We start from the raw sequence: 52,191 nt of genomic DNA, 5'->3' as shown, positions 1-52,191 counted from the left end.
CCTGTGATACACCTTCTACAGCCCTGATACATGTAGTCCGGCTTCTGTTACAATCGATCTAACAAATAATAATACATCTGAATCTTGATTAGCTAACTCTTTGACTTTTGCAGGCGACAACTTTGGAATATAGGACAGACGGTTACTGTTACTGCCGTGAGATGACTTTATCGACAATCCAAATTTGGATTTTACGCGGTATTAGAGCCAATCATTAGCGACTGATTATTCTGGTCTTGACCCAAGTGATGTTGCAGTCCGGGTAATGAATAATGACGTATCCGGTTTTACGATTAGCCCGCCGGTGGTATCACGGTAAATGAGAATGATCCGGGTGGAGTAGGACTTGAGTCAACGATTACTGTAGTTTTAAACTCCAGAGCCAACAGGAAATGTTGCCCTTGGATCAGGTATAAGTAGCGACACGCTTATGAGGCAATCGTAGGTCCGACCATTGGTGGTGGAAATACTTCTATTACAAATCGAACGTTAGTGTTCACACCTACCGGCGGTCAGGCGATCGTAAATTCGGATGCAAACTCCAGACGGAGTAAATGATACTAACACGGTGGATGAGAATGTTCCACAGACCATTCGAAGTCAGAGCAGTCGTCGATGGAACGTCAGACGGAACACAAATCCGACAAATTCAATTTGGATCTAGAAGTAGCTCTGATGCAAATACGCCAACGCAGGAGTTACTCCGACTCCAAATGTCCCTGTCACCAATGTGGATAGTGGAGTTCTACCCTACTTTTACAATCTATTTCAGCAGTTAGCTTTGCGGAGGATGGATCATCGACAATCACCGCCCAAGTCGTTTTTTAGCTACTCTTCCGGCAGGGGAACGTAACTATATCCAATATCATATCCTCTGATTTAACGGAAGGAATTGTTTTGCCAAACGGAGGGCGGTTCTATCACAAATAGAACGTTGGTCTTTTACACCCTAACGAATGCGGCTGTTGCTGAACAAATACAACGACCGGTGGATGGAATGTGCCTCAGACAATCACAATTAGAAGTGTCACAGATGGATTTGATGATGAAATATTCCTTTTGAAGATTACTTTTCCGACTGCAACCGAGCAGTTGAATATGTTGGCTTACGACCGGTATCCGCAAACGCTGCTTATACTAGCGGGTTGGGTGAGTTGACTCTGACGAATATTGACAATGATACTATTGGGTTCACTATCTCGGCTGCCAATCCTTTTCCTATCACGGAAGGAGCTGCTGCTGGAACGTTTACAGTTGTATTAAATTCTGACCCATGTAGTACGCCTGCTATGTTAGTAAATTGCGCATCACAAGCTGTGACTCTTAATTTGATAAACAATAACACAGCCCAATACACAATTAGCCCTTCATCGCTTACATTTGGTGTCGGGACTTGGAATTCGCCTCAGACGATAACAGTTACCCCCGTAAATGATAGCTATGACGAGAATACGCTGGATTTTACATTAGTTCTAGATGCTATCGTTGTCAGAGCGACTATGGTGGTCAGAATCCGGCTGATGTTACTGTGCGGGTAATAGATAATGATACAAGAGCAATTAACCTCACTCTGACGACTAACTATTCGACTGTAACCTCAAGTGTGGGAGGCTTTACTGAATACAATATGAATTTAGGTTCAATGCCATTTCCAGGAAATACAGTTACCGTGACTGTAAGTGTACCGACTGCTTCCCCTCAGGAAGGAAAGATTCTTGCCGGACAATGTGACCCAATTAGACGCAAGAAGTTTTACCTTTACCAGTGCGAATTGGTCAACGACAGATGTTTTCGCGTTAGAGGAATTAGGTGCAGGGACTGGAAGCGCCAATTTTACATTAACTGCCTCTGCCGCAGAGACTGGAACCCTTCCACCAACCGGTTACACCGCATTAACCTACAATAATTATACAGGAACTAGCGCGACCCAATCCATTACAAATTACCATATTGGCGCCGGAAAAAAACTTGTTCTCGCTGGAAATACAACGACTATTTCGGAAGCAGGAACAACTCAGGCTTTGTTCTTTGTATTACTTAAACAAGCTCCAACTGCAAATGTTACTATAAATTTTGGAATAAGTGCTACTTATCCATGCACATTACCAGCGTCGGTTGGAAATACGACTCAATTTACCATAAGCCCCGCTTTAACAATAACACCGGGAAATTGAATCAGATTGCAAACGGCAACTCAAATTACAATTTCTAAAGTCGATGATTTTGTTGATGATGGAGATGTATCCTGTCCTGCAAGAATCACTTCTACTACCAGTGGGGATGCTTTCTTTAACGGACTTGTTATCCGACAGATTTTACACAACCTTCTGTTATCGTTACGGACAATGATGCCCGCGGATATTGAGGGCGAGTCAGAATCCTTTGCTGTCTGGAAGGTTGATTACGTCTAGGACGGGAGCTGCGGCTACTCTTCAATATAGTCTTACTAGCCGACCAATGACAAATGTTGTTCTATCTTTTGCAGCAACCTGCGGATATGCCACATTTGCCCCGGCTACGCTAACGTTTACTCCGGCAAATTATCTTACCCCGCAAACTCTTACCGTCACGGGTATGGATCAAGTCCTGCGGCTGATACGAATTATGTGGTCACGGCTACCGCAACTTCGACGGAAACAACAACCGGTTTTGCCAATGGAGGAATTTACAATACTCTAACGGACACGCAAAATGCGACGAATCGCTTCTTGCTTTATGATCTAGTGCCTTGCACGGGACCGACCCTAGGAACATGCTCTGCTGTTAATGCTACGGGCGAACAGTCGCAGGAACTTATAACAACAGAATCCGGAGGTATGCGGTATTTTGCTGTTAACCTCAGAGCAAGACCGACGACAACGGTATCGATTACTGTATCAAGCTCCGAATACTGCTAGAGGCACAGTATCTCCAATAGCCTAAGTTTTACGAATGCGAATTGGAATACACAGCAGATTGTAACTATAACAGGAATAAACGATTTTGTCATAGATGGATCTGTTTCTTATAACATCAATTTTGGCGCGATGACCGGTAACGCATCATTTACCGCAACGATACCATCTCTCACTGCTTCGAATTCGGACAATGATTGAGCACTTAAGCAATGAGTGGTGATCCAAACTATGCTGTTGATCCTCCTGACTATACGATTTCGATTACGAATTTGGGTGGACTCTGATTTAATCCCATAAATTCCTGCTTGCTAAGAGAACTCTTTTCTTAAAAATAGTAGTCGTAACCTTTAAACAAAAAAGGCGGAGAATACTATGAGCCAACAAACTACATCCTCGGGAATGCCCATTCATTTGAATGAAAGAGATTCCATCTTAGACAAGCATTTACTTACAGAGAAACTAGCTTATTTTAATCGGGAAAAAATCCCGGAAAGAATTACACATGCGAAAGGGGCTGGGGCTTACGGTGTGTTTACCGTCACGAAAGATATGAAGCAATTTACAAAGGCAAGAGTCTTTTCTGAAGCGGGAAAGCATACTCCTGTATTCGTTCGGTTTTCTAATTATAGAGGAGAAAAAGGATCCGCGGATACTATGCGTGATCCAAGAGGGTTTGCGATTAAATTTTATACAGAAGAGGGTAATTGGGATTTTGCGGGAAACAATATTCCAGTATTTTATATTCGAGATGCGTGGAAATTACCTGATTTAATTCATTCTCAAAAGAGAGACCCGCAAACAAATCTCAATATTGCAACTACGATGTGGGATTTCTGGTCATTATCCCCTGAGACTTTACACGGAGTTACGATGAATTTTTCAGAGCGAGGAATTCCTAAGAGCTTTCGATATATGGATGGTTTTTCCTGTCATTCATTTAGTTTTGTCAATGCAGACAATGTTCGTGTATGGGTAAAATTTCATTTTAAATCAGAGCAGGGGATTGAGTGTCTTACAAATGAAGAAGCAACAAAGCTTGCAGGGGAAAATCCAGACTGTTATGTAGAAGATTTATTTCACTCGATAGAGTCAGGAATTTTTCCTAAATGGAAACTATTTGTTCAAATTCTAACAGACAAAGACTTGGAGAAATTTACCTTTGATCCATTTGATGTCACTAAAGTATGGTCTCATGCAGTGGCTCCCGAAATAGAAGTAGGGATACTAGAACTTAACCGCAATCCTGAAAACTATTTTGTAGAAGTAGAGCAAGCAGCTTTTTCTCCAGCAAACGTTGTTCCGGGAATTGGTTTTTCTCCTGATAAATTATTGCAGGCAAGACTATTTGCCTACCCCGATGCACAGCGTCATAGACTCGGCGTGAATTATCAGTCTTTGCCGATCAATCGCCCTCGCTCTTATGTAGAAAATGGATATCGCGATGGAATGATGCGACTTGATTCCAATGGCGGCTCTGCTGTGAATTACATTCCTAATAGCCTGGAAGAAAAGCCTGTATACAATAAACAGCAAGAGGCTAATTTAGTTACTCCACCGACTATTAAAAATTATCCTCTAGATGAATACACTCAAGCAGGAAATTTATACAGACTCATGACAGATGAGAAGAAAGAAATTCTAGTTGAAAATATTGTCGAAAGTATGACACATATTCCTACTCGAATCCAGGTAAGACAATGCGTTCATTTTTATAAAGCCGACCCCGAGTATGCGTATTCAGTTTGTGATTCTCTTGGTCTTGATTTTAATGAAGTGAAAATGCTTTCTACTTTTACCTATGAGGAGCTAATCGCCGAAACTGCTAAAGGACTTTATGAGAAGATTGAGAGGGTGAAGACGGTGAAATAATTAGGAATTTTGAATGAAAGGCAAAGGAAGATTCTTTGCCATGCTTTGACTTCGCATACATGGCATTTGTCGCTCAGCACAGGATCCGACACAAAGAGACGGGGATGAGAGATTTCTCGGAGCAGGTGCCTGTTAATGTTTTTTAATGGAAGGAATCTATGACATTTATTGAATTTTTATTATTGTATTTATCAATATCCATTGGTGGTGGTTATTATGTGGGAACTAATGATAATTTGGCGCAACCATATAAGAATTCTCAGAATACCTACTTAAAAATTATTATAAAGCGAAATCTGAATAATGAGAGTTTAGAGTCTCGTTTTCATAAAGCAAAGTTCGGATTAAGAAATCGTCCTTCCATTTTTCCAATATTTCCTTTGCCTCCAATTAGTTTTATTAATCCAGTTATTTATCCGATTGGTTTTAATAAGAATGAAGAGGATAAAACTATTCTTGGAGAAATCCCTATTCATATAAAGCAAAGCCCTTCCGAATATTTTCTGGAAGATTGTGAATATGTAACCAAGTTACCCGCCTCTACTTTATTTTATTTAAGTTTAGGAAATTATTTATCGTTCCCATCGGTTTATTTAAAGCCAAATCAAACTTTGCTAGTTCGGATGGAAACTATCAATGGAGATTTAGATACTGAATCAAATGGCAAAGAATGGTCAGAAATTATCACAACGCCTTCTGATTTAAAGGAAATACAAAAATGTAATTTTATAAATACGCAAAATGAAAAGTAGCCGCTTATACTGTCCTGTTATTATTTTAATTTTAGTCCTACAAATCTTTGCCTGTAGTGCCTACATCATTTCACCGGGTATAAGGTCAGACAATGCATTGACTAATATTGAAAAGCCGCCAGTTATACGAAATGATAAGATTAAAAATGACAACCTTTCTGTTTCTGTGTTTATTCCAAAAGAAGAAGATTTAGAAGAAACATTTTTCGATCAAAATAATTTTTCTCCTGAAAACGAAAACCTTAGAAATATCCTCACACCATTATGGGAAAGAGCAAAAGAAACAAAAAATGTTGTTCTAGTTCAAACGGAAGATAGAAAGAATAAAGAAAATATAAGGCAAATCAAAAGTATCCAGATAAATCTAAAAGACTGCGAGCCTATCAAATCAATAACCTATCAATACAATTTCATAAAATTTATTCGCTCTAGGAATAGAGTAAGAAGTGTAACTATCTATCCCAAACTTCCTGAATCTGCTTATTTAGAAGAGATGCAACCAATTGCAACCAATTTTTCTATGAATGAAATTCCAACACTGCGATCTATTTTTATTTTCGAGAAAAAATGTATCATTGGTTTACAATCTCTAGTTGAAGTAAAAATAGAAACGGATGAAACATTAATCTTTAAATTTCAGAATGCAAAATAAAAACTCTCTCATCTCCTCTCTGTGTCTTAGTGCCTCTGTGGCAAATCTTCACAACAAATACTTAAATTTCTTTTTCTTGGAACGATAGACGATATAGTCAGAGTCGAGAGTTACAATACTATTAATCCCTTCTTCTTCGGAGACTAGAAGAAGACTTGCATCAGCCAAATCCATTGGAACATTTTGGTATTTTAGAATTAGGTTTCGGATTTTTTCGAGAGAGTGTTTGTCCTGGGGGCTAATACGAAGCGGGTCTCGTTGTAACCATTTTAGAAAATCAGATTGCACATTTGGATTGAAATTCAAAAAATGCATAGTCTCTGTGATTACAGGCCAAGTAGTATAAAACTTTCCAGAAAAGTTTTTAAAGAAAGTTTGGACTCGCAAACTATGCGTATCCGAATTATCAAAGAGAGCGATTAAAGGTCCTGCATTATGCTCGGCTTACTCCGTTTAGTGATTCATTGAAACTGAGTTGCAAAGTTGCTAGTTATTTCATGTAAAAATATCGTAAATCTTGGTGTTTTTGCGAACCCTTACTCTACTACCAATGCAGGCGCAGTGTATGTATTTAGGAAGATGTAGCGAAGAAAGGATAAAAAACGGAATCCTTACTTATTTCTGAAACAATAAACTTATAGTCTCAGGAATTGCCGGCTCTCCTTTGGGCACAGATGGAATTGGAACTCCTGTTAGATTTAAACTGCTTTCACTCTCAAAAAGCCCAAGACTAAACATTTAAAATTTCATTGAAAATAAAAAAATCTTCATTGAAAAAAATAAAATCTTCAATGAAGTTTTGGAAATATTCAATGAAAATTTAGAAATCTTCAATGAAGTTTTTTAAAATCTCATTGATCTTTTAAATTTTGAAACAGACAAAAGAATTTTCAAAGAATCCCTGAAAGGGCTTATTCTCTGAGCTGATGTTCCGTGCTGGTCAATGCAGTTAAGGTAACAAACAGATAAGAAAAATTAACCACAAATCGAAGGGCACGAAGAGCGCGAATAAAAACTCCCTTTTCTTTTTTCTTAGTTGACAAATCAAAAGAAATGGTATAAATGAAACGATTTTTATTTTGAGGAAGGTTATTCTTGAACGGAAGATTTTATATATTTTTACTCTTTGCTGGAATTGCATTTACTACAAGTCAATCCGAGATAGTAAACTATCGCAAATCTAAACCGAAAGAGGAGTTACAGTCTCAAACTTCGATGGTGGAAGCAAAAGAGTCTGTAAAAAGTAGTCCTCCGTTGAGTGAAGTGCGTGAATCTAGGAATGAACTCATCCCAATTCCAAATACTCCTCCGATTCCAGAAAAGGAAAAGATAGTCATTCCCATGACGCCGCCGACAGGTCCACCTAAGCCTCAAGTGAAACAAACAACTCAGTTTTCTCGCCCATTTAACCAAAAGCTTATCACAATCGTAAACTTTTCTGCGAATCCAGAAAATCCTCATAAGGGAGTTGTATATAGTCCGATTGAGATGGGCTCGGTTCTTTCTTCAATGGAGGGTCGAGTGGCCGCTATTGACTATATGGATGGGTATCATAATTATATCATTTTGGAGCATCCAAATGGTTTTTTTACTGTCTATGGAAATTTGGATGAAGTATTTGTCGCCGAAGGGCAGACTGTAAAAAAAGGCTCTCTTTTAGGTAGTCTTGTGAAGGAAAAAGGATTGTATTTTCAAGTCAATCAGGGAAAAAAGACTCTAGACCCAATCAGTTTAATTAAAAGTTAGATAAAAAGATTGGTTTTTTGACGAAAGATATTATAATAGTGAAAATAGAAGGGATAAACTCTTGGCAGGACCAATAATACGAAACTACAAAGCTGGCTCGATTGTCTATTTTGAAAAGGATAGAGCAGAAGACATTTACGTCTTACAAAACGGACGCGTTATTCTCACATACATGTCAGTAGACAGTAAAATGGAAATCAAAGAAGACGTTAAGCTCGGAGAATTCTTTGGAGTAAAATCTGCGCTCGGGCGTTATCCGAGAGAAGAGACTGCACAGGTCATCGGTAGTGCGAGCATTCTAGTTTTTAAGCTCGCCGATTTCGAAATATTTGTTGCAAACAAAACACATCTTATCCTAAAGATGATGAAAGTTTTTTCCAGCCAGCTAAAACAAATTCACGGAAAAGTTAGAGAAAATTTAGGTCAATTTGGCGATCAAAAATCACCGGCATTTGAGCTTATGAACGTTGCAAAAGTATTTCATAAAACTGGAAACTACGAGCATGCTGTGTATGCGTATAATAAGTATTTGTCTCATTATCCCGGTGGTTCGTATGCGACTCGCGCTCAGGAATTATCCCGAATAGCCGCTAAAAGTTCTATGTTTCCAGGGAATATGCCTGAATTGGTTTATGAAGTAGAAAGAAGAACTGCTCCACCTACTCAAAAGCCTGCTACTGTCAGCCCTGCCAATCCAGCAGCTACTTCCACTCGCATCCAAGCACTTAGTTCTGATCTTTCCATTTCTGATTCTATCACAGAAGCAGATGATTTATATGATTCAGAAGAATACCAAGCAGCGTTAGATGCGTATAAGCCGCTTCTAACTTTGCCTCCTACCTCACCCGGAGATGATAAGCTAATCGAAAAGGCATATTTTTGCTTTGGAATGTGTCAACTTAAATTAGAACTCTGGGATCTCGCCTACTCATCATTATCCACTTATGTTAAGAAATATCCAAAAGGCGAGCGCGTGAAAGAGGCGATTTACAGCTTAGGCTTTATATCTGAGAATAAGGGTGAAAAAGATAAGGCAATCATGCTCTATACAAAAGTTACAACTCTTCCACCTTCTGATGAGTTTACATCGAAAGCAAATTCTGAAATAGCGAGATTGAGAGGGTAATGATCATGCTAGAAGCAATGTTTGGAAAGTTTGGGAAGGTATTCAAGCCCAATGAAATTATTTTTTGTGAATATGAGCCTGGCAATGATTTTTACTTGATTCAAGAAGGTCAAGTCAAGATTACAAAAACAGTAGGCTCTTCCATCAAGACATTAGACGTATTAGAATCTGGAGATATTTTTGGAGAAATGGCAATCTTAGAAGAGCAACCTCGCTCGGCAACTGCTGTTTGTATTACTGAAGTTCGTGCGTTAAATTTTAATCGTGCTAACTTTGAACTCTTAATGACCAAGAATCCACAACTTGCGCTACGAGTATTGACCATTTTTTCTACTCGTATTTATGATGCAAAGAGACGACTCATGATTCTACTCATGGATGATATCATTGGGAAAGTATCTGATGTATTCATGATGCTCTACGAAAAGCAAGGTATTAACGATCACCAGAAAGAAATTACACTCAAAGTAACCGTTGATGATGTTGGACATTGGTGTGGTCAACCTGTTGGCGAAGTGCAAAAAGTTCTCGCTCAACTCAAAAAGTCAGGTAAGATTGATATCTACGCAGACAGAGTTGTTGTTCATAATATCCAAGAATTCCAACGTATCGTTGCCCAAAAGCGCAAAGAAAAATAACAGCCTCATTTTGCTCCCGTAGCTCAGGTGGATAGAGCATTTGTTTCCTAAACAGAGGGCCGCTGGTTCGAATCCAGTCGGGGGCAACTTTTAATTTACCTACACTATATTTCGAATTTGCTAATTGCCATTTTTAGTTCATCGGACAGAGTCGAAACATTGCTTGAGGCTTCTTTTAGCTTGTTTATATTTTCAGAAATAAGTTGTGTTTCTGTCGATATCTGATTCATGCTTAAAGAAATCTGGTTAATAGCGATTTTCTCTTCCTTTGTGCTATTGTCTATTTGCTCGGAAAGCTTTTCTAGTTCAATGTGGCTATTTGAAATAAAATTGATATTTGCAGATTGGGAAGAAATTTCTTCATCTACAAGTTTTGCTTTTCTATTGGTGTCATTTATTTTTTCAATGACTACTCTAAGGACGTCTACGACTTTATCCACATTTTGAATACCTTCTTTTATCGAAGAATTCGTTGAACCGATTAATGCACGGATATGTTTTACACTTTCCTCTGTTTTAAGGGAGAGTTTGGAAATTTCATCGGCTACTACTGAAAAACCTCTACCGTGCTCCCCGGCTCTTGCCGCCTCAATACTAGCGTTTAATGCCAATAAACCGATCTGCTTAGAAATTTCAGTGATAAGTATAATAATTTTACCAATTTCATCTGCTGCGGATTTTATTTCATTCATAGAGCCTACAGTCCTAGAAATAATTACTTCTCCTTTTTTCACTTCTTGTGCGGAGCTTTCGATTACCGTTCCTAGACTATGAATCGAATCGGAAGCTTTCTGTGTTGACATAGCTACATTATTCGTTATATTTCCTATCTCTGAAATATCGTTTGCTTCTTTCTCTATGGAGCTTGAAATAATTCCGAAGCTAGAAGAAATTTCTTCTAATGCAGCAGCAGATTCTTCTGTGCTTGCGGCTTGGCTTTCTGTTGAGGTAGAAAGCTCTTTTGTCATCGTTGAGATTTCTTCGAATACTATATTTAATTCATTGCTGAGATTTGCAATAATCTGTAAAAGGTTGGTTAAGTATTCAATAAAAGAATTCGCCGAATGGGAGAGTGTGGCAATTTCATCTTTGCCGTCATACTCAATTCTGTGTCTTAAATCTCCTTGTGCGAGTAATTCAAATTTAGCAACTGCTTGGCTAAGTGGTATTGTGATACTAAAAACAAGTAAGTATTGAATAAATATGGTTATTGCCGTTATCACGAACACAAAAGAAATGGAAATGAATTGTTCTGTTTTAAGTGAAGAAACTCTATTCTTTAAAAGGGTTTCCTGTGATTCTGCGGTTAATACATATAAATCTTGTAAAGATTTGTTATAGTCAATTATCAAAGAAGGAAAAAGTTTTATCTTCTCCATATTTACATCTTTGTTGGCTGGATTTGATATTATCCTGAGTTCTTCCTGGTAATGGTTAATATTGATTAGGCTTTCGGCTTTCTTTTTTTCTAGTTCTGTTTTTAGTTTTACATTATACTTATACGCAATCTCAAAGGAGTTTAATGTTTGAACTATTCCGGTGTTTAATTGAGAAAATAAGGTGAATAATTTGATTTGGTTTTCTTGTGAGAGATTGTTTTCCTTTATCGCAAGAAAGAGAAGTTGTTCAATCTGCGTAGATATTTCCATTACCAATGGGAACTTGATTAGGGTAATATCCATTAGATAATAACTATCTAAATCTGGATCTAAAATTAGATTCGATGTATCCCCAACGTGAGCAGTTAGCTTTGTAAGAGTTTCCAATACTTTTAACACAGAACTTTGCGACTCCATATTTTTATTCATGGATATATTATTTGTAAATTCCTCTTGTTTTAAAGTAAGTGTTGAATAATTTTCTTCTGTATCAAGTGGTGATTCTAGTTCCTTGTTTACTTCATTTAGAGCTTTTCTTGTTTTATCAATAGAGGATAGAGCTGTTTTTAGCTCTAGTTGATTTTCTGAAGAGTTCAGAAGAGTAAAAGTATTTCGGTAGTCGCTTATAAGCTTTAGCAGCAAACGGTTGTATGCTACACCAGCAATTTCTTTTTCTCCAAAACGAATGGCTCGATTTTGCGTTGTCATTGTTAGAAACAATAAGCAAAAAAGCGGGATGGCAAGTAATAGTAAGGTAGAGAATAACCTTGGTTTAATTCTTGTTTTTTTAATTTGGTTTAAGAGAAATACAATCATGAGTTTAGGTAATATGTTCTTCAGTCAATAAATTTCAACAAAAAAAGTTAAAAAAACGTTATGTGAAAAGCCTCTCATGAATGCTGTAATATCTCACTATGTTTTCAGAAAAATCCATACCTGAAAATAACTGAAGTGATTGTGGAAAGATGTAAGTAATGAAGCAAAAATATTTGTAATGGAAAGAAAGGTTAGGAATTGACTTTTGCAAAAGTGTTTTCGTAGATTAAATCAAACCAGAAGGGTCTTGTAAAATAGATGCGATAAATAGAGTTATAATAGCAAAACCTATGCAATCTCTGTGGTTAAATCTAATGTCTAGAATTTCTGTTATTTGATTTTAAGATTGTATAAATGGAATAAAAATATAATTTGGCACTATGGATTTGCAAATCAAAGTCGAGGACAAATACTTAGTCATTTACCTTACAGGGCCTGTAGATGCTAGGTCAGCTCGCGAAGTAGAAGAAAGCTTAGAAAGAATTATTTCTTACCATCAAGACAAGGACATTGTAATTAGTCTTGCAGAGGTAAGATATATGTCTTCCTCTGGGCTGAGAATATTTATTTCCCTTAAAAATAATTTAATTGATTCTACGCAAAAGCTAAGGCTCTGTTCGCTTTCTGAGCCTGTAAGTAGAGTCTTCGAAGTTACTCGCGTTTCTGAATTGTTTGATATTTTTTCCTCTGAATCGGAAGCGGTTAAGGATTATTAAGCTCAAATTCTATTAGATTTCCAATCGGAGTAGTCACTTTGAGCTGGCTTCTTTTGTCGCTTACCACTGGAAATAATAGCAGAAAATTATAAGAGTGCACGATTCGTTGTGAGATTTGCTCCGTTTGTCTAGAATTTATTGGATAGGCAAAGCCACCCTGACCCCCGTAAAATCCGCCCGCAAAAAAAGGTCCCGGATAATAATAACGACCTCGAACACTCGTTTCCAATATTTCTGTATAATAAGAATACGATTTAATCGGCTTTCCTTCGTTTAATTGAAACCCAAATTTAAGAAAATCACTGGGGACTCTCGATTCAGGAAAAATTTGAAACAATACATACGCCCCATCTTTTGAGGAAAGATCAGTTACTTCTTTCCACTTCTCCTTTTGGTTTTCTGTGATTTGAACGGCTAGACTATTCTTTAATTCTAGCTTAATCTTACTTAGCCGCTCTTCGTCCACATTCCAGGCGGAAACAGAAAAGTCTTTTCCATAATAAAATATTTCCTGTAGCCTTGAGGTAATACCTATTAGCCTATACTCATTCGTTGCACAATCTGCGAAATGAAAAATGGAAAGTAGGCAAATAAATATTAGTCGTAAGATTGATTCTTTTCTCATTTTAAATTTCCGAGAGTTGGGTTATTTTATCTGCTTCTCTTTCTCCACTTAGAAAGGCTCCGTGAACTGTGGAAGGATATTTATCATTTGTCGCTTCTCCGGCAAAAAATAGTATGTCGTTTACTGATTCTGACAGTGTAACAAAGTCCTTAGGCTCTGAATTTGTGGATAAGAAAGAGCCTGTTCCAAAGCTAAATGGATCTGAATTCCATCGAGATTGATTTACTTCTAGTGGTGATGGAGTTTTATTTCCAAACATCTTTTTTAAAATATCACTGAGGTCTTTTACAATGTCTTTTTTGTTTAATTTTTCTAAAGAAATAGCATTCTCTCCTGATACTATTCCTGAAAGTAGAGGAGTGTTCTTAACTGGATTTAAATCTATAAACTCTATTTTCTCAAAAGAGGAATTTCCTACAAGTCCGAACCTGGGAACTTCTGTTGACCAGAATTTCTTAGGGAATTTTAAAAAGACTTTATTGATAACTCCGTAGCCTAAGTTTTGGATCGCTGCTTTTTTATTTTCCGGTAGGTCTGGAATGAATTGGATTTTTTTCTTTTTTAATACTCCGAGCGGCACTGTAACCAGTGCATAATCAGAAGTAAACTCTCCTCGGTCAGTAGAAATTTTTACTTTCTTACTATATTCTATCGTTGTAACCTGGTGAGAAGTTTTAATATTTAATCCATTTGCTAGAAGATTTACCAATTCAGAGAGTCCAGAGGATAATGCAAAATCACCACCACTGAAAGATTCTACTTCATCAAAGTATTTTAGAGAAAGATTTTTTAGATTCGCCCCATGTTTGTTTTCTATATCTGATGCAATCATCCATTGGAGAGCAGATTTTTCGAAATCCGATAACCCCGATAAAAAACTTTTTACGACAGGCTCGATAACGTCTTTTGGAGAGGCTGATTCCTTCATTGAATCCAGCTTTGCAAGTAAGTCTTTATAGTATCCTTCTATTTTAAGGCTCTCTTCTTCTGAAAGTTTATTCCCTTTTGCATCATATAGATCAGATTCTTCTAATTGGAAGCTAACAGTGTGTAGCTTAAACTGCTCGGCTAGTTTAAGGATTGGATTTTCTTTTTGCCCCTGTAGGATAGCAGCACCCATTTCAACCTGTATTCCCATTGAATTATCTGTCCAAATTCTTCCCCCGATCCTATTTCTAGCCTCTAATACGGTTACTTGAAATCCCTTCGCAGTTAATTTTCGAGCAGCGGCTAATCCTGCTATTCCCGCACCTACAATCAAAACTTCTTTCCTGTTTGTTTCTGTTTGCGGTAAAATAGAGTATCCGCTCACTGCACTGAGACTAGCCACTAGTAGTTTTAGAAATTCATTTCTTGTCATTGGAAATACTCTGTCTATAAAAAGTATCGTCCCAAGATGACAAAAAAGAAGAAATTTATTTCTAATAAAAATGTGTGGACAAATACCGGACAGGTTTGATTTAATTGAAATATGGCTAGAACTGCAAATCTAAATCCTAAAGAAGAGCGAATTGAATTGCGGGTAAGTAATGAACAAAAATCCATTATTGAAAAGGCTGCTAATATCAATGGATTAAGTCTTAGCTCTTATATGCTAAGTCAGGCATTACAATCTGCTCGGATTGATATTGAAAATTCAGAATTAATCAAACTAACCAACAAAGACCGTGATTTATTTGTCAATTCAATTGAGAAAAAATACAATCCCAATAGAGCATTAAAGCAGGCTATGAAACGAGGATATTAAATCCATTTGAAAAACCCTTTAGATTTTAAGATAATTTCTTTTGATGAGAAGATTGAAAGAGCTTCCTTTGATTGTAGGGAAGAAGCATTAAATGACTACTTAAAAAAATACGCAAAGAATAATCATAAAAAAGGAATTGGAAAAACATTTCTACTAATTGATTCCTCTAAAAGCCTGGCTGGATATTATACAGTGAGCATGGCAGAAATTCTCTATGAAAATTTGCCAGAGCAATCAAGAAAAAAACTACCTCGTTATCCGTTACCCGCAATGAGAATTGGAAGGCTCGCTGTCGATCTAAAATACCAGGGTTTAGGTCTTGGCGGCAGATTGTTAGTAGACGCACTTAGACGTGCAATTAATCTATTTGACGATATTGGAATATACTCTGTATTAGTCGATGCCAAGAATGAATCTGCAGTTCACTTCTACGAGCATTATGGTTTTATTCGCTTTTCTGATCGCTCGAATACTTTGTTTTTGCCGATTGAAACAATACTAAAAAGGCATTTACATAACTTACCATAACGTCTTTGTTATTTATCTAGCGAGTGTCTTTGGAAAGTTGCAAGATTCTAATAGCTCCCTTTACTACAAAAAAGAAAACTAAGAGTCCAACGATTAAGTCCGGAATATTTGATTTGAAAAATAAAACTAAAATGCCGGCAAGAATTACACCGATATTGGCAATAATATCATTGGATGTAAAAATTTGACTCGAAACAATATGCACTTCTTTGCTTTTCGATTGATTCAATAAGATAAGGGAGAGAGTGTTCGCGAGTAAGGCAAGAAAAGAAATGGAGATCATGAATTTAAAATCTGGAACTTCTTCCACTCTGAAAAATCGTCTAAATACTTCTAACAGTCCTAAGACTGCTAAGGATAATTGAATGTATCCGCTTGCAATGGCTACTCTTTTTTTTATTGCAAAGGTTCCTGTGATTGCATAAAGACTTAGTCCATACACGAAGGCATCTGCTAACATATCTAATGAGTCAGCTACTAGCCCAATCGAATTTGCTAAATAGCCATAGATCATTTCGACTAAGAAAAAAGTAAAATTTATAATTAGAACCAACCAAAGAATCTTCCTGTCGATTTTATTGTTCTCTTTGGAAATTTCTCCTGTATACTCACTAGACTTTGAAATACTTGCTCCTAATTGTAAGGAATCAATTGCACTTTGAATTTTGTCTAAATGGTTTTCATGAATGATTGAAAGATTACGATTTACTAAGTCAAAAGACAATTCTTTGATAGAAGTAAATTCTCCTAACTTCATTCGAATCATTTGCTCTTCCGAGGGACAATCCATTTTCTTTATATGAAATATTGTTTTATGCATACATTCATTTATCGACAAACAAGTATTATCCCAACGAACTCCCACACATAGCACAGAACTTTGCGCCGGTGATCGTTGTATGAAAACTACATTTGCGGCAAATGCCTGTTATTTGTGGTATTGGTGTGTTGTCTTTGATGGATTCCAATTTAATGTCCAATTCTTTTAAATCGCCGATGATGTCTTTGGATAGTTCTGTAAACTCGGAGGCTTGGATTTTACCAGTATCCATTTCTATTTTTAAGTCTTTTAGATTTTCTAAAAGCATTTTACGCTCGGAGTCAAGCGTAGATTTTTCCTCTGACTCGCGGGATAGTATTTTACTTTGATTTAAGTGGATGTATAAGAAGGGCGATGCGAGTGCAGCCATTAAAACGATTGAATAAAGTATGACTAGAATATCCATTAGCCGTCAATCTCCTTTAGGTATTTTTCTGCATCCTGTGGGATTGCATTTTTTGTAACTACTTCTTGTGTAGATTTATCTTTCTTCAATCGCCCTTTGAGGTAATAGAAGATTAGCCCCAAGCCGAGAGCCATGCCAATAAACAAAGTAGAATTAATCCAAGTAGAATCAGGTTGTGCAAGAATTTTTTCTCCGAAACCATTGATTAGACCGGCTACCATATTTTCACTACCTGATGCCTGTAACTTCTGAACGATTGGATCGGATAATATCTCTTCGCCAAAACCAGTCTGCATCTTTTGAACGATTTCATTTGCAGTCTCACCTTTACGAATTCTGTTTTCCATAAAAAGCTTTAACTGTGCCGATATAGCACAGTTATTAAAAGAACAACTCTTAATAGGAAGCGAAGGCAGGCAAATACAACGTATCCGCGAAGTCACATCATTAAAAATCTCAATCTGCTTCAAATCAGTAAGCGTGGTGGTGCTAGAGTCTGCAAAGAGAGAGAAGGAGAAGAGGAGGAGGGCGAGGATTGCTGTTTTGACTCCACTGTCATTTCGAACGGATGTGAGAAATCTATTTGGCAATAACAGGATAGTTTTAAGCAAGCTAGACCTCTCACGGTGAAGCAGTTCGAGGTGACTGGGGTAATCACTTTTCGTAACTTGACAGCATTGCAAGATGGACGGGTTCGAGGTGACAGGAGCAAAGCCAATCCGTGTCCATCGGTGTCCATCGGTGGTAATCTTTGAAAGTCTCATGCTTTTTTCCCCTCACCAATCGGTAGTAATATAAAAAGTCCGGCGAGGAAGTAGAGAAGGGAGCCAAACCAAATTAGTTTCACGAGCGGGTTTACCCAGATTTCTAAATTGCCTACGATTTCTTTTGGGAATCTTTGGAAGAAGGCACTTTTTTCTTCAAAGCTTCTTGCTCCAAAAAAGTATTCCATGAAGAGCATCGGTAACTCGGGATTTTCCTCGCTTAGTGAAGCATTTTCGATAGCACCTAGTTGGATGTATAAATCTTCTTTAGGGCTGGAATGAATCGAAGGCTCGCTTGTAGGAATATGCGTTTCAAATCCACCGGTCATATGATTGATCTGTGGATAAAATCTACGCTCTGTTGTCATGTCTTCTACAGCGGCTAATTGGCGTTTGATCTTGTAGGTTGCTTCTTCGGACACAATCACATTGAAGATGTTGGGAGACTTTGTTTCGTCTCCGTTGATGATTGGTTTTATTTTGATCGTTGCGGCTTCTATTTGGTAGTCGCCTAACATTCCTTTGTCGTAACCACGGTAGATGATTTCATTTCCGTTTGTGTTTTCTAGATGATAGTAGAATTTGATAGAAGTATTTTGCTTGAACGCATTACCGGCGTAACCCACAAAGATTAATACCACAGCGAAGTGAACTAAATAGCCGCCGTATCTTCTTTTGTTTTTTAGTAGCATTTTAAATCCTGCAACCAAATATCTTTCGTCTTTGAATTGTTCCTGTCTGGCGCGAATTCCACGGTGGTATTCCTGTCCAATTCCGGCAAGGGTAAATCCCGATAAGCCGATAGTGATAATCGAATAGATTTCACCTAACTTATCACTGATGGAATAATCACTCTGGGTAAAGAATTTAGAATAGAAAATTCCATAGAATATTGCTGTTGCTACACCGAATAACAATGGTTTTGCGAGAGTCGTGAAAAAGACTGAGTCGGCTCCCTTTCTCCATGCGAGTAGTGGAGCTGAGCCCATGAGGAGAAGAAGGATTATCCCCGCAGGCACACCCCACGAGTTAAACCAGGGCGCTCTAAATTCTGTTCCGTATAGTAGGGGTGAAAATACTCCTAGTAAGATAACCATGCAGGCTAATACTAAAATGAAATTGTTTAATAGAAAACTTCCTTCTTTAGAAGTAATGGCTTCTAAGTCTCTTTCTGGTTTTAATTCATTTCTTCTGTAAATTAAAATGGCTATGTAGATAACAAAGCTTAGCCCTATGAAGATGATAAAAGGAGTTCCGATGCTTGACTTTGCGAAGCTATGAGGTCCTTCTAAAACTCCACTTCTTGTAATCCATGTTCCTAAAAGTGTAAAATGATAAGTGAGGATAATGAGTAACATGTTCCAAAATTTGAGCATTCCTCTTCTTTCTTGGATGATAAGAGAGTGAATGAATGCGCTTGCTAAAAGCCAAGGCATAAGCGAAGCGTTTTCCACAGGATCCCAAGCCCAATATCCGCCCCAACCAAGTTCTTCATAAGCCCATTTGGAACCGAGTAAAATTCCTGTTCCTAAAAAGAACCAACTAAAGATTGACCAGCGCCTAATCGACTTTAGCCAGTCAGCAGAAAGATTTCCAGTGATGAGAGCAGACATTCCAACTGCAAATGGAATTGCAAAACTAACATAGCCCACGTAGAGAATGGGTGGGTGAATGATCATTGCCCAGTGTTGTAAGAGCGGGTTTAATCCACGTCCTACTACAGCGGCTGGTTGAAACTCTCTAAATGGTTGTGCATCTTCGTAGAATACAGCGAGGTAAGTAAAAAAACAGGAGATAACGGCTAACACCAAATGCATTACAGGAATGCGCTCCATATTGGAATGTCTTGCCTGCCAGAGAGCTATAAAAGTAAAAAGGCTAACAAGTAGATTCCAAAAAAGCAGTGAGCCAGAAGAGCCCGACCAAATAGACGTTACGCGATAGAATAGAGGGAGATGATCGCTTGAGTGCATGACTACATAGTGATTGGTTAAATCCATTCTAGCAAGTTGTGTCATTAGAACGATGAAGGCAAGTAGCACTATAAAAAAATTGGCGAGTAGCGTATAACGTCCTACTTCAATCGCGCGGTCGTTCTTTTTCCAGATTCCAAATGCAGTCTGAAAAATGCTAAAAAGTAAAATGGAGAATGAGGCTAATAGACAGATGATTCCTAGGTTGTTCATGGTTCGTTTTTGTATTCCGCTTCGTATTTAGAGGCACATTTTGCTTCTACGTGGTCTCCAACTAAGACTCCGTTTTTAAATTTTCCGTCTACTCGAACTCGCACTCCTTCTTTGAATGCGTCGGGTAATAGCTCTTTGCCGGTGAAGTTGACTGGAACTTCTTTGTTGTTGAGTTCGATAATAAATTTTGCTTCTCTGCCTTCTCTTGTAACCGAGCCGATCTTTACCATTCCTCGAACACGAAGATTGTCACCATCGTATTTGTCTGGGTGAACAGCAAGCTCACTTGCATCGAGTAATACGAAGGAAGTTTCCTTAGACGAAAAAAAAGCAATCGCAGCAAGCGAAAGCCCTATAGCCAATATTAATAGTATAAATTTTGTTTTCATAGTCCCTAATGAGTAGACTTTAAAATGCTACCAAAAGGAAAAGGAATTTTTATTTCTAAACTCGCTTGGCTCGTTTAGAAATATTATGGGAGGAAGCCTGCAGGCGGCTTGGGCTAACCGCTCAAACCCATTCTAAGCCTTTGGTGAAAAAATATTAATCAATAAATTGGTAAATTGAAAGGGAATATTGCATAATCTAGGAAAGAATAGAAATTAAAATTATATTTGAAACCAAAGCCCTAAACCAAAAACTTGAACCCAAGTGAACGCTATCATATAAAACATCGGTGTTAGTCGGTGTCCATCGGTGGTAATCTTAAAAAGTCAGGAGTAAAACGATGAACTATTGGTTATTCAAATCAGAGCCGGATGTATTTTCGATAGACGATTTGAAAAATTGTAAGAATGGAATTGGGAGTTGGGAAGGAGTTCGTAATTTTCAAGCGAGAAATTATTTGCGCGATGAAGTAAAGAAGGGTGATCTGGTTTTATTCTATCATAGTCGAATTGAACCGATGGCAGTGGCGGGAATAGCGGAAGTAGTAAAAGAGGGGTATATAGACCATTATGCGTTTGATCCACAGAGCAAATACTTTGATCCAAAGTCTAAGAGCGATAAGCCGCAATGGTATATGGTAGATGTGAAGTTTAAATCCAAATTTAAAAATCCTGTCACTCTAAAAGCAATTAAAACATTTAAAGAGCTTTCTAGTATGAAATTAATCCAGAAGGGCTCTAGGTTATCAATTCAACCAATTACAAAAAAAGAATTTGACTTCATTGTAAAACAAGGCGAGTGAGATTCTTTTCTGGTTTTATTTTTTAAAGCGAAAATGATATTGGTTTAAATAGAAAAAGGAGCGCATAAAAGAATGAAAAGATTCTTAAAATTTTTAGTAGCAGTTATTAGTTTATCTGTTGTTTTGATTGGATGTAGTAAATCCAAAGCGTCTGAGGCGGAAATAAAAGCATTTTTAGTGAGCAAAGAGGGAACCTTCGGATGGCAAACAACTGTAGACAAAGTATCCCTGGACTTTTTTCCAGATGGTCGCTTGCATATTCAAGGTCCGGATGGAGAAGCTACCATGTGGCAAGGTAAATGGTCGTTAGCCGGTAATCTACTTACAATGGAGAGAACTGATTTAGAAAAAACCGAAACTGTTGAAGTAAAAATAGAGGGTGAAAACTTAATTCTAGGCAATACAACCTATACCCGTAGCGCCCCTTAAACTTGTAATTTTGCCACTGAGGCACAGAGAAAAAGAGGAAAAAGATACTGTTCCAAATTTATTCATGTGCTTCGTGTTTCTTTAAAAGCGGAAGCTGTATTCGATTATATAAGAACTGCCAATTCCAGTATTTCCATAATTTACTCCACCACCTCTGTCGGGGAGAATATAGGCTTTTAGTTGAGAGTCCTTTTCTCTGATATTTGCCGTTTTAGCGTTGGCAATTGGGCCTGTAAAGAAATACGAATCAATCAGATTAATCAAATAAAATCCCACGAATAAGGCAGAGGAAGCAGTGAATGTATGCCATTTATTGTCTAATTCTAAAGTCCCGTTTGTAAATTGATGACTCAAATAAATTCCACTTAACGACTGTTGCGAATTATACGGATAATTCACTAGATTATCTAAATCGTGTAAGTCGTTGACTTCTTTTTTTTTCTGCGCATAATCGCGATAACTCACAGCTGCAAATATTCCAGCGCCAATTGTAGCTGTAAAGAATGCGATTCCTTTTACTTTTCTAAACTTTGAATCGTAATCTTTTCCACTCGTATACTGTCCTAAGCCCGGCAAAAAGGCAGAGCGTTGAAAAAACTTTCTATCCACGCTCACTTCTGTTCCCTGACTTTTATTCGCGGCTTCTATGATTATCTTCTCTGCTTCTGCTTTTGTATTGCCTAATAAATAAAAGCCTTTTTTGACGTAGGTTTTATTCAATGGATTGATAATCTTTAAATCATAAGTGCCCGGCTTTGCAGTGGTCAGATCTAGTATGAATTTTAATTCTCTTTCGCTAATTCGAACTAGATTCTTGACGGGAATTTTTCCCTGAGGAGAAAAAATTTCTATTTTAGTATCTTCTAAGAAATTACTACCGCTAATGTATATCTCCTGGAATTTGTCTTGCTTGCCTCCGTAATAGATTTCTTCTACTGAGCCTTCTGGTTCAAAGGCTTGGATGATAGAAAGTGTAGACCATTCAGAGTAAATGACCGTTACCTCCTTGTCATTGATAATTCCGATTCGGTATTCATAAAGACCCGGATCTAGTTTGTCAATTTTATAGGAAGTGGTTTTAACTTTTTTTTCTAAAACCATTTTCTTGGAACTGAAATCTCGTAGTTCTACCTTGTAAGCCTTTGCGATTTTGGAAGCTCCCCATTCGATTTCCTGGTCCTCTGCGGATAATCTAGAATATCCGAAAGTAAGAGTCATTAAGAGTAAAAGTAGTATTTGTTTTAATTTATTCCACATAAAGCCTCGGTTTGGATATGATTTGAGGAGCTTCTATTACATCTTCCGCAGGAATACGAACAGTGAAATCAGTCATGAGCGGCTCAGTATAAATAGTCTTAAGCTTTCTATCCTTATAAGCAATCGTTAGTTTCCATTGGTATTGCCCATTTGTGAGACGAGTCATATCCTTAAATAAAAATGAATTTTCTTTTGTATCTTTGCGAGTGATTAGCAATTGACTACCTTCTTTTAGCTCAAATAGCTCCACTGTGTATAACAAGGCAGAGTTGCTCTTTTCCCATTTGAATTCTAATTCTGATTGATTTGTTGGATTATAGACAGTATCCGCTTCGGGAGAAATGGCAACGGAAACGGGAACTTCAAAGGAAGGCATGACTAGGTTGAATTCCTGTCTCCTAGTGGGGCTCTTTACGATTCTTTCATCTTTTGCTTTGTAATTAAGGGAAATCGACCAGACATATTTTCCGGGTTTAATTGCTGTATCACTTACGACGAATGTAGTGCGTGTAGCCTCTGTTGTTTCTTTGAAGACCGGTTTATTTGTTTCAAATTCGGAGACTAGGACGTTATACGATACAGCTCGCTCGTTTGCTTCCCATACCAGTGGGACATTCCAGTTATCATCTGGCTTAATGTCTTGTCCACCGCTAGGACTAGTAAGGACAGAGAAGGGCGGATTACGATAGGGAAATTTCAAAGAGAATTCGTTTCGTATAGGGTTACTTCTAGTTACGCGCCCGTCCCATGTTTTATAGAATATATACAGATCCCAATAATAAATACCTTCACCGACTGTGAGAGGTATTTCAAATAACGCATTTGTATCTGAAGTTTGCTTTTGGAATACGGGTTTTATTCTGTTGGTAGATTTTTCTTGCACATCGATTTGGTAGTGAACTGCTTTTTCGTTTTTCTCCCACTTGAATAAAACTTCTTCTTTCTCACCCATAACTAGCTCTGAAGCGTTTACTGGTTGTATGGCGACAGGCACAGGCATTTCTACTTTAGGTGCCTGGACTGTAAAAGAAGAAGTAGTTGGTGGACTTTTGATTGGTCTTCCGTCTTTTGTAGAATAGAGAATAGACACTGCCCAAATAAAATTTCCGTCTCTGAGTTTAGAAATTTCCCGAAAGGAGAATGCTGTATCAGTTGTAGTTGCAGTGCTTACAAGTCTTCTTGCTCCTTTGTTTGTATCAAAAATTTCTACCGTATAAGAATTGGCTTTCTCGTCTCTCGCCCAATTAAAGTCTATTGCCGGTGAACTGGTTAAATCAATGTTTGCCCCTTCGCTCGGACTAATTAGCTTGGGAATAGGAGCGGCTAATAAAGTGAAGCTACTATCTTCACTCTTGGAAATTTCTTTGTTTTCACGGGAGAGTAATTTAATTCTCCAATAGTATTTTCCTTCTGATTTTAAAGATACTTTTTTTGAATACCCCGAAACGATTCTCTCATCCTCTTTTAATACCAAATTGGAAAAGTCAGGACTATTTGCAATTTCTAAGAGAAATGTCCCCGTAGTCTCCGGTCTTTGCCAGCGAAAGGTAACTGATTTATCAGAGGTCATGTCAAGCTCGGAGAGGGATTCGGGATAGATTAGTTTTAAGTTTGTAGGCTCAGTGATTCTAAATGGATTGGTTCTCGAGAATTCCGATTTTCTTCCATCGGGTAAAATACCTCTTACCCGCCAAAAGAGTTCACCTACTTGTTCTTTTAATTCAGGCGAGCTAAAATTCTCTTTTGAATTTTGTTTGATTAAGATAGATGCAAAGTCAGATGTCTTTGCTATTTCTAATTCATAGCTCGCAAACTCTCTATTATCCCGCCAGTTAAATACAATCCTACTTCTTTGAATAAAGTCTAAACCAAATCCTGCATTGGCAACGGGAGATATAATTTCGGGTGCATCGGGGACTTGCTTTTCTTCAATAGAAAATTTAGTAACAGGGGAAACGACAGGCGATAGATCTGGAACATTGGGACGAGTAGTGACACGGATGTAGTAGGTTCCTTTCGCAGGAATATCTGTGCTGATGTAATTTTCAAAAGAATCAAGAGTCTTGACCATGTTGGTAAATTCTAGATTGCGAGCAATGTCCACCTTGTAAGAAGAAGAGAATTCGTTTTTTGTCCAGCGAAGTGCAATGGTCGGAAGCTTTAAGCTATAGGTAAATACTTTTCCATCTTGCGGAGTAGTGATAGTAACCGCTTTCTCTGCAAAAAGAGTGAGCTTTCTACTTTCGCTAAATTCTAATTTGCCGCCAAGAGGATTCTTTGCTCCGATTCTCCAAAAGTAAATTCCCGGATTTAAGGCAATAGAAATACCTGCTTCTCGAATGCCGGATTGTTGTTTAATAATTTGACGAAAGGATTTATCTTTTGCGATTTCAAGATTGACTACCACTCCTTTGTCAAGCGGACTCCATTTGAATTCAGAAGTAAAGGTATCCACACTGGTAGAATAGTATTTGCCGTCAGGGGGAGATTGAAGTAAAAAGCGAATTGGTTTTACATCTATCTTATTGTCTCTGAGTTCTGCTGTTTGATTTGTTTGTAGAATTTCTTCTTTGCCTTTTAAGGCTAACCGTGCTTGTCCTTTCTCGACTTGGATGTTTACATTTTCGTCTTCGTTCTTGGATAATTTTGCTGCTCCGCCTTTGTCAATTTGAATGGTCTTATCTCCACTCTTAATATTTAGAGTGGCATCAGGTTCAGTGCCATCGGCTCTTGAAGTAGAAATGGAACCGTAGTCAAAGTTGATGTTTAGATTTTTCTCAGAAAGATCAATGTAGATCATGCTATTATCCGAAAGTCGAACAGTGGTTCCATCTTTTAAGGTCAATACTGCATCGGAGTAATCGAGTGTGCGGATAGTATCCTTGTTAGCCACGGGAGATTTATTTTCTACTTGATCCCATACAACGCTCGAATCTAATTTTCGATGGACTGTTTTTTCTTTGAAGGTTACTTCTCCAATGAGAGGATTATTACCAATACCTGCTTTCTCGTTTAAATCAAGATAGAGTAGGACAGAAAATAGGATACTGTTTAGAAGAAGAAATCCGATTGTGAGGATTGAATCCTTAGAGGGGCGACGCATGGCTATTTATGTTTACGAGTGAATACTCCATCCCAGGTATCGCCGGGGGGAGATGATTTATAATAGAAACATCTATCAATTAGAAGCTCTACTGCCTTATCTTTTTTTCCTTTTGCTTTTTCGGCTTGTTTAAATGAATCAATTGCAATATCCCAATTTTGTTTTAGGTAAAGAGCAAATGCATGTTGATAAATTTCTGCAGATTCTCTTAAAGGGGAGTGATGTCAGTTTGCGTTCCAATGAGTTCGAAAAGTTTGACTGGCTCATTTTTTCCTTTTACTCGAACTAAATCAAGTCCACGGGTAAATAGCTCTTTGCCTACTTCCTTGTTCATGCTTTCTGAAATGAGAATATTTACGCCGTAATCTTTGCCCGCAGCTTCCAGACGTGCCGCCAAATTAACAGTATCCCCCATCATGGTATACGAGGCAAGAGCATCCGTTCCCATAAACCCAACTTTAGCCAAACCCACATTGAGTCCAATTCGAACATCCATTTCGCGAGCTTCTTTTGTGTAGAGATTGTTCTTTGTCCAATATTCTCGAAGATCATGTAGCTTTGTAATCATTTCAATCGAAGCCATAGCCGCTGAAAGAGGGTGATTGGGAACGTCAACGGGAGCGTTAAATATTCCGACTATCGCATCCCCAATGTATTTATCTAATACTCCATTGTATTTTTTTAAGATTAAGGTCATGGCAGATAGATATTCGTTGAGTAAGGCGGCGAGGTCAACAGAGGTTAGCTCCTCACTGATTGTAGAGAAGCCTGCTACGTCGGAGAAAAAAGCTGTTATCTGCTTCTCTGATCCGCGTTTCAGTGCGTTCATGTCTTTCATGGCTTCCCCGACCACGACTGGATCAATCATATTTCCTAGAATGCTTTTTACTTTCTCTCGCTCTTCTAGACCCTCGCCCATGGTAACGAAATATTCAGTTAGAAGTCCTACTTCATCTTTTGTGCTAGGCTTTATCTTGACTTTAAAATTTCCCTTTGCGATTTCAACGGTAGCGGATAATAAAAGTAAAATAGGATTAGAAATTGTCTTTGCCATAATGAATACAACGATGAGTGCAAGGCTTACCCCGATAATCATAATCTTGATATTCATGCTTTGAATTTTGTAAACTGATTCCATGGCGCGCTCTTCTTCGACAACAGAAATGACTCCACTATTGGCAAAGCCGATTTTTTGATAGGCACCGATATAATCCTTGTTATCCGCTCCTTTATAGGTCTTCTTTCCATTTGCGATATTGCTTTTTAGCATTTGATCTACAATGGGGAGTTCACTAAAATTTGCGGAGGTAAATAGAACTTTTGCGTCGTCATGAGCAATCACTAGACCGTCACCGTTGACTAAAAATATTTCTGTGATTCCTGATTTTTTAAAAGCAGATTGAATTTTATCCAACTTAATGACAGCGATGATTATATCTTGTTTGTCACCGTCGGTTTGAGGAAAGCTGAGTGCGAATACTGGCTCTTTGGCGCCGGGGCTTGCATTATAGAGAATAGGCTCTCCCTCGAAAGATCTTTCGAAGACGGATTTATTTAGAGTGATGATGGATTCCAGGTCTTCATTCTTGAGCTGATATTCATTCAAATACTCTTTGTTCAAAATGAGTTTAATTGGATTTAGCCGCTCTTCCTCTCGGCGATATAGACCTAAGAGTAAGAAGTCGGGGTCATTCTTAAAAAAAAGATTGATGAATTTTTCGGGATTGGATTCGGACTGAAGGATGACGACCATCTGAGTCGCTTTGTCTAAGATAGCGGCAATGTCTGTTTTTACTTTGGAGCCGGTGACACGCACATTTTGGAGGTTCATGTCGTCCACGCGAGCTTCTGTCTCGGAGCGAAAGAATTGAGTGGCGAGCATGATAATGACAGTGACAGTCAGAATGAATAAAAGAGAAATTATCCCCATCAGCTTTAATTGTATAGTGAAACCCTTGGGTTTGTCTACAACTGGCTTAACTTTCTCAGGGCTAATGGTTGGTGTCTCCTGTAGTTTATTAAACAAATCTTTCCCCTCAGTTTGAAAACGGTATCCTAATCGATTCAGACTAAAATATCAAGCAAAAAATTGACTGACTCCGAGTTATGTAACCTACGTAGATTTGCGGTAGCCCTCTTAAGGCAAGGCTTACAAGTTTTGCAAAACACAATCACTTTTTGCTTAAGGGCTATACGAGACATAGATTTAACTATTTAGAATTCTTTTAAGATCATTTTTATTCGGTAAAATTGTTTTGTATCGACTTGCAAAAATTTGATGATTGTCTTTGGGCAAAGTAATTTTGATGAGAGTATCATTTTTATCTCTACAGACAATGATTCCGATTGTTTTATTTTCGTCTGGAGATTTTATATTGGCATCGTAGAAATTTACATACATTTGCATTTGACCTAGGTCTTGGTGTTTAAGCTCACCCATTTTTAAATCGATTAAGACAAACGAGCGTAAGATGCGATTGTAGAAAACTAAATCAATGAAGAAATGTTTTTCTTCAAACGAGATTCTTTTTTGGCGGCTAACAAATGTAAACCCCTTTCCTAATTCTAAAAGAAATAATTCCAATTTATTAATTAATGCAGATTCTAATTTTGATTCTGTGTAAGCGGGTAATTCGGGTAAGCTTAAGAATTCTAAGATGTAAGTATCTTTTATTAGGTCTGTTGGCTTTTCAATGATTTGACCCTTTTTACTTAATCGTTTTACTTCTTTTTTATTTTTACTTAGAGATAGTCTTTGAAATAAAGCACTGTTGAATTGACGTTTTAATTCTCGAACACTCCAATTATTTTGGATGGATTCTATTTCGTAAAATTGACGTTCAGACTTTTCCATGCGAATTAGAATTTGATAGTGTGACCAGTTGAGAGGAGAATTTTTGTTTTCGATGAATTTCCGAGACACTGTCTCGGATTTTGAGTAGACGATATAGAATTTTCTCATATTTTCTAGATTGTCTACGGAGAAGCCTTTTCCAAATTCTCTTTTTAATCGTTTGGATAATTTTTGAATTAATTCTTTTCCATATTCCGCACGCATTTTTCCTTGTTGCTCTTTTTCTACGATCATCTTTCCTACCAGATAATACGTGTTAACCATAACTGAGTTTACATTGTGAACTACAAGTTGCTTAGCATTTCGTAGAAGGTTTGCTACTCGGTTGTAAAATAAATTATCGTTCGTTGTTAGTTTTTTCATTGTTATCCGCTCCTATTTTTGTAAGCCAAACAATTCCTTTTTTGGGAAAAAACTTTGCCTGCTCGCGTTATACGCAGAATCTGAGTGCTCGGTCAATTTTTAAAGCTGCGCTAGTGCGTAATTATTCGAACTTTTTTAACATACGATTTTCCGTTCCTGATGATCGCGATATAGCAAAGATACTACTGGGTAGTCGTTCAACCTGACTCTACAAGGAGCTTACTTTTAGTTTGCGATGCATCAATGATACTGCTAGCTTTAGTGGTAGGTTTAGTGCCAAGTTTAGTGAAAGAAATCTTGTCAGTATATTTGAGAGTATATTTAATCGTATCGCTCGCAGTAAATTTGATGTATCCGCAACTTATCGAATACACGGGTTTTGGTTGTTATCCGTGACTAGGGAGAGGATATTAACCACGAAGCCCACGAAGAACGCTAAGAACGCTAAGAACGCTAAGAAAAGAGGTAGTGCGCTAGTGCGTAATTATTCGAACTTTTTTGGGATTGTGGGTTCGTTTTATTTGACATACTTTTTATTTAGAAAAAAGTCAGTCAGAGTTTGAATGGCAAGACTGGAAAAATTAAATAATTTGGACAGGATGAACAAGATTTACAGGATTTGATTTTTTAAGAATGGCTGCTTTGATTTCGTTCATTTGTAAGTAATTTGCTCAGTAAAAGGAGCGAAATTAGCAGGCTCTTTTTTAATTGACAGTATAAGTAGACATAATTCATAATTTTAAAGTTAGACAAAGTAAGCGCGAGGAGACAATGCAAAAACTAAATACTCATAAACGTGAAGCTGTTCTATTTCCTACAGAAGAATTTCTGTCCATCAAAGAAGCAAGTCAGTGGGCGACACAGCATCTCGGTAAAAATGTGACCTCATCGAATATTTCTTACTTAGTCCAATATGGCAAAATTGCAAAGATTGGAAGTAACGGATCTACGCAAGTATCCAAAGAAGAGCTTTTACATTATTACGAATCCTATAACGGCAAACGGCAATTAGCCTGGAAAGACCAACTAGGCGAAGATTTAAACTGGGCTTTGTCTTTTGATCAATATACGGAAGCAGAAACCACCAAGCATGTTCACAGACTTCATCCTTATAAAGGAAAATTCATTCCACAATTAGTGGAATATTTTTTAGATTCCCACACAGACGATTTTAAGAAGGAACTATATTTTAAAAAAGACGATATTGTGCTCGATCCATTTTCAGGAAGTGGAACGACTATGGTGCAAGCGTCTGAGTTGGGGCTACACGCTGTTGGTCTCGATATATCGGCATTCAATTCTAAAATTGGGAATTCTAAAGTTACCGACTACAACCTATTAGATGTTGAGACAGAATTACACCGAATCGCAAAAGCACTCAAAGCATTTTTATCCGAGACGAACACAGAAGAATTTGAAGAAACACTTCTAAAAGAATTATACGAGTTCAATCAAAAATACTTTCCGGTTCCAGATTACAAATATAGAGTCCAACGTCATGAGATTAATGAAGACGTGTATGGATATGAAAAAGAAAAAGAATTTCTCCCGATATACAATAAGCTCATTAAAAAGTATAAAATCCAACTCCGTCAGGATAAAATGGATAGCTTTTTAGATAAATGGTATTCCGAGCATGTCCGAAATGAAATTGAATTTGTATTTAAAGAAATCAAAAAGATAAAAAATCCAGACACCAAGAACATAATCAGCGTTATCCTAAGTCGCACCATTCGCTCTTGTCGTGCTACAACTCACGCCGACCTCGCAACTCTCAAAGAGCCAGTCACTACTACCTATTATTGCGCGAAGCATGGAAAAATGTGTAAACCTTTATTTTCCATTCTCAAATGGTGGGAGACTTATTCTAAAGATACACTCAAGCGATTGGAGCAGTTTAAGCAATTAAGAACGAATACTTTCCAAACGTGTTTAACAGGTGATAGCCGCACGATGGATATATTAGAAGAATTGGAAAAAGTAAATCAACCTTTTGTAAAACTAGTTAAGAAACAAAAGATAAAAGGAATATTCTCTAGTCCGCCTTATGTTGGGTTAATTGACTATCACGAACAACACGCGTATGCCTACGATTTATTTGGATTCGAGCGCAATGATAATTTAGAAATAGGTCCTATGTTTAAAGGACAGGGCAGAGAAGCAAAAGAGAATTACATAAAAGGAATTTCAGATGTATTGAACAATTGTAAAAAGTTCTTAGTCAAAGATTACGATGTGTTTTTAGTGGCTAATGACAAATACAATATGTATCCCACCATCGCCGAAAATGCCGGAATGCAAATTGTCAATCAATACAAACGTCCTGTTTTGAATCGCACAGAAAAGGATAAGGCTGCTTATGCGGAGATTATTTTTCATTTGAAGAGGAAGTAGGAAATGGAAAACTTACTAGAAAGAGAACAGATAGAGCTTGAGATTACGGTTGAAGAATCAATGATTTCTTGCGAGTATGGCGAATTAGAATATTCTTTTGACGGCGCCTACGCATCAGTAAACGCAATTAGTGTTTATTTCCGAACAAGAGAAGGAATCGGAACTCGACTTGTAGACAGATTTGAATCTTTATCAAAAGAAAATGGCATAACCTTTGTCGAAGTTCCTTGTTCTCCAACGCAAGAAGCTGTTCTGTTTTGGATGAGTTTAGGTTATGAGCCTGCTACCAAAGAAGATAAACGTTGGGCAAATAAAATTAGCCGCAGCAATCTTGAAGGTAGATGGGAAACTCCATCAGGTATTGTGCGCCTGTTGAAGAAGTTGGGATAAAATATATTTTAGCGAAAAGGATTATATATGAAAGAGTTATTTGATAAAGTCGGACTGTCCGTAAATCATTTACAAGCCTTAAATGATTTTTTCTCTAATGAAAGCATTTATTTAAATGATGAGAGCGAAAAGAAGGATTTCGAAATTTATAAATCAAACTTAGACTCACTTATTTCTTCCTTTAAGCAAATTGATTTATTCGAACAATTATATAATCAGAAAGATCGACAAATGATTTTAGCAGATTTATTTGAATATATTTTATTTGGACGAGGGTTCTATTCGATAGGAACGAAAAGGGCTAACACTGAAAGCAAGCAAGATTTTATCAAAGGAATATTACATCTTGTTAATTTATTGATGTGTTATGAAACATTAACTATAAATGTTGAGCGAAGAAATAAATTTTTAGACTTTTTGAAAACAGTGATTCCAAACCTAGAAGGTGAAGTTGGATTTAGTGAGTTAAGGAATTATACGGAAAGTGTTGGAATTCCTGATTCTGAAGAAACAACGCAGGTTGGAAAATATTTCGATAAATTACTTCCAAAGACAGCAGGCGGTTTATGGCATGAGCTATTAGTTTATATTTTTATCTTGCGACATGACATTGGCTATATTCTTCCATTATTATTACACCAGAAAATTTATAGCGGAAAAGATCACTTAGTTCCTCCTGACTTTTTACTAATAACGAAAGATAAAAGAATTTATGGACTAGAAGTTGGAATGAAAAAAGAAATTCAGTCAGGATCATTTTCCTTAAAAACGGCAATTCCAACTGCAACCATAGATACCATTAATTCAAGAAATTCAGATCGTTGTCCTATATGTAAAAAATGGATTAATTTTTGTCCCTATGTCATAGAGAAATTTTCTGAATTCGAACAGGACATTTCTACTGTTGAGGTTAAATGTTTAGAGAAGTGTGACAAATTTTCAAAGGAGGACATAGCCAATGGACTTTGCAAATACTCAAAGTATTCCAGAAATAAAGCCGATACACTCACTCATACACACCATGATTATTCGGACGGGAAACATTATCATTATCAATGCGTTCTCTCTAACATAGAATTACAGCAGAAGCAAAACATAATTGCAGCTAATGATAAGATTGCTATTAAAGCGCATATTCCGCATTACACTGGACTAGAGGAACTTTTAACTTAAATGTCCCTAACTAAACAACAAAAACAACAAGTAGAAGATGTTCTAAAGAATAGCCTCCGGCACAAGTTTCAGAATTATAATCCTGAGCCGGCGTCGATGCCATTTCATACGAGGCTTTTAGGCAAAGATCGATTAGCCTTATTTTCCTTCATTCATTCTCTCAATACAAATTTTGGAACAAGTATATTTGAACCAGTTGCATTAGCGTTAGCCGCAACTAGTTTTAAATCAGCGGAGTCACAGGCAACAGCGGGAACAGAAATTTCCTCCGAAGCACATAGAGTGATTCAGGATATAATGGATAAATTAGCAACAGCAGAAATCGAACCTAATAAACCGAAAGAAATTGAAGCCATTAGGGAAGTATGCCGTAAAGGCGAAATGAAAACAGTGAAGCCGACTAAGATAGATGTAAAGCTAATTGGCACAGATGAAACAATTTATCTTTTTGATATAAAGACAGCGAAGCCAAATGCAGGCGGATTTAAAGAATTCAAAAGAACTTTACTTGAGTGGGTTGCTGTCACGTTAGCCATTAACCCAAAAGCAAATGTGCAAACTATTATTGCTATTCCATACAATCCCTACGATCCAAAACCATATTCTCGTTGGACTATGCGTGGTATGATTGATTTAGACAATGAATTAAAAGTTGCAGAAGAGTTCTGGGACTTCCTTGGCGGCAAAGGAGCATTTACCGACTTACTTTCTATATTTGAGAAAGTAGGATTAGACTTGAGAGGAGAAATCGACGCTTACTTCTCTCGCTATAATAAATAAACCTTCCTAATAAAGGTAAATACCCACTATCCCGATTGTTGTCAGATAGATTTCTCAAAAAAGAAATTACCACAAGGAACACAAAGGGAACTGCCACAAAGAGCACAAAGAAAGATTGTCACCATTGTGTGCTTTGTGAAAACCCTTGTGTCCTTAGTGTTAAGAAAATCTTGTTGGATAAAGTCTCCTAACAAAGGCAAATACCCACTACCCGCTTTACCGATTGTTGTTAGATAGATTTCTCCAGTGCAAAGTTAGATAGAGAATTATTGTTCTTTTGCGATTCTTTATTTTTATATAATTCGAAATGACTGTGATACTTTTTTACTTTGAGATGTTATGCGTATTATAGTGGCGATGGATATCCCCCCCCAAAAAAGAAATTACCACAAGGAACACAAAGGGAACTGCCACAAAGAGCACAAAGAAAGATTGTCACCATTGTGTGCTTTGTGAAAACCCTTGTGTCCTTAGTGTTAAGAAAATCTTGTTGGATAAAATTTCTGAACAAAGGCAAATACTAACTATCCGCCATTGTTGTTAGATAAATTTCTCATAGAGCAGAGTTAGATTACGCTTTATGATAGTGATGGATTTCTCAAAAAAGAAATTACCACAAGGGACACAAAGGGAACTGCCACAAAGAACACTAAGAAAAATTATTACCATTGTGTGCTTTGTGAAAACCCTTGTGTCCTTAGTGTTAAGAAAATCTTGTTGGATAAAGTCTCCTAACACAGGCAAATACCCACTACCCGCTTTACCGATTGTTGTTAGATAGATTTCTCACAGTGCAAAGTTAGATAGAGAATTATTGTTCTTTTGCGATTCTTTATTTTTATATAATTCGAAATGACTGTGATACTTTTTTACTTTGAGACGTTATGCGTATTATAGTGGCGATAGATTTCTCAAAAAAGAAATTACCACAAGGGACACAAAGGGAACTACCACAAAGAGCACTAAGAAAAAATATCGCCATTGTGTGCTTTGTGAATAGTATTTGCTATACAAATGATATGTTTTTTAAATTCTGTCTTGCTCTGAAAATCCCATTTTTTATTCTAGACAAATCTATGAGTGAAGACAAGAATATCCCTAATCCCTTTGGGCGAAAAGGTGGATAAAGGCAAACGGGGGAAAATTGGCTGATATGGTGCGTGAAGAAGAATATAGAAAAAAGAAATTAATCGCCGTTTAATCCGCTTAAGGAGCGACTAATCCCGATATACCTGATTTAGACGAAAAGGAAAACACAGTAAATCGCCGCGCCGATATTGCTGATAAAACCGGACTTGTATTTCCTTTGGAGTAATTTAAGAATTTACCACCGATAAAAGATACGATAGAGTTTTTGTTTCTTTCTAATTTTGATCTTTGATATTTGTTTGCATTTCTACATCTCTTGTTACAATGATTGATCCTAATACTATCAGAGGAGCTCCTACATGCGGGATAGGAGTTAGCAGGGTAAATAGCCAAATCACTCCAGTCATTGCGGGGTTAAAACTTGATTCAGTTTCAAATTTGAGGGTAATCTCTGTTACCTTGTTTCGCTCAATTTTTAATGCAGTGCATTGGATTGCCTCTCCCTGACTTTGCGGAAAGTGACAGGGTTTGTTTGTGTATGGGATTAATTCATACTGATTGCCATATATCTTATCTTCTAATTTTGGTCTATATCCAAATTGAACTGTTTTAGAAGTAAAATCTGAAATTAGAAGAGGTCTTATTATTGTATCGCTTACATGCAGATAAACAAAATAATCCCCTTCTTCCACTGCAAGCATTGAGTTTGCATTCTCTTTGATTGTTCCCCGTATTTCAAAATCATTTTCCTTTTCAAATGGTTTATTTTTATAATCAAATATAGGAAGTTTTTTCACTCCCCTTAATTCAACAGTGCTTCGAGAAAAAATTTCATCATTGACTGAATCAATTATTTTCAATTTTAAATAGCCAATACCTTCTGATTCTTTGTTTTGACTTTCCTTTGTAATTTGCTTAGTATCCGAGCAACCTAAAAGTAGAGATAGTATAAAAATTGAAAAGTAAATCTTAGCCATTATAAACTCCAACTGACTTGATAAAGGGAGAAAGCTGAGTTGAATACATGAACACAAAGTATTCATTGAATAAAAAATTAAAACCCTTCGTGTCCTTCGCGCTCTTCGTGGTTAAAAAAGAATTTCGAATGCACACTAATTAACCATTAACCATCGTATCTTTTATCGGTGCCCATCGGTGGTATTCTTTTAAATGTCTTATTTCGTCCTTACATAAAAGTGCGATATATTGTTCTTACCCGTTGGACGTTTGTCTATTTCGATTGTTTCGATTGTTTTAATCATATCGAGTAATTTTTTGTGACCATAGTTACGTGGATCAAAGTCTGGTTGTTTTTTTAGAATTAGATTTCCAAGAACACCTAGAAATACCCAACCGTCTTCTTCTGCTATATCGTTAATGCTTTCTGATATGAGTTGGATTAGATCATTGTCTATTTTCGCAACAGGAAGGAAGTCTTTCTTGTGACTGGATTTGGCTGTTGCTTTTACTTGTGGTTGGTATTTTGCTTCTTTGTGCAAGATTTCTATGTAGATGAATTTGTTACAGGATGCAATAAAGGGAGAAGGAGTTTTCTTTTCTCCGATACCGATTACTTTCATACCTGCTTCTCTGAGACGTGTGGCTAATCTAGTGAAATCGCTATCACTGGAAACAATACAAAATCCGTCAACACCACCTGTGTATAAAATATCCATCGCGTCTATGATGAGTGCTGAGTCACTTGAGTTCTTTCCTACTGTGTAGCTGTATTGCTGAATCGGAGTAATTGCATTTTCGAGTAAGACGGTCTTCCAACCGGATAGAGTCGGCTTTGTCCAATCTCCATAGATTCGTTTAAAAGTAGGAGTTCCATACTTTGCTACTTCTTCTAGCATTCCTTTTATGTTGGAATACGGAACATTATCCGCATCGATTAATACCGCTAATTTAAGTTCTTTTGTTGTGTCCATTGCTCTCGCCTTATTCACATTACGCGAAATACGCAAAGGGAGGCAAGTAGAAAAAAAACCATTTCCGAAATTGGAAGCCTACTCAATTTGTATATATTCGTATATATTCATTGACTTACAGCGTTAGCCTGTGTTCTAATGGTTTTATGTTTCGATTCATTGTGGCATTGTTTGCAGTGTTTTATGCTGCTTGTTTACTCGCAGACGATACAATTTTACTTCATCCTGATACCGACAAAGTCAACCTAAGCAAATCTGTTTTTGTTTATGAAGATCGCTTGAATGAACTAGATTTTGACGCCATAAGAACTTCTGCCTTAGAGGAAAAATTCCGTGCTAATGAAAGAGAGACTTTAAACTTTGGTTATAGCCCTTACGCGTATTGGCTTCGATTCGATCTTCAAAACTTAGATCCACAAACAAAGGATTGGTTCTTGGAAATCGGCTATTCCCATTTAGACTCGATTGAGTTTTATTATGAAATAGATCATGTTTGGAAAGTTAAAAAGTTTGGCGACAAATTACCATTTGCCCAAAGGGAAGTATTTAACAGATTCTTCGTATTGCCTTTAGAACTTCTTCCTGAAAAGAATTTTCGTTTCTATTTAAAAATCAATACCACTACAGCTTTCATCGTGCCACTCATTCTTTTTAAGACGCAGCCGTATTTAGAACACAATGCCCGACTGGAGACATGGTATGCCTTATTCTATGGAGCTATGGGAATTATGGCTATATACAATGGCTTTATTTTTTTTGCCTTTCGTAGTCAGAGTTATTTCTATTATTCTCTCAGCACATTTTTAACTTTGTTTTTTTATATAGCGTTTAACGGTCATGGCTTCCAATACTTATGGGGTGAAAGTATTCGATGGCAGAATCACTCTGTCATAATTTTAACATCTCTTTCCTGGATATCAGTGCTTGCCTTTGCAGACAGATTCTTGGAGTTTAAGAAGAATTTTCCGCGACTGCGACAAATTAGTATTTCCCTCGAAATCCTTTTTGGATTTGCTCTCTTTTCTATATTTATATCTTCGCGTCTTTGCATTCAGATTCAAAGTCTAGTTGCCATTTTTACTATTGTATTTATTTTCCTTTCCGGTCTTTATAGTTTGCATAAAGGAAATCGTTATGCAAGATACTTTGTAATTGCATGGTTTACTTTCTTAAGCGGCGCGACTCTGTTTATTTTATATCTCTTCAATATAATTGAACGAAATTTGATTACAATGAACGTAATGCAAATCGGTTCTCTTCTTGAATTAACTATTCTTTCTTTTGCGTTAGCCGATAGATATCAGATTATTCAGGATGAAAGCATTCGTGTGCAAAAGGAATCTCTGGAGGCACAGCGCAAGATCAACGAAATCCTTGAAGAGAAAGTGCATATTAGAACCTCAGAATTAAATTCCACTCTTAAACTGATTAAGAGCGACTTGGCTATGGCACAAAAAATTCAATCCGCTACACTTGCTACTAATTTGAATCAAAACAAGGATTTAGAAATAGTTGTTCGTTATATTTCCATGAGCGAAGTAGGGGGAGATTTTTACAGTGTGGATAAGATTGATAATGCGACGATACGAGTTTTTCTTGCCGATGCTACAGGCCATGGAGTGCAAGCCGCACTTATTATGATGGCGATCCAGGGAATCTATGATGGAATAAAAAACTTTGCACTCTCAGTCAATGAAATCATTGATATATTCAACAAAGAATTTATTCGTCGCTATGGAACGCTAAATAGTTTTCTTACTTGTATTCTAGTTGATATAGATACTGTAAATCATACTTTAACTTACTCCTCGGCAGGTCACCCGGCAGGACTAATTATTAAGAAAGGAAAAGAATTTCAGCTTCTCAAAAACACAGGAGGGCTTATTGGTGTTATCCGCAAAGATGGGTATGCTATCAAAGAATTTTCCTTCAATAAAGAGGACCGTCTATATATTTTTACGGATGGAGTCTTTGAACAGTTCATCGGAGAAGAAGAATTCGGTGAAGAAAGACTTCACCAAATTCTAATTGAGAATAAAGCAAAGCATATCAATGAATCATTAGACCAAGTAATCATTGAGCTAGAAAAATTTCTAGGGGATACAGGCAAACAAGACGATATTACCATGATTGGAATTGGATATAAAGAAATCTAATTTGCCGATTGCTGAATAATCCTTATTATCCGGGGAAGGCGAGCATATAAAACGCCTGACCTAGACCGACTAACGCACCTAGAACTGCTCCAATTAATATGAGCAAGAGTTCATCTTCTTGAAAAGCCGATCTAAGAATGGATTCAAACTCTTCGGGAGGAAGTGCTTTCATTCTGCTTGCCATTGTCTCTTCGATATCAATTGCCTCTTCTACATACTTTTCTATTTTTTCGATAGACTTAGGAGCGACCTCACTCATTCGTTTTACAATTTCTTCTCTGATCTCAAGGTATTTTTCCGAGCCCATTGCTACAGTGATAATTGGATGAGCTAATTGGGATGTGTTTTCAAAGGAACGAATGACTGCTTTCTTGATGAGTGCAAATACTTCATCCGCAGCACGACCATATATAATTTCTTCTAGAATGTTTCTTGAATTTAAAATCTTTTCCGCAACAAATTTTGCGTAAGCCTCTGACACTGCCGCCTGACGTTTCAAGAATATGCCCTGGTATTTGAAGAAGATATAATTCTTTTCATAGAAAGGACGAAAGATCATTTCAAGTGCAAGCCAATTAGTGAGGTAACCGACTATTACCCCCTGAATCGGAAGAGTCCACCAGATTGGAAAAAGAATCCAAACTCCCATTTGAATAAGACCAAGGAGTAAACCAAAATAAAGTCCTGATAATTCTATAAATCTAAATTCAGGTCCACCAACTGTTTGAAAGAGTTCAACAACAAGGACAACATTGTCTCCAGAGAGTTTTTTTAGAACCATTCCTTTTAAATCAAAGAATTGATAGACGTTCTTGCGGATACCAAGGATTATGCTCTTGACTGCATCTGGAATTTGTTTCTCTGTTTCTGCGTAGATTTGGTTTTTTACTAAGTCTGGAATTGCAGGCCAGAGTCCTGGTCTTATTTGATCTATAATGTCTTTCGTCAACTCACGAATCACCGGCTTGAGCATGGGCTTTAGTTCTTTTTCAATCATCGCCGGATCTACTTTATCAAAGATTTCTTCAATCTTAATAAGCCTACCTGTAATCACATCAACGGCACGAGTTGCCATCTTATGCGCCTTACGCGGTATTATCCCCTGCCAACCCAGATACGGGGGAATGCCCCAGAACTTGATTGGATAAAAAGTCATTTTGAGAGCAACCCAGTTAGTAAACCAACCAACGAACCCATAGGTCAACGGCATGATCAATATACCAATTAAATCTGCATGTTTGGAAAGAAATTCAGTCATTTGTTCACTACTCTAATTCCTAGTTTTAAAATAAAGTTTTTTTTAAAAAGAGAAAAATTGTTCTAGGCTTCGGTCAGCCTTCGGTTTGCCTTCGATTAGCGTTCGGTTTGCCTTCGATTAGGGGCTGAATAAAAACGAACCCAAATCTTGATTTATAGATCAAATTGCGGAAGCATTAAGAACGGTAATAATAAGAAAACTTATCGTATGGGAAAATTAGCAGAAAGGAAAATGAATTTGGTTTATAGTAGGTGGAAGGGAAGGCGCGCTAAAGATAGGAAGCTTCTTTGACGCTTACAACAAATAGCCCCAAAGGGGCGCAATATCTTCCGGCTAGTCTTCATCGGCAATATGGAGAAAGTAAATCTAATCTAATTACCAACTAAATCAACCTTATCCGCTGCTTTTTTAAATTCTGCTTTTTCTCCGATGCGTAGGAGTCTGATTTTTTCTTTTTGTCCTGATTTTTCCATTGCTTGTTTAATCATTTCCATTTCGCTTCCGCCTCTTCTATAAAAAGTGCTATGGTGAATTGGAATCATATACTTTGCATTAATGTCTTTGAAGATTTGCACTGCACCAAATGGATTTACATGCACTCCATTTCCAAGTCCACCGCCTGTAATCCAGCTAGCAGGTCCAACAGGAATTAACGCAATATCAATAGTATACGCTTTGCCGATTAGTTTAAAAATGGATTCATCGTAGCCAGTGTCCCCTCCAAAGAATACAGTGACTCCTTTGTATTCAAGGATATAACCCGTGTAAGGCTCACCGTCCCAGAAATTGTCAACAAGCCATCTACCACCGAAATGCTTTACTGGAACAGGTGTAATTTTTAATCCATCTAGCTCGAACGTTTTCATCGGATTAGCTGTATAGACGTTTTCAAACAATTCATCCGGAATGTAAGTCGTCCCGCCAACGGGAGCGAACAAGTGTTTAGAGCCTTTTAGTTTTCGAAGGGAGTTTTGGTCTAGGTGATCGAAGTGAGTGTGCGAAATTAAAATTGTATCTACTTTGTCCAATTTCTCTAAATCAATTCCCGGCTCGATAAACCTCTTCATGATGAGTCCAGTCGTAGTGCTAAAATTTGGATCTGTAATAATCCATTTATCATAAAAACGGATCAGAACGGTAGCGTGTCCAATCCAATAGAATTCTAATTTGCTCGGGTCTTCTATGGATTGTGGGGCAGGAGTGAAATTGGGCTTTAAGGTTGTATAAAACAAAGTGCAAGAAGTGAAAAAACTGAAAATGATTACCATAATAAAATGCATGATTTCACTGGAAAAGGAACAAAAACCGTTGGCAATCCTATTTTTCGGGTAAACAATTTTCTTGCTATTTTTTCCAATCGTTTTTTTCTACATTTATGTCTGAGAAAAACGAAATTTCTACTCCCGCTTATAAAAAAATATACAAAACATTTGTGATAACTGTCATAGCTTTGATTCTTTCCAGTCAAGCCATTACACAATTTTTTATTTATACCCAAAAATACGATGCGAATCGAATCAATATTGCAGGCAGACAGAGAATGCTAAGTCAAAATATTTCTAAGATGGTGTTGAAGATTCATTTGCAGAAAGATACTCCACTAGAAGAAGATTTCCAAAAACTAGAAAGTCTCAAGAAACTCTTTATTTCGTCAGAGAATGCAATTTTAGAAGGCAGTAAAGAATTAGAAATACCAGAGAATAATAGCGAGTTGGCTCTTTCATTGTTTACAACACTTAAGCCTCATACAGATTCCATTGCCCAGATTGTAGATACGCTCCTACGAGAAAGAAAAATTGAAGGAGCAACGATTCAAAGTCTTTATTTGCATGAATCCGAATTCTTAAAGACTATGGACAAGATCGTTTCCGTATACAGCCACGAGAGTGTCACTAGAACTTCTCGTCTACAGTTGATAGAATCTGCTCTTGCTCTATTTGCAGTGATTGTGATTCTTTTTGAAATTGGATTTTTATATCGTCCCTTGATTCACAGACTTACAGAGGATAATAAGGAATTAGCCAAACAGAAAAAAATTCTCGAAGATTATTCTTTTCTTCTATCACATAAAGTTCGTAAGCATGTTGCCAATTTACTAGGTCTGATGAATACGATTAATCCGAACAATATGATCGAGATTAAGGAATACTTTCATTACATAAGACAATCTGTTGTTGAATTAGACAATGTAAGCCGAGAGTTAGAAGATGAATCAGTCACGATAGATTCGATTGTAACAATTAATAGCGTAGATTCTACAAAAAAATATGAGACCTTCGAAAAACTACGCACTGTTATGCTCATTGACGATGATAAAATTACAAATATACTCACAAAGAAACTTTTACTTAAACACAATCCAGAAATGAAAGTGGAAATTTTTAATAGTCCATTTGAATCTATAGAGCACTTAGAAAAATTGAAAGGGAATAATTGGGAGATGCCCATAATATTTTTAGATATCAATATGCCAATGATGAATGGATGGCAATTCTTAGAAAAAATAGCTTCACAGAATATGAGTCCTACAATTTACATTTTAACATCTTCCGTTGATAGGAATGATATAGAAAAGGCAAGAACTTATAAAAACGTAAAAGCATTTCTTACAAAACCACTGACTGTAGAAAAAATGCCTACCTTCGTATGAAGATTTTACTCGTTCTATTTTTCATTGGTTTACAATCCTTATCCTCCTCTGAAGAAATTTTACTTCAGAGCTTTTCTACTTCCATTGAAAAGCAAAATACTGACGTTAAGCGCAACCTCGCTCTAGCAGTAGAAAAATTAAATGGAGTAAGAATAGAACCAAATGTTGTATTCTCTTTTAGTGATGTAGTAGGAGAAGCTTCTGTTCAAAATGGATTTGTTGCGGGAAGAGTTTTTTACTGGAATGAAGCAATCTATGAACCGGGTGGTGGACTTTGTCAGGTTTCATCTACACTTTTCAATTTGCTTTTACTCAGTGGGTTTGTGATTAAAGAAAGACACAAGCATAGTCAGCCTGTGAGCTATGTTCCAATGGGACTTGATGCAACGATTTTTTATGGAAAGAAAAATTTGCGAATGCTAAATCCCCACGCGCAAAGCTTTAGACTCACTGCTGAAATTACGGAGACCAGTCTGACTTTTTCCCTTTACGGAAACTCTCCCTTGCTAGAAAGATTTGAGCTTGAAACCGAGGAAGAGGAGCACGAACTTCCAATCATCAAAAAAGAAAAGTCCTATCGAAATGCATTTTCCATTTACGTGTATAGAAAAAAATACCGCGGAGAAAATTTGCTTGAAACTTCTTTATTGTATAAGGATTTTATACCAGCAGTGTATTTCAAATGAAAGACGATATTACCGACTTAAAACTTATTACTAGTGTGATTGGAAGTGTAAACCTGATTCAAATAGCGGGTAATATTGATTTATACACAACTCCTGAACTAAAAGATGTCTTTGATGCTTTAAACAAAGAGAATAGTCATAAGATTTTGCTCGATCTATTAAATGTCCGCTTCATTGATTCCTCCGGTCTAGGAATTCTTGTGACGCAGGCGCTCTACTTACAAAAAAGAAATCATGTTCTAAAATTTATTAATGTAAACTCTACCATCAATCATGTTTTTTCACTGGGCGGATTTACTCGCTCCTTTAAAAAGTATACCTCGCAAGAAATGGCATTAGAAACTACATGGGAATTCGAAGCCTAGCACTTCTTATTTACATAGTTTACTTTTTTCCTCTATTAGGTGAGGAAAATTCTTTAGAGGAATGGAAGAAATTTTCAAAGACAAAATCATCTGATCGGGTAATGGAATTTATCCGCTGCACAGCAACTGCCGAATTGAGTTTAAAATCCTGTGATTTGAGTGTCCCTGAAACTCCTTCTTTTTTTGGAGAGCTTGGAGTTTTTATCACCATTGTAAATAAAGGAAAAGTGCGCGGATGCTTTGGTGCCTTCCGTCATAAGAATACGCAACTAGCTACAGTGCTCGAAGAATATATAAGAGGCGCGCTAAGGAATGATCCCCGTTATCCTCCACTCGAAATCGAAGAGCTTAAGACTGCTTATTTTATTTTAACAATAGCAGACTCACCCGTTCCTGTAGCGGATACGGGTGCGATTGCACTAGGTAGATTCGGCGTTTACCTCACCAAAGAAAATGGAACTGGCAGTGTATATGTTCCCGGAGAAATCAAATCTCATTCCGGTTTAAAAAGAATTATTCAAAAAGAAAAAGCATTAGACGTAAGCGTATTTAAAGCAATATTAATTAGATAAGAGGGAAATAGTATGTTTGGAAGAAAAAATAAGATTACCACCGATGGACACCGATGGGCACCGATAGACAACGATAAGGGCGCTGGATTATTTTGGGAAGTCTTGAGTGGTATATGCAGAATTACCCCTGTCACATCGAACCTGCTTCCACCCTTTCGCTTCGCTCACACTACCGCCAAGCGATGTGAGATGTCTATATTGCTTAAGGCTACTAGTTATTTGTCAGATAGATTTCTCACGATGGGGCATGTTCGAAATGACCGTAATTCAAATCCCATCCGTGTTCACACATTCGACAAGCTCAGTGCAAGTCTGTGTTCATTCCCTTCGGCGTTTGGTCGCGCCCAACGCCTTCGCATGGTATTCCTTTTATTCCTCTTACTGGCATACAGCATTTACCCGCAGGAGGCGAAGGTTGCAGAAGAAAGTTTTACTTCTAAGAATGTTTACGAAGGATATGTGTTAGAGGCTAATACCAAACGCGGAATTGAAAATGCAACTGTTGAGATGAAAAATCAAAACCTGGGTGTCGGGTATTATACTGTTAAGACGGATAATAAAGGTTATTTCCAAATCAAAGATTTTATTCCAGAGATTAATTATAAACTCTCGATCCAGGCTAGCGGTTATGTAAACTTTACCTCTGAGGGAAGTATTCAGCAGACAAAGGAGAAAGCAAAGTATTTCTTAGCCAAGGAGGGAATTTTACAGGGTGTAGTAAAGGACTCGCGCGGTAAAAATTTGGAAGGAGTAGAAGTAAAGATTAAGCCTGATAATTATTACTCCAATTCGAATAAGTCCCAAACTACAACTACGAATGCTAAAGGATATTATAAATTCGAAAAATTGACCGAAGGCTCTTATTCTGTTAGCTTTGAAAAATCAGGTCGAATTTCCGAGACTGCCCGCATTAAGAAACTCAAATCAGGGGAAAAATTCAACTTGCCGATGCGACTCTTTAAGACTGCTTCTCTTTCGGGAACTGTTTTGATTGAAGGCTTGAATGTTCCGGCGATTGGGATTAATGCAGTGTTATCCTCACTTCGAGTAAATCATAGTGCGGTGACATTTTCTAATGGGGAATTTAGAATCGAAGATATAAAGCCCGGCAAATACAATTTAAAAATTTCTCACCGCGGGTTTCATGAAATTACAAAAGAAAATGTTATCATTACCGAAGGCAAAGATTACGAGAAACAAAACTTCATTGTTAAACCAAAAGAGCCAGGAATTACAGTTAGCACAAACCGATATGTATTCTCTCCTGCCGATAAAATTCAATTTGATCTAAGAACATTTCGAATTGAAAAAGTAAACATCAAAGTCTACCAGATTCCAGAAAGCCTGCAAGCAGAAATGCTACTAGTGCAAGATAGCGCAAAGATAGATGCAAAAGAAAAAAAGTTTAAGCTCATCACTGAATGGGAAGAAACGATGCGCAATTTCCAACTCTACGATTGGAATTATATGGAGCTAAATTTAAAAGACAAACTTCCAACTGCGACTTATATGATTGAAGTGACTGGTGAGGGTAATAAGTATTATTCTAAGAAGTTTTTTAGTGTTACTTCGATTGGAATTGTAGTGAAGCGTTCGATTGATTCTGTGTTTGTATACGCGAGTGATTTAATTTCCAATCTACCCATGGCTAATGCAAAGTTTTATTTTTATGAAGATTTACCTCCTGTCAAAGATGCTAAAACGACTAATACGGATAATTCTCAATCGAATTCGGATGAGTCTTATTCCAATGACGATAATGCAGACTATTCCGATAGGTTTGTGGTAAAACCTGCAAATATTTCCAATTATAATTTCAAATTAGTCCACGAAGCAATTGCAGATGAATCAGGAATCTTTCAATTTCCAACTAAGACTAAAGCAAATATTCTAGTTGTTGCTGTGGGAAAAGATGGAAGCAATGCTTTTTCGGAAACAGGAAAGCCTAAGTCCTATGCAAATGAGCAAAATAAATTTTTCATCTACACAGAGCGACCTGTATACCGCGCTGGTGATACTGTATTTTTTAAGATCATTGGCAAAAAGAGCGAAGGAAAATTTCTTCCTGACGCAAAGGTGAAAGTAACTTATAATATTACCAATCCAGAAGGGGAAAATCTCGAATCAAAGGAAGTCGAGCTAGATGAATGGGGAACTTACAGCGGAGAATTTACTTCTAAAAACCAAGATGCACTCGGTGAGTATGGAATTAACGTTTCGAAGGGAGAACAGGGAGTAGCCGTTAGTGGTTCTGCTTACTTCTTTATTGAGCAGTATCGTAAACCTGAATACAAAGTAGAAATTACTCCTGCTGAGAATGCATACGTCAACGGGGAAACTGCTGAGTTTAAAGTAGAAGCAAAGTATTTCTTCGGCGCTCCCCTTGCCAATGCAAATGTAAGTTTTCGGTTTTATGAAAATAAACTAAGAGATACAAACACTACGTATTGGTGGGAAGAAGAGTATGAGTCAAATTCTTCTTACAATCAGATTCGTATGGAGGGTGACAAGGAGTTAAACGAAAACGGTCTTGCACTCTTAAAATTTAAATTGGGAAATTATCCCTACGATAGACAGATTACACTCGAAGCAACTGTTATCGACAAATCAAATGTATCGATTACTTCCCGCAAAACAATTACAGTAGGTCGTGGAAAGTTTTACATTAAAATCAATCCAGTGAATTCTTTCTATTATACAAAGGATAAAAAGGAATTTGAAATTAAAACTTTAGATTATGAAGGCAAGCCTGTTTCGGCTAACGTTACTTTGCAATTCTTTCGTTATATTTGGAAGCCCTGGCAAAGAGTCTATGTGCATGAAGAAAAGCCTGTCTTTATTCAAAAGATTAGCACGGATGAAAAAGGAATTTATAAATTAGAGTTAAATAGTGAGTTATCCGCCGCTGGTGAATTCGATATTGTAGCTACATCGAGCGATGCCTTACAAAATCAAATCACTGCCTCGCGGGTAATCTGGCTTTACTCCGGAACCAATGACAGAATGGAATCCAAGTTCAAGAATTTGGAATTGACTTTAGATAAATCCGCAATTGACAAACCGGGGGAAATTACTGTTCTCCTCAAAAGTAAATTCGTAGACAATTATGTTTGCGTGACTTTAGAAGGAAGAGACATCTATGACAGAAAAGTAGTCAAGATGGATGGAAATTTACAAGCGGTTAAGTTAAATATAAAGCCAGAATACGCGCCCAATTTATTTATCACAGCAACCATGCAAAAGAATCAGGCACTTTATACGACCAGTCAGGGATTGGAGTTTCCGCATGTAGATACAAGAGTGATGATTAAAGTCAAAGCGGATAAGGAAAAGTATCTGCCAAGAGAAACTGTTAAAGTAGAAGTGACTGCCACAAACGAAGAAGGAAAGCCGGTAGAAGGAGATTTTTCTTTAGGTGTAGTGGATGAAGCAATTTATCAGATTCGTCCCGATCATACGAGTGCAATGAATCCATTTTTCTATTCTAAAATTTCCAACTGGGTATCGACTAATTATTCTTATCCGATGACTCTTCTTGCGGGAACTACAAAAGACGGACGCGATCCACTGGTTCGAGAAAACTTTAAAGACACAGCCTTTTGGAAGTCAGATCTCAGAACAGGAAAAGACGGAAAGGCTAGTCTAAGTTTTGAAGTGCCTGATAATCTCACTGAATGGCGACTGACGCTTCGTGGACATGACATGGAAGGAAGAGTAGGTGAGACGACTAGTGCTGTGCTTGTGACTCAGGATTTAGTTACAAGAATTGCAAAGCCCCGCTTTTTAACTGAGTCGGATAAACTTAGCATCATTGGAATTGTGAATAATAATTCCAAGGAAGGAATGCAAGAAGTGAAAACAGAAATGCTTATTAATGATAAGGAAGTAAAGCCGGAAGAAAAAGAAAAGGTAAGTCTTCCTCCTTTTGGAGCGTCAAAACAACATTATGCGATAACAGTTCCAAATGAAGATTCCGTAAAAATTCAATTTAAAGCAATTGCAAATGAAAAAGCAAAGGATGCGATTTTGCATAAGCTTCCTGTATATAAAAACGGAATTGCATTTAAAATGGCAGATCAAGGTGACATGGGAGAAAATTCTACTGTCAAATTAAATCCAACTAAGAATGATAAGAACATTTCTGCCTTCGCAGATGAGTTAGAAATTTCAGTGAATCCAAGTCCGATTGAAAAGATTTGTAACGCGAGTGATTTTCTAGCTGAGTATCCTTATGGTTGTGTGGAGCAGACATTGAATAGATTTCTGCCAGCAGTAGAAATCTGGTATTTAAACAGCAAAGGAAAAATTCCATCCATTAAAGAAGATCCCAAGTTACTTGATAAGGTGAAAGAAGGAATAAAGCGATTAGAAGAAATGCAAAATGAAGATGGAACTTGGGGCTGGTGGAGTGGAGATGCGGGTAATGAGTATTTAACCGGCTATGTAATGGCGGGACTTCATAATCCTTATCCTAGAAATATCATTTTTGAAATGGAAATGAATCAGAAAATAAGTCTTCTCTTTGAGCCGACAGAGGCTGTAAATAAAGGAAAGGCTGCCATTCAAAGAATGCTTTCTAATCCACAGAGTATGGATGACGATGCACGCGCTTACTTGTTGTATGTCGCAAGTCTCTATGAACTATGGAGTCCTTCTTCTTATGAAAAATTAGTAAAGAAAGAAGATTTGAGTCCCTATGCAAAATCATTTTTACTAAAAGCATTAGTCCATGTTTCCCCAAAAGCATTTACAAAAGAGGGTGAGAAACAAGTAGCTGAGTTAAAAAAACAAATTCCTTCACTCCTTGAAAAATTAAAGTCTGCACAGAAAAAAGATAACAAGGGAGTCTATTTTGAAAACTCCGAAGGATCGTATTATAGTTGGCAGGGAGGCAATGCAGAAGTATCCGCTCATGTGCTTTCTGCGATCTTAGACGCTGAGGATAAATCTTCGTTGCCTGCAAGTCTTATGAGTTCCCTTCAGAAGAGAAGTAGTGGTGGACTTTGGAGTTCTACAAAGGAGACTGCGACTGTAATATCTGCAATTACCAAATACTTAGATAAGAAAGGTGCAAAGTTTTCTTCTAAGGGTAAGGTAGATTTTGCACTCAATGGAAAACCTGTTACGAGTATTGAGTATGATACTTCAAAGACTTCCCGTGAGTTAAAGAAGTATATACCGCTAAAGGAGAATGCAAAGAACTATGCAGTTACTGCAACAGGAACCAAGTCCTCTGATCTAAGTTTTGATTTAGCCTTAAAAGGAACTTTGAAATTCAAAGACAAAGATTTACTTAGCTCAGAAACACAAGCAAGCATTGATTCTTTAAGAAATGGATTAAAGATAAAACGAAGTTTTAATTCGGTGAAGCGAATTAGGGATATGAATAACCAGGAATACTTAGTTCCCTATACTCTCGTTGGTGGTAAATTGCAAGTAGGCGAAGAGTTATTGGTAAAAATTCAATTTAAGGCAGATAAGGATTATGAGTATTTGCTACTGGAAGATTTCCTTCCTTCTGGTTTCGAAGTGACAAAGACGGATGCCTATGAGGGTATTCAGTATTATACGCATTCAGAAAGACGGGATGAAAAGATGGCATTCTTCTTTAGTAAGCTTAAGAAAGGAAAAGTCTATGAAATCGCCTACATGATTCGCGCCGAGCTTCCCGGAAGTTTTAATGTAAAACCATCCCGAATGGAATGTATGTATGCACCCGAGATTCAAGGATTTAGTTTACCGGAAAAACTGATTGTAGAGAAGTAAGCGTAGGGATATTCTTTTTAAGAAAGTAAGAATATTTGATACAGAGTTTGAAGTTGTCACCCCCGAAATTTTCAATCGGGGGTCTCAATGACTAGAAAGTTTTATTCCAGTCATTTCGAACGGCTTCACCATGAGAAATCTATCTGACAAAGAAACAAAAAAGCTATTCACCATACTTCGACTCCGCTCAGTATAAACTCCGAACATAAGGGAGGAAAGCTCGCCTGATAATATAATAGACTTTTTACCTAAGAGCCACATAGAAGGGACGTAGAAGCCACCAAATTGCCCTTCTTCGGCTTGTATGTCGCTTTTATTCTAGAATTAGATTGGTTTTAGATATTAGCCCCACTAATACCTCTCAACTTCCAAGAGTAGTCGGAATCAAATGCGCCCTTATTGATATAAATGTAAAAGATCAATCTGGAACAAGAAAATCTTCCCTAATCTTTTCTCTTTTTCTTACGATGCATCTCGTAGAGCTTAATGTATTTTAAAAAATTATAATACGATCCGAGGATAGCAATAATTAGCCCCACCTTACCGTCCAGAAAACCAAATCGAATGAAATACATGGATATAAATTTCCAGATTGCCTCTGCGATTGCAAGTGTAAGACCAGATTTTTTTCCTTTCTTAAATTTCTCTACAGCGCATAATTCTGAGTATCTATCAATGAACTTTAGATGATCGGAAATGTTGCGATAGGAATAGTGCCAGAGTGGGTTTTTAAAATAGGAAGTTTTCCCTTGTATGGAAACCGTTTCATGAACTAAGAGACCGGAAAATTCTCCTTTCTCTTTTCTGAAGAAACGCATTTGATAATTTGGATACCATCCACCATGGCGAATCCACTTATCCATATAAAAGCTGAGACGTGGAATATAGAACCCTGATATGTCTTTGACATTATCAATCGTTACATTTAAAATTTCCTTTTTTAAATCAGAAGATATTTCTTCGTCAGCATCTAAGGCTAATACCCATTCGTTCTTGGAAAGACTTTTGCAGTAGTTCTTTTGATTGATATAAGTATCAAATTTTCTATAATAAATATTGGTTTTAGGAAATTCACGAGCGATTACTGTCGTGTTATCCGTTGAGCCGGAGTCCACGATTATTATTTCATCTACAAAATCTAGACTTAATAGACAACGCCTAATATTGTCTTCCTCATTTAGAGTGATGATACATACTGATATAGGAATGGTCATTCGGTGCTATTAATTTTAATGTCTGTGAGCTTTAAATTCATTCGTAAATGGTATTTCTAATCTTGCTGAAGTGTATTCATCTGTTATAGAGATTCGAAAAAGATTAGGATCTATTCCTTCGCCTTTCATCATGATGATAATAAGAGCAAGACCAAGTCCCGCGCCCTCCGTATTATCCGCGTTATCCATATAAAACTGCGCCAAATCGTCATAACCCATTGCCATAGCAAGTTTTTCTCGTAGAGATTTTTCTTCTTGCTTTGCAATTAATGTATTGTTGCGGATTTCTATTGTTAGCCCACTTTCTACATACTCGAATATAATCATGCAATAATAATCTTTTAACTTACATTTAGGCGCATATAACTCACCCATGTTCTCGCTAAAAATTTTTTTATACTGTTTGATGCCGATTTCGTAATGCTCAGCGTTTGTAATATCAAAATTATTTTCTTCAAAAAATACTCTTTTCTGATTCGCTTTCGTGGCGTTGATAATTAATTCTTTTAGAACTGTGTAAAGAATTGGAGTCAAACGCTCACGTTCGTATTTTTTGAGGATTTGACTTAGGGTTTCCTGCACCCTTTCTTCGAGATGCCGTGAGGTTCTATATGCTTTAAATACAATTTCTTTTTCGGTTTCAGTTGTGATTTCCATATCAAACTGAGAATCTAATTGGTTCATTGACATGTTTTAATACTTATCTTATTCCAAAAACTTTGTCAAACGCGTTATTTTTTTTTACTTTTTTTTGGATAAAAAATACAAAATGGGTTTGACATTGTAGGGGCTGGAAATATTATGGAAAAACATTCAGAGCAACGAAGAGCTTGTTAGAAGTTTCCGAAGGTAGCGAAAGCGACCAGAGTAGGAGATGGAAGAGAGCGAGAGAAGTTCTTTTACAA

44 protein-coding genes, 1 tRNA gene and 1 pseudogene are annotated in these 52,191 nt (G+C 37.2%); 27 read left to right on the top strand and 19 right to left on the bottom strand.

Going from position 1 to position 52,191, the window contains the following annotated elements:
- Window positions 1-554: 554 nt before the first annotated feature.
- From IPH52_20015 to IPH52_19980, 8 genes are all read left to right on the top strand, one after another.
- Window positions 555-779: a hypothetical protein gene (locus IPH52_20015; protein ID MBK7057286.1), complete on the top strand. Its 225-nt coding sequence runs from the start codon at window positions 555-557 to the stop codon at window positions 777-779.
- Window positions 780-999: 220 nt separating this feature from the next.
- Window positions 1,000-1,158, top strand: a complete 159-nt coding sequence (locus tag IPH52_20010) for a hypothetical protein (protein ID MBK7057285.1) — start codon at window positions 1,000-1,002, stop codon at window positions 1,156-1,158.
- A 569-nt stretch (window positions 1,159-1,727) separates the two neighbouring features.
- Window positions 1,728-2,174, top strand: a complete 447-nt coding sequence (locus tag IPH52_20005; protein ID MBK7057284.1) for a hypothetical protein — start codon at window positions 1,728-1,730, stop codon at window positions 2,172-2,174.
- Between the two features lie 6 nt (window positions 2,175-2,180).
- Window positions 2,181-2,411 carry a hypothetical protein gene (locus IPH52_20000; protein ID MBK7057283.1) on the top strand — a complete coding sequence of 77 codons (231 nt, stop codon included), beginning with the start codon at window positions 2,181-2,183 and terminating at the stop codon, window positions 2,409-2,411.
- A 195-nt stretch (window positions 2,412-2,606) separates the two neighbouring features.
- Window positions 2,607-2,897 carry a hypothetical protein gene (locus IPH52_19995; GenBank protein ID MBK7057282.1) on the top strand — a complete coding sequence of 97 codons (291 nt, stop codon included), beginning with the start codon at window positions 2,607-2,609 and terminating at the stop codon, window positions 2,895-2,897.
- A gap of 372 nt (window positions 2,898-3,269) precedes the next feature.
- Window positions 3,270-4,766, top strand: coding sequence for a catalase (locus tag IPH52_19990; protein MBK7057281.1), 1,497 nt, complete (start codon window positions 3,270-3,272; stop codon window positions 4,764-4,766).
- A gap of 158 nt (window positions 4,767-4,924) precedes the next feature.
- Window positions 4,925-5,518: a hypothetical protein gene (locus tag IPH52_19985; protein ID MBK7057280.1), complete on the top strand. Its 594-nt coding sequence runs from the start codon at window positions 4,925-4,927 to the stop codon at window positions 5,516-5,518.
- Window positions 5,508-6,170, top strand: coding sequence for a hypothetical protein (locus IPH52_19980; GenBank protein ID MBK7057279.1), 663 nt, complete (start codon window positions 5,508-5,510; stop codon window positions 6,168-6,170). The genes IPH52_19985 and IPH52_19980 overlap by 11 nt, the downstream gene beginning before the upstream one ends.
- A 48-nt stretch (window positions 6,171-6,218) precedes the next feature.
- On the opposite strand, the gene IPH52_19975 is transcribed toward IPH52_19980, so the two are convergent.
- A complete protein-coding gene (locus tag IPH52_19975; GenBank protein MBK7057278.1) occupies window positions 6,219-6,557 on the bottom strand; it encodes a PIN domain-containing protein in 339 nt (112 codons plus the stop codon).
- 708 nt (window positions 6,558-7,265) lie between these two features.
- On the opposite strand from IPH52_19975, the gene IPH52_19970 reads away from it, so the two are divergent.
- The 4 genes from IPH52_19970 (at window position 7,266) to IPH52_19955 (ending at window position 9,766) form a co-directional block, all read left to right on the top strand.
- A complete protein-coding gene (locus IPH52_19970) occupies window positions 7,266-7,916 on the top strand; it encodes a M23 family metallopeptidase (protein ID MBK7057277.1) in 651 nt (216 codons plus the stop codon).
- Window positions 7,917-7,977: 61 nt separating this feature from the next.
- Complete coding sequence (locus tag IPH52_19965) at window positions 7,978-9,042, top strand: cyclic nucleotide-binding domain-containing protein (GenBank protein MBK7057276.1); 1,065 nt, start codon at window positions 7,978-7,980, stop codon at window positions 9,040-9,042.
- Window positions 9,043-9,047: 5 nt separating this feature from the next.
- Window positions 9,048-9,680 carry a Crp/Fnr family transcriptional regulator gene (locus IPH52_19960; protein ID MBK7057275.1) on the top strand — a complete coding sequence of 211 codons (633 nt, stop codon included), beginning with the start codon at window positions 9,048-9,050 and terminating at the stop codon, window positions 9,678-9,680.
- Between the two features lie 12 nt (window positions 9,681-9,692).
- A tRNA-Arg gene (locus IPH52_19955) sits at window positions 9,693-9,766 on the top strand.
- An 18-nt stretch (window positions 9,767-9,784) separates the two neighbouring features.
- On the opposite strand, the gene IPH52_19950 is transcribed toward IPH52_19955, so the two are convergent.
- Window positions 9,785-11,767: a methyl-accepting chemotaxis protein gene (locus tag IPH52_19950; protein ID MBK7057274.1), complete on the bottom strand. Its 1,983-nt coding sequence runs from the start codon at window positions 11,765-11,767 to the stop codon at window positions 9,785-9,787.
- A 488-nt stretch (window positions 11,768-12,255) separates the two neighbouring features.
- Between IPH52_19950 and IPH52_19945 the strand changes: the two genes are divergently transcribed.
- The gene (locus tag IPH52_19945) at window positions 12,256-12,591 is read left to right on the top strand and encodes an STAS domain-containing protein (protein MBK7057273.1); all 336 of its coding nucleotides are present in this window, start codon (window positions 12,256-12,258) and stop codon (window positions 12,589-12,591) included.
- On the opposite strand, the gene IPH52_19940 is transcribed toward IPH52_19945, so the two are convergent.
- Window positions 12,578-13,216, bottom strand: a complete 639-nt coding sequence (locus IPH52_19940) for a hypothetical protein (protein ID MBK7057272.1) — start codon at window positions 13,214-13,216, stop codon at window positions 12,578-12,580. The genes IPH52_19945 and IPH52_19940 overlap by 14 nt on opposite strands.
- Before the next feature lies 1 nt (window position 13,217).
- Complete coding sequence (locus IPH52_19935) at window positions 13,218-14,576, bottom strand: FAD-dependent oxidoreductase (GenBank protein ID MBK7057271.1); 1,359 nt, start codon at window positions 14,574-14,576, stop codon at window positions 13,218-13,220.
- 111 nt (window positions 14,577-14,687) lie between these two features.
- On the opposite strand from IPH52_19935, the gene IPH52_19930 reads away from it, so the two are divergent.
- The gene (locus IPH52_19930; GenBank protein ID MBK7057270.1) at window positions 14,688-14,963 is read left to right on the top strand and encodes a DUF1778 domain-containing protein; all 276 of its coding nucleotides are present in this window, start codon (window positions 14,688-14,690) and stop codon (window positions 14,961-14,963) included.
- Between the two features lie 6 nt (window positions 14,964-14,969).
- Window positions 14,970-15,491 carry a GNAT family N-acetyltransferase gene (locus IPH52_19925; GenBank protein ID MBK7057269.1) on the top strand — a complete coding sequence of 174 codons (522 nt, stop codon included), beginning with the start codon at window positions 14,970-14,972 and terminating at the stop codon, window positions 15,489-15,491.
- 16 nt (window positions 15,492-15,507) lie between these two features.
- On the opposite strand, the gene IPH52_19920 is transcribed toward IPH52_19925, so the two are convergent.
- The 5 genes from IPH52_19920 to IPH52_19900 all read right to left on the bottom strand — a co-directional run bounded on the left by IPH52_19920 (window position 15,508) and on the right by IPH52_19900 (window position 20,056).
- Window positions 15,508-16,311, bottom strand: a complete 804-nt coding sequence (locus IPH52_19920) for a cation transporter (GenBank protein MBK7057268.1) — start codon at window positions 16,309-16,311, stop codon at window positions 15,508-15,510.
- A gap of 25 nt (window positions 16,312-16,336) precedes the next feature.
- Window positions 16,337-16,717: a hypothetical protein gene (locus IPH52_19915; protein MBK7057267.1), complete on the bottom strand. Its 381-nt coding sequence runs from the start codon at window positions 16,715-16,717 to the stop codon at window positions 16,337-16,339.
- Window positions 16,717-17,307: a cytochrome c-type biogenesis protein CcmH gene (locus tag IPH52_19910; protein ID MBK7057266.1), complete on the bottom strand. Its 591-nt coding sequence runs from the start codon at window positions 17,305-17,307 to the stop codon at window positions 16,717-16,719. Before IPH52_19910 ends, IPH52_19915 begins: the two co-directional genes overlap by 1 nt.
- 170 nt (window positions 17,308-17,477) lie before the next feature.
- Entirely contained in the window at window positions 17,478-19,667 is a 2,190-nt protein-coding gene (locus IPH52_19905; GenBank protein MBK7057265.1) for a heme lyase CcmF/NrfE family subunit, read from the bottom strand.
- Entirely contained in the window at window positions 19,664-20,056 is a 393-nt protein-coding gene (locus tag IPH52_19900) for a cytochrome c maturation protein CcmE (GenBank protein ID MBK7057264.1), read from the bottom strand. The genes IPH52_19905 and IPH52_19900 overlap by 4 nt, the downstream gene beginning before the upstream one ends.
- A 338-nt stretch (window positions 20,057-20,394) precedes the next feature.
- Here IPH52_19900 and IPH52_19895 point away from each other — a divergent pair, with 338 nt between their 5' ends.
- Both IPH52_19895 and IPH52_19890 read left to right on the top strand, forming a co-directional pair.
- Window positions 20,395-20,856 carry an EVE domain-containing protein gene (locus tag IPH52_19895; protein MBK7057263.1) on the top strand — a complete coding sequence of 154 codons (462 nt, stop codon included), beginning with the start codon at window positions 20,395-20,397 and terminating at the stop codon, window positions 20,854-20,856.
- A gap of 72 nt (window positions 20,857-20,928) precedes the next feature.
- On the top strand, window positions 20,929-21,285 hold the full coding sequence (locus IPH52_19890) for a hypothetical protein (GenBank protein MBK7057262.1): 357 nt from the start codon (window positions 20,929-20,931) through the stop codon (window positions 21,283-21,285).
- 81 nt (window positions 21,286-21,366) lie between these two features.
- On the opposite strand, the gene IPH52_19885 is transcribed toward IPH52_19890, so the two are convergent.
- The 4 genes and pseudogenes from IPH52_19885 to IPH52_19870 form a co-directional block, all read right to left on the bottom strand.
- Window positions 21,367-22,542, bottom strand: a complete 1,176-nt coding sequence (locus IPH52_19885) for a hypothetical protein (GenBank protein ID MBK7057261.1) — start codon at window positions 22,540-22,542, stop codon at window positions 21,367-21,369.
- Window positions 22,532-25,645 (bottom strand): FecR domain-containing protein, encoded by a 3,114-nt coding sequence (locus IPH52_19880; GenBank protein ID MBK7057260.1) that lies wholly within the window; start codon window positions 25,643-25,645, stop codon window positions 22,532-22,534. The genes IPH52_19885 and IPH52_19880 overlap by 11 nt, the downstream gene beginning before the upstream one ends.
- 2 nt (window positions 25,646-25,647) lie before the next feature.
- Window positions 25,648-27,575 (bottom strand): annotated as a pseudogene (locus IPH52_19875) (HAMP domain-containing protein).
- A gap of 276 nt (window positions 27,576-27,851) precedes the next feature.
- A complete protein-coding gene (locus IPH52_19870; GenBank protein ID MBK7057259.1) occupies window positions 27,852-28,862 on the bottom strand; it encodes a DUF1016 family protein in 1,011 nt (336 codons plus the stop codon).
- 771 nt (window positions 28,863-29,633) lie between these two features.
- Here IPH52_19870 and IPH52_19865 point away from each other — a divergent pair.
- Genes IPH52_19865 through IPH52_19850 form a run of 4 tightly spaced genes read left to right on the top strand, consistent with a single transcriptional unit; the run spans window position 29,634 to window position 33,599 of the window.
- Window positions 29,634-31,256, top strand: a complete 1,623-nt coding sequence (locus tag IPH52_19865) for a site-specific DNA-methyltransferase (GenBank protein MBK7057258.1) — start codon at window positions 29,634-29,636, stop codon at window positions 31,254-31,256.
- 3 nt (window positions 31,257-31,259) lie between these two features.
- Complete coding sequence (locus IPH52_19860; GenBank protein ID MBK7057257.1) at window positions 31,260-31,646, top strand: hypothetical protein; 387 nt, start codon at window positions 31,260-31,262, stop codon at window positions 31,644-31,646.
- A 27-nt stretch (window positions 31,647-31,673) separates the two neighbouring features.
- A complete protein-coding gene (locus tag IPH52_19855; GenBank protein ID MBK7057256.1) occupies window positions 31,674-32,819 on the top strand; it encodes a hypothetical protein in 1,146 nt (381 codons plus the stop codon).
- Entirely contained in the window at window positions 32,820-33,599 is a 780-nt protein-coding gene (locus IPH52_19850; GenBank protein ID MBK7057255.1) for a TdeIII family type II restriction endonuclease, read from the top strand.
- 1,364 nt (window positions 33,600-34,963) lie between these two features.
- On the opposite strand, the gene IPH52_19845 is transcribed toward IPH52_19850, so the two are convergent.
- Both IPH52_19845 and IPH52_19840 read right to left on the bottom strand, forming a co-directional pair.
- Window positions 34,964-35,665, bottom strand: a complete 702-nt coding sequence (locus IPH52_19845) for a hypothetical protein (GenBank protein MBK7057254.1) — start codon at window positions 35,663-35,665, stop codon at window positions 34,964-34,966.
- A gap of 198 nt (window positions 35,666-35,863) precedes the next feature.
- Window positions 35,864-36,619 (bottom strand): NYN domain-containing protein, encoded by a 756-nt coding sequence (locus tag IPH52_19840; protein ID MBK7057253.1) that lies wholly within the window; start codon window positions 36,617-36,619, stop codon window positions 35,864-35,866.
- Window positions 36,620-36,765: 146 nt separating this feature from the next.
- Between IPH52_19840 and IPH52_19835 the strand changes: the two genes are divergently transcribed.
- A complete protein-coding gene (locus tag IPH52_19835; protein ID MBK7057252.1) occupies window positions 36,766-38,775 on the top strand; it encodes a SpoIIE family protein phosphatase in 2,010 nt (669 codons plus the stop codon).
- 25 nt (window positions 38,776-38,800) lie between these two features.
- Here IPH52_19835 and IPH52_19830 read toward each other — a convergent pair whose 3' ends face one another.
- A complete protein-coding gene (locus tag IPH52_19830; GenBank protein MBK7057251.1) occupies window positions 38,801-39,988 on the bottom strand; it encodes a DUF445 family protein in 1,188 nt (395 codons plus the stop codon).
- 416 nt (window positions 39,989-40,404) lie between these two features.
- The gene (locus IPH52_19825; protein MBK7057250.1) at window positions 40,405-41,313 is read right to left on the bottom strand and encodes an MBL fold metallo-hydrolase; all 909 of its coding nucleotides are present in this window, start codon (window positions 41,311-41,313) and stop codon (window positions 40,405-40,407) included.
- Window positions 41,314-41,408: 95 nt separating this feature from the next.
- On the opposite strand from IPH52_19825, the gene IPH52_19820 reads away from it, so the two are divergent.
- The 5 genes from IPH52_19820 to IPH52_19800 are packed head-to-tail and all read left to right on the top strand — an operon-like array spanning window position 41,409 to window position 50,072.
- Entirely contained in the window at window positions 41,409-42,683 is a 1,275-nt protein-coding gene (locus IPH52_19820) for a response regulator (protein MBK7057249.1), read from the top strand.
- The gene (locus tag IPH52_19815) at window positions 42,680-43,369 is read left to right on the top strand and encodes a VanW family protein (GenBank protein MBK7057248.1); all 690 of its coding nucleotides are present in this window, start codon (window positions 42,680-42,682) and stop codon (window positions 43,367-43,369) included. The genes IPH52_19820 and IPH52_19815 overlap by 4 nt, the downstream gene beginning before the upstream one ends.
- Entirely contained in the window at window positions 43,366-43,734 is a 369-nt protein-coding gene (locus tag IPH52_19810; protein MBK7057247.1) for an STAS domain-containing protein, read from the top strand. Before IPH52_19815 ends, IPH52_19810 begins: the two co-directional genes overlap by 4 nt.
- Window positions 43,716-44,306 carry an AMMECR1 domain-containing protein gene (locus IPH52_19805; GenBank protein ID MBK7057246.1) on the top strand — a complete coding sequence of 197 codons (591 nt, stop codon included), beginning with the start codon at window positions 43,716-43,718 and terminating at the stop codon, window positions 44,304-44,306. The genes IPH52_19810 and IPH52_19805 overlap by 19 nt, the downstream gene beginning before the upstream one ends.
- Window positions 44,307-44,318: 12 nt before the next feature.
- Entirely contained in the window at window positions 44,319-50,072 is a 5,754-nt protein-coding gene (locus tag IPH52_19800) for a carboxypeptidase regulatory-like domain-containing protein (protein MBK7057245.1), read from the top strand.
- A 443-nt stretch (window positions 50,073-50,515) separates the two neighbouring features.
- On the opposite strand, the gene IPH52_19795 is transcribed toward IPH52_19800, so the two are convergent.
- Together IPH52_19795 and IPH52_19790 are read right to left on the bottom strand one after the other, a co-directional pair.
- Window positions 50,516-51,286 carry a glycosyltransferase family 2 protein gene (locus tag IPH52_19795; GenBank protein ID MBK7057244.1) on the bottom strand — a complete coding sequence of 257 codons (771 nt, stop codon included), beginning with the start codon at window positions 51,284-51,286 and terminating at the stop codon, window positions 50,516-50,518.
- Between the two features lie 15 nt (window positions 51,287-51,301).
- Window positions 51,302-51,970, bottom strand: coding sequence for a histidine kinase (locus tag IPH52_19790; GenBank protein ID MBK7057243.1), 669 nt, complete (start codon window positions 51,968-51,970; stop codon window positions 51,302-51,304).
- Window positions 51,971-52,191 lie beyond the last annotated feature (221 nt).

The organism is Leptospiraceae bacterium (genome assembly GCA_016708435.1).
In the GTDB taxonomy this organism is placed as follows: Bacteria; Spirochaetota; Leptospiria; order Leptospirales; family Leptospiraceae; genus UBA2033.
The sequence above is the reverse complement of the archived record's forward strand: the minus strand, read 5'-3'. Positions and strand labels throughout refer to the sequence as shown.

What these genes read in the sequence shown, in the direction of transcription:
- IPH52_20015 (MBK7057286.1), top strand. Translation starts at nt 555, where the DNA reads ATGATACTAACACGGTGGATGAGAATGTTCCACAGACCATTCGAAGTC.
- IPH52_19990 (MBK7057281.1), top strand. Translation starts at nt 3,270, where the DNA reads ATGAGCCAACAAACTACATCCTCGGGAATGCCCATTCATTTGAATGAA.
- IPH52_19985 (MBK7057280.1), top strand. Translation starts at nt 4,925, where the DNA reads ATGACATTTATTGAATTTTTATTATTGTATTTATCAATATCCATTGGT.
- IPH52_19980 (MBK7057279.1), top strand. Translation starts at nt 5,508, where the DNA reads ATGAAAAGTAGCCGCTTATACTGTCCTGTTATTATTTTAATTTTAGTC.
- IPH52_19960 (MBK7057275.1), top strand. Translation starts at nt 9,048, where the DNA reads ATGCTAGAAGCAATGTTTGGAAAGTTTGGGAAGGTATTCAAGCCCAAT.
- IPH52_19950 (MBK7057274.1), bottom strand. Translation starts at nt 11,767, where the DNA reads ATGACAACGCAAAATCGAGCCATTCGTTTTGGAGAAAAAGAAATTGCT.
- IPH52_19945 (MBK7057273.1), top strand. Translation starts at nt 12,256, where the DNA reads ATGGATTTGCAAATCAAAGTCGAGGACAAATACTTAGTCATTTACCTT.
- IPH52_19940 (MBK7057272.1), bottom strand. Translation starts at nt 13,216, where the DNA reads ATGAGAAAAGAATCAATCTTACGACTAATATTTATTTGCCTACTTTCC.
- IPH52_19935 (MBK7057271.1), bottom strand. Translation starts at nt 14,576, where the DNA reads ATGACAAGAAATGAATTTCTAAAACTACTAGTGGCTAGTCTCAGTGCA.
- IPH52_19930 (MBK7057270.1), top strand. Translation starts at nt 14,688, where the DNA reads ATGGCTAGAACTGCAAATCTAAATCCTAAAGAAGAGCGAATTGAATTG.
- IPH52_19920 (MBK7057268.1), bottom strand. Translation starts at nt 16,311, where the DNA reads ATGCATAAAACAATATTTCATATAAAGAAAATGGATTGTCCCTCGGAA.
- IPH52_19915 (MBK7057267.1), bottom strand. Translation starts at nt 16,717, where the DNA reads ATGGATATTCTAGTCATACTTTATTCAATCGTTTTAATGGCTGCACTC.
- IPH52_19905 (MBK7057265.1), bottom strand. Translation starts at nt 19,667, where the DNA reads ATGAACAACCTAGGAATCATCTGTCTATTAGCCTCATTCTCCATTTTA.
- IPH52_19900 (MBK7057264.1), bottom strand. Translation starts at nt 20,056, where the DNA reads ATGAAAACAAAATTTATACTATTAATATTGGCTATAGGGCTTTCGCTT.
- IPH52_19895 (MBK7057263.1), top strand. Translation starts at nt 20,395, where the DNA reads ATGAACTATTGGTTATTCAAATCAGAGCCGGATGTATTTTCGATAGAC.
- IPH52_19890 (MBK7057262.1), top strand. Translation starts at nt 20,929, where the DNA reads ATGAAAAGATTCTTAAAATTTTTAGTAGCAGTTATTAGTTTATCTGTT.
- IPH52_19885 (MBK7057261.1), bottom strand. Translation starts at nt 22,542, where the DNA reads ATGTGGAATAAATTAAAACAAATACTACTTTTACTCTTAATGACTCTT.
- IPH52_19880 (MBK7057260.1), bottom strand. Translation starts at nt 25,645, where the DNA reads ATGCGTCGCCCCTCTAAGGATTCAATCCTCACAATCGGATTTCTTCTT.
- IPH52_19870 (MBK7057259.1), bottom strand. Translation starts at nt 28,862, where the DNA reads ATGAAAAAACTAACAACGAACGATAATTTATTTTACAACCGAGTAGCA.
- IPH52_19865 (MBK7057258.1), top strand. Translation starts at nt 29,634, where the DNA reads ATGCAAAAACTAAATACTCATAAACGTGAAGCTGTTCTATTTCCTACA.
- IPH52_19860 (MBK7057257.1), top strand. Translation starts at nt 31,260, where the DNA reads ATGGAAAACTTACTAGAAAGAGAACAGATAGAGCTTGAGATTACGGTT.
- IPH52_19855 (MBK7057256.1), top strand. Translation starts at nt 31,674, where the DNA reads ATGAAAGAGTTATTTGATAAAGTCGGACTGTCCGTAAATCATTTACAA.
- IPH52_19850 (MBK7057255.1), top strand. Translation starts at nt 32,820, where the DNA reads ATGTCCCTAACTAAACAACAAAAACAACAAGTAGAAGATGTTCTAAAG.
- IPH52_19845 (MBK7057254.1), bottom strand. Translation starts at nt 35,665, where the DNA reads ATGGCTAAGATTTACTTTTCAATTTTTATACTATCTCTACTTTTAGGT.
- IPH52_19840 (MBK7057253.1), bottom strand. Translation starts at nt 36,619, where the DNA reads ATGGACACAACAAAAGAACTTAAATTAGCGGTATTAATCGATGCGGAT.
- IPH52_19835 (MBK7057252.1), top strand. Translation starts at nt 36,766, where the DNA reads ATGTTTCGATTCATTGTGGCATTGTTTGCAGTGTTTTATGCTGCTTGT.
- IPH52_19825 (MBK7057250.1), bottom strand. Translation starts at nt 41,313, where the DNA reads ATGCATTTTATTATGGTAATCATTTTCAGTTTTTTCACTTCTTGCACT.
- IPH52_19820 (MBK7057249.1), top strand. Translation starts at nt 41,409, where the DNA reads ATGTCTGAGAAAAACGAAATTTCTACTCCCGCTTATAAAAAAATATAC.
- IPH52_19815 (MBK7057248.1), top strand. Translation starts at nt 42,680, where the DNA reads ATGAAGATTTTACTCGTTCTATTTTTCATTGGTTTACAATCCTTATCC.
- IPH52_19810 (MBK7057247.1), top strand. Translation starts at nt 43,366, where the DNA reads ATGAAAGACGATATTACCGACTTAAAACTTATTACTAGTGTGATTGGA.
- IPH52_19805 (MBK7057246.1), top strand. Translation starts at nt 43,716, where the DNA reads ATGGGAATTCGAAGCCTAGCACTTCTTATTTACATAGTTTACTTTTTT.
- IPH52_19800 (MBK7057245.1), top strand. Translation starts at nt 44,319, where the DNA reads ATGTTTGGAAGAAAAAATAAGATTACCACCGATGGACACCGATGGGCA.
- IPH52_19795 (MBK7057244.1), bottom strand. Translation starts at nt 51,286, where the DNA reads ATGACCATTCCTATATCAGTATGTATCATCACTCTAAATGAGGAAGAC.
- IPH52_19790 (MBK7057243.1), bottom strand. Translation starts at nt 51,970, where the DNA reads ATGAACCAATTAGATTCTCAGTTTGATATGGAAATCACAACTGAAACC.